Consider the following 48,610-nt stretch of genomic DNA (forward strand, 5'->3'; position numbering starts at 1 on the left):
CGGAGCCAGAATTGGTTAAACCAGGAAAACTTGTTACTGACAAAACATTTCCATATTCGGCGAAAGATTCTGCAGACGCTGTTGAGCAAAGGATTAAATAAGAATTGCCAGCGATGGTATCGGCAGGTAAAGTTGTTTTTTTCTCTCCAACTTTCAAACTCCAGTTTTCTATCGAAACAGGATAATCCTGAGTATTGTACAATTCGATGAACTCATATTCGGGCAGGCCATTAGTTGGACTTGGGTCGGCCATTATTTCGTTAATTACTACATCGAACATGTTTGCGGGTGCTAAATATTCGAACGCAACAGAATCTTTCTTATTTATTGCACCTCTTATATCTGTAATATTAAAAATATCAAGCACATAATCACCCGTCTCTAAATTGGAACTCATCAATAATAAAACCTGCGATTGATTTTCTCCTTCGGAAATAGAATAATCAGTAAATTCAATGTCATTAATCGTAAGTTTAAAATTATCTGGCGACAATATCATTTCATTATCGATATCTTCAGAAAAATAGATCACAATTGAATCCCTTCCAACTATATCGTATGATTTTATAAAAGGAACGGTATTTCCCGATTCTATTTTTAAATCGTCGAACCAAAGATCTCCTGCTCTTGATGCTGTTTCAAAATTAAATTGTAATCCATAAAACCAATTTTGAATATCGGTATTAATACTGGAATTTGTAGTTCCTGCCTGTAACCAATTCTCTGATTCTCCCAAACGATTATAAGTCAACACCCAAGTTCCGTCTGCCTGATATTCAACCTGAACTGCCACATTTTCGAACTCATTCCAATTAAAATCAGAACTTATTAATTGCTCTGGTGTTTTATCTTTTTCGGTTTTCCACAAAGTCAGAATATCATTCGTTCCACTTAGATTAACCCCAACCGAATATTTAATATCAGCATTATGCGGATTAGAATTATTCATGAAAAGATGAAACTGGAAAGAATTCCCCGAGGAAGGATCCCACTCCCCATTTCGAATTACAAATGTCCATTGCATATTTCCCGAATTAGACTTATAATCTGTAATTTCCCCGGTAATATAACTCGTTCCATTCTGATTGGTTAGGTTATGTTTTAAAGAGTAATTGCCACTAATTGGCTCATAGCTGGAGATTGTCCAGTCGGTAGAATTTTGCCAATTATCCAGATTAGAACTTTCAAAATCCTGATAAATATTTATGGCATCTTCTCCCATAAAGATAAGACAGGTATCACCTAAATATTCCGATTTTAATTCCATAGAAAAAACCTGATCACCAATATATTTTAGCGAATTAATTTCAGCAATTCCATTTTCAATATTTGGTTTAGGCTCAGAATATTTTAAAGAACCATCTCCACTAATAAGATCTAAATCGAAAGCAAGACTTGCATCAGTATCAATATTTTCATTGGCATCGCAGGCAGCAATTTTTACTGCGAACATATCGGAGCTATCGGAAACCAAATAGGGTGTGGAAATAAAACTGAGTTTACTAACTTCCACTTCGATATGGAAAATCTCTGAAACAATATTATCATCAAATACTTCGGATAATTTTGAGCTATTACTTCCTGTTTTCCATTCATAATCCTCTTTGGGGATTTTAATCTGAAATGTTTTATTATCGGGCAGTTGACTTTTTCTGAAATAAATACACAATTGAAAGTCTTGTTCAGAAGAGTTGGCTATTTCAAAAAGACCTTTGGATGAGTTAAACCTCAAGTAATCTTCCTCGATATCTGTTGTTGATGCAATAATTTTCCCATCTGATTTTATTACGGCACCAGCAATATGATTTCTCCAGTTAAAAGAATTAACTGTTTCTTCCTTATAAAACCTCAGGCTTGTAATAGTAGTTGGCAATTCATCATGATCTCCGGAATCGGTAATTTTAAAATTGAGAACCGGAATAGCCAATTCCTGATTGGTACTTAAAGGATTTAATGTGGTTTGATTTATCACCTCTGTGAAGGTGACAGTTGAATTATTATCTACGCCAGAAATATTATCACTTAAAATTGTTTTTAAGTCTTCAGATTCGGCCTGTAGTGTAAAATTCTCGGCCTTGTCATAAATTAGATCATTCCAAATAAATCTCCCCTCCGAGATCTCACGTAAAAGCGCAAATGAAGATGTTAAGTTTCCTGTTCCAGAAGCAATACTTAAGCTAATCTGATTTTTTGAATTTGTATCAATATTTCCAAACTGATCTAATAATTCAATTTCAACAAAAAATTCTTCCTGATAATTAACAGACTTAGGAATTTCGCTGAATTTCATTTCAGTTCCAATTACATCGCAAATAAATTTCGGGCCTGTTATATTATCTATAAACTCTGGTTTTAGTCCACTTCCCTGAGAATCTATCGCCCAATTTTCTCCAGATTTATCAATTTGCATTTGTAAAATCTCTCCATCTGTAATCTTTCCCTCTTTCAAATAGCAATAAATGGAATATACTGCAGAATCGTCACTAGCTATTTCTCTACCACTTTCCGAATCGGCGAATTCTATTTCTAAAAAATCATCTTCGAAACTAAATACTGCTTCTAAATCTACATTGTTGCGCACAATATAAAATTCACCAATGGATTTGTCCCAATCAAGCTGATTATTCTCTGATTCCTGAATTCTGATTTTTTTTAGATAAGTAGAAACTCCATCCTCACCACCATCAAAAACAGAAAAACGAAAAACTTCTTTTCTGTCTTCTTCAGCAATCCTCAAAGAAGACAAAAGAGTGTCGGTAGGATTCCAGTTCGCCGATATAACCTCCGAGTTAAACGTATTATAAATGATTATATCATCGGAAATAATATTTGGTAAGGGTTCACTTTCTGCCAATAATTGAATAGTATCCACCTTCTGATAGTATAAAGAGTCGAAAATAGCTTTCCCTTCGGATAAAAATTGGGTAAAATCCGAATCTGAAAATAGTTGCGAATCCCCTGAATATAAACTCAAATTTACCTCCCCTGTATAATCTTTATCTATATTTTGAAAAGTATCAACAGCAAAAAGGCTTGCTGCAAAATATTGATTTCGTTCAATATTATCTGAAATATCGGCAAAAATCAATTCCGATGCTTCAACATCAACTTTATGCACTGCAGACTTAAGTTCTGGGTTGGTTTCCCTAAAATCGGAACCATCATTAAAAACCTCAAATCCTTTTGCATCTTCAGCAATTTTAAAGCCTATGGTTTTACCATCTTCCAGATAATTGGCTGAATTTAAATAACAACGCAAATCAAAACTCACTTTCTCGCCATCGGGGATTTCAATTTGACCTTTTGTAAAATCAAGAAATATTGAGTCAGTAGTTATTGAAACATTTTGAGGTGTAATCTGACTGCCAGAAGCAAATAACAATAAGCCACCCAATGAGTTTTGCCAATCTAAAGAATTATCCGGATTTGAATTAAAAAAGGTAATTCGGGAAATAGTAGTGGAATTTCCATCTGTTGCGGCATCTGTTTCATCAATATCAAATAAAAAACAACTTATGGCTTCTTCCGGAGTATCTGTTTTAGAATCAATAGTCTGAGAAACAACAGGATTATCTGCCAAATTAATTTCAGTTAAACGATCTGCTTCTATTACAACAGGTTCTCCACTTACAATAATATCATCAAAATAAACTTTATTACTCGATAAAGAATTATTTAATCGCACTACAATAACAAGACTCGAAGCATTTAAACCAGATACCTGGGCTTCACTGTTATCCCAATTACCAATATTTTCGGCATTACTATCAAAAGCAATTTCGCTACCTCCATCAAGTTTGTAGAAACACTTAATATATTTTTCATCGTTAGTAGAAGTTCCGGTTTCTGCTGTTATAATACTTATTGCACAATTGGTAAAATTTGAAATATCAATGCTCCTACTTTCCCATACAGCCTCACCATCGCAATCTACTGCCTCAAGTCTTCCTCCACTAGTTTCCACAACTTTTACGTAATCAGCATCATCCTCCAAGTCGCAATTTGTAACATCTAAAGTCCAGTCAACAACATCGATCATATCGGAACCATTACCCCAATAGCCTTTATTTAAATCACTAGAAAAATCTTTTGTCCAAATATCATCTGCAAATACTGTATTAGTAAACAGTAAAATCAAGATTAATAACAATTTCGAGGAAAGAGTTTTTTTCATGAGAAATTACCTTTAAATTTGTTTTGCTTTTTTGGTTAAAAGCTAATTTAACTATAAACCGATTTATAATCAAGTATTTAAAGCATTATTATGTTATGAGAATTGCAGTTGTAGGAGCTACGGGCCTTGTGGGCCAGAAAATACTGGAAGTTTTAGAGGAGAGAAATTTTCCGGTTAGTGAATTATTCCCTGTTGCCAGCGAAAAGTCTGTTGGTAAGGAAGTTGCCTTTAATGGCAAGAAGTATAAAGTTATTGGAATGGAAGATGCAATTAATTTAAAACCACAAATTGCAATTTTTTCTGCTGGTGGCGATACTTCATTAAAATTTGCTCCTGAGTTTGCTAAAGTGGGCACTACTGTTGTCGATAATTCTTCAGCCTGGAGAATGGATGAGAGCAAAAAATTAGTTGTCCCAGAGATTAATGCTTGCGAGTTAAGCAAAAATGATAAGATTATTGCAAATCCGAATTGCTCGACAATTCAGATGATCGTTGCTTTGGCACCATTACATAAAAAATATAAAATGGAACGCCTTGTAATATCTACTTACCAGTCGATTACTGGTACTGGCGTAAAGGCTGTTAAGCAATTCGAGAACGAAAGACAGGGAATAGATGGGGAAAAAGCATATCCTTATGAAATAGACAAAAATTGTCTTCCTCATTGCGATGTATTTACCGACAATGGCTACACTAAAGAAGAAATGAAACTGGTAAACGAAACCAGAAAAATTTTAAAAGACGATAGCATCAGAATTACAGCAACAGCTGTTCGTGTTCCTGTTGTAGGGGGGCATAGTGAAGCGGTAAATGTCGAGTTTGCTAATGACTTTGAGCTTGCCGAAGTAAAAGATATTTTAACTAAGGCAGATGGAATTATTGTTCAGGATGATATTGAGAATAATGAATATCCAATGCCAAAATACTCTCATGAAAAAGATGAAGTTTTTGTGGGTCGTATTCGTAGAGATTTCTCTAATCCAAACACATTAAATATGTGGGTTGTAGCAGATAATCTACGAAAAGGAGCAGCTACCAATGCTGTTCAAATAGCAGAATATTTAGCCAAACATCAGTTGGTATAAATAATAAAAAAGCCGATACAAAGTATCGGCTTTTTTATGCGAAGTAATTAACAAAAGAAAATTACATGATCATTCGTAGCTTTAATCTACTGATCGCAAGATGCTACTATTCGGCAACTTAAAGATCTCAATCCATGAGGTTTGAATAATCCTGATAAAGAAAATCATTATAAGGAAATCTTGCTGAATGAATTTCTCGAATTTCACCATAAACTTTGGCTCTAAACTCTTCGATATTTGCTTTTTCGATTGCCGAAATAAACAAACAAGGAGTTTCTCCTTTAGCAATCCACATTTGTTTTAATTCCTCTAAACTATAATTTTCTCTTGTTTTAGGTAACAAATCATCCTCATCTTTTTTAACATAGGTGAATGCATCTATCTTATTAAAAACAAGGAATGTGGGTTTTTCTCTATTGTCTATTTCCGACATGGTTTCATTAACCACTTTAATATGATCTTCGAAATTAGGGTGAGAAATATCTACCACATGAAGAATAACATCAGCTTCACGAACTTCATCTAATGTTGATTTAAACGATTCTACCAAATGATGAGGAAGCTTTCGAATAAATCCAACTGTATCTGCCAAAAGAAAAGGAACATTTTGAATTACGACCTTGCGAACGGTAGTATCCAAAGTTGCAAATAGCTTATTCTCAGCAAAAACATCCGATTTGCTCAGCATATTCATAATCGTAGATTTCCCAACATTTGTATAGCCTACGAGTGCTACGCGAACCAATTTTCCTCTATTTTTTCGCTGAGTCGCCTTTTGTTTGTCAATTTTCTTTAAATCAACCTTTAATTTGGCGATTTTATCCAAAATTATTCTTCGGTCGGTCTCAATTTGGGTCTCTCCAGGTCCTCTCATTCCAATACCACCACGTTGACGCTCAAGGTGAGTCCACATTCGCGTTAAACGAGGTAACATATATTGATATTGAGCTAACTCAACTTGAGTTTTTGCATGTGCTGTTTGAGCCCTACTGGCGAATATATCAAGAATCAGATTGGTTCTATCCAGCACTTTTCTTTCAAGCACACGTTCCACATTTCTTAATTGCGTTGGTGATAGTTCATCATCAAATATCACCAGTCCAACCTCATCATTAGCTTCTAAATATTTTTTTATCTCATCCAGCTTACCTGCACCCACAAAGGTTTTAGGATTCGGATAATCTAATTTCTGAGTAAATTGCTTTACCGTTGTTGCCCCTGCTGTTAAGGCTAAGAAATCTAACTCTGCAAGATATTCATTTACTTCCTGCACAGTCATATTTTTCGATTGATCTATTACACCAATCAAAACAGCTTTTTCGGTTTCTTTTTTCGTAGTAAGGTAGTCTCCCATTTATTTATTTTAGGAAATTAAAAACTATCAACTTTCATTTTTTATTTAAATTATTGAAAGTTAATTACAAAAGTAAGCATTATTCCACAAAGCTTTTGCTACAGAGTACAAAAAAAGAGGTCCTGAATAATTCAGAACCTCTCTATATGGTAGTAAAAAATTAATCTACTGTAACTGGAAGTTGATAGGTACTGTGTAAGATACTTTTACAGCTTTACCACGTTGCTTACCTGGCTTCCACTTAGGCATCTTGTTTATTACACGAACCGCTTCCTTATCAAGAGATGGGTCAACTCCACGTACAACGCGAACTTGCTCTACTCCACCTACTTTATTTACTACAAAAGTAACAAATACACGTCCGGTAATACCATTTTCCTGAGCGATAACCGGATATTTAATAGATTTCGCAATCCATTTTTGTAGTTCAAGTTGTCCTCCTGGAAATTCTGGCATATCTTCAACAATAACAAATACCTGAGCTTCATCTTCTTCTTCTTCTTCCTCTACAACTTGGATTTCAATTTCCTCGTCCATATCAGCATCAGAATCTTCAATTTCTAACTCATCTTCAATTTCTTCATCGTTATCCACAATTTCCAAAACATCAGCTACTTTAGGTGCTGGTGGTGGTGGTGGTGGTGGCTTAACAGGTTCTTGTCTGGTAACAGGAATCATCTCCTCTTCAGCCTCCATTTCTTGTTGATCTTCCAAACCTGTAGCTTCGCTTGAATCTACACGCCATTCAAATGCAAGAAACACAAAGGCAAGAGTCAGTGCCAGACCAATCTCAAGAAAGAGACCTCTCTTATTTTCAAGATCTGCTTTAGGTGACTTCTTAACTTCCATAATTTTCTTTTAATTTTCTTTTAAATTCAGCGTTTAAAAGTAAGTAATTCAATTTTATAATCAAAATACTATACTTCTAAGAATTATTCGAGGCATAAAGATATAAAAATAAAGGGCAAACAAATTTTTCAGAGCTGAAAAATTGATTTTCAACACTTAAGTATGATAAATTATAAAGATAATTTGCTAAAAAACGGGGTGTTTTGAACAGCTATAAACCTACTGGAAATAAATCAACTATAAACTTAGTCCATTAAATTCTTTATAGCGATTCTAAATTAGAGATTTTAAAAAAATAAGAGTGAAAAATCCACATTGTCCGAACTCATCCTACCTATACACACACTATACATTGCTACCAATCAATTGTCTATTGACAAACAACTTTTCGAACTAAAATAGATTCTTCACTCATAATTATAATACGTATAAATAAAAAAAATGTTCGCAAATTATTCATATAAAACTTGTATCTGTTTTGATATCATTTTTTTTACTCTATATTTGCAGGCAAAATAAAAATATCCATCATTCTGATTTATACAGAAATAGATATTTTTAAAATAGTAGGGGGGTTAGCTCAGTTGGCTAGAGCGTTTGACTGGCAGTCAAAAGGTCGTCGGTTCGATTCCGATACTCTCCACCCTCAAATCTAGGCGGTTATGGCACTTGTGCTGTAGCCGCTTTTTTTTATTTGTATCAACAAAAACTCTAACAATTACTACTTGGCATTTAATAAAATAATAAATTTCCATTTAGTAGTTTCTTTTTTGGCCTAATGATATAGGGCTTCTATTATATTCTTTCCCAATATTTCTTTCCCAAAAAATCTTATTTTCAGGAAGATGCATTACAGAAATATTTAAGGCACATTGTTAGCTTTAGCAATGCTAATTATAGAGATAGTTGTATTATAAACTTCACGCCTAAGATGATATTTTACAAGTCTTTAAGCTCAATAATATTGCAATAGTTTTTTATAATCTATCTGAAAAAGCACAATTTACCCTAGACTTTAACCTTCTTTAACATCTTTTAAATACTCAATCTGTAAAGAATCCATACATTTGTAGTGTCCTTTCCGAAAGGATTAGGTTTTCATAGATTAAAATGGGTTAGAGTAAAGTCCGGGGTGGTTCCCGGACTTTTTTATTTCTAGTCGATTGATTTCTGACTATTTGCATTAATAAACAAAACATTTCCAATCTCGCTATATCCTTTAAACAATTCCGATTTTTCATGTTTTAATGTTTCTCCCCTAAATCCAAGAATTGTTAATCCGGCATTAGCCGATTTTTTATTAATAATTTGCCGAGGAGGGATATCTTCCTGTTCCAGAATAATTTCGATATTAGAATTTGAAATTGGTAACCTCCCGGATATAACAAGTTTATCAAGTTGTTCTCGTGTTTCAATAGCCTGATTTTTTTTACAGATACTAAATATTTTTATATCAGCTTTTCTCCAATCGGGATGTCCTCCAATTATAAAACTCAGCAATATCATTAAATTAGCATTGTCGGTATCCGATGACTTTATCCAGACATGAATATTATTTTTATAATTAAATTTTCGCTGCGAACTTCCCAAAATACAAAAATCGAAATTTCCTGATCTTGCCAAAGAGTAATTTTCAATAATTACATCTAATTTTCCGGGATTCTCTTTATCAAACTCGAAAATAACCATATTATTCTCCATACCAGCAATTCCGGGTAACTGTATTGCCTGAGCAATTGCAGAAGTATAGGAAGGTGAAATAATGGTATCTACATATACATGATTTTCAATTTTATCAAACCCATTTATTAATCGATCTAATTCTTCCTTCGATTGCTGATATGTAGCTGTAGAATAATAACCTTCGATGCGATGAAGGTAAGTACCAAAACCATATTTATAGGAAATCCAATTTAGTAATTTAAAAGCTGTATCACGCTCAAAAGAATCTTTAGAAATACAAATGGCACTAGGTCGCCACTCGCGCACTTTTCTTTTACCTGCTTTTTGCAAAAATACCTGCATATTTCTGTTGAACTGATAAAGCGAATTTAGAAATATAGATTCTAAACCATTTCGGTGTTTATGATAACGGTTAATAAACAAATAAATGAAAGACATTAAGACAACTGCTCCAAATGCATATAAGGTGTTAATTTTAAACATCACCCAAATAGAAATAAAAAATCCGATAAGAGACAAAAACCATTTGGATTTAAATGATGGTCGATAACTAGGTGAAGAGCCAAAGTGATTCAAAAAAGAAATCAAACAAAGCGCACCATAAGTAAGCATAAAAAACATAGAGATAATTTCGGCCACCGCATTTACATCGCCCAACAACACAAATACCATAGCAATAGCACAAGTAATTAGAGAAGAGTTAAAAGGTTCGCTATCAGAATCTCTTCCTTTTGCCAACCATTGATTTAAACGTTTTGAAGGAAACGAATTATCGATAGATAAAGCCTGAAGGGTTCGTGGTGCTACCATTACCGATCCCAAAGCCGATGAAATTGTAGAAGCAGCTAATCCTAATGGAATAATGATTGCTCCTCCAAGTGCAATTTTAGACATAATTAGTTGATTCTCGACCAAATCGATACTACTAACCGAAGCTGCAAGTTTATACACAATAAAAAAGTAGATAATCATTCCTATTAAAGTTGCACTAGCAGTTCCAAGAGGAATAGATTTCGAAGGGTTTTTTAAATCTCCAGATAAGCCAACTCCTGCGGTCATTCCGGTAAAAGCAGGAAATATTATTGCAAAAACAACAAAAAAGTTATCTGTATTTCGAAAATCGGCATTCCATAAATTAAAATCACTCATACTGGAATATTCTGTTTTCCCTAGAAAAAACAGCAGTAAGGATAAAAATAAAATGGCAACCACAAAATAAAGTGCCTTAACCCCTAAATTGGCACCTTTTTTTAAAATTAATGCCGATAAAACTAACATGGCAGGCACACTAACCACCTGACGTGGCAAATTATATCCATATATTTCTTTAACCCAATTAAAAACTGGTTCGAAAGCTTCGGTAAAAGCAATAACATAAAAAGCTACACTTATGGCTTGCGACATAAACAGGGCTAACCCTATGGTAGCACCAATATTTAAACCAAACGATCGGGAAATAATAAAATACTCACCTCCACCCTCTACCCTTTTATTTGTAGCTATCTCGGATATGGCAAATGCTGTAGGAATTGTAACTGCATGCCCAAGCAGAATAACACATATTACACCCCAAAAACCTAATGTACCAACCGCATATCCAAAGCGCAAAAATAAAATTGCTCCTAATATTGTGGATATAGCTGTGAAAAATACTGGTGCCGTACCAAATTTTCGCTTTGTAGATTCTAATGACATAGTTTGCCTATTGATTAATGGTCTATTAAAAATAGGAAAAATCAGTTTATTAATTGGTTTTTAATATTGATAAAATCCTATCTCGAAGTAAATCTGACAAAAATTAAATGCTGATACATAATAGATCAATATCTTAGTACTTTTATACTTTTTTAACAATCACTATACCTAAACATTTTAATTTACACTTTTTATTTGTGTAATTTTAGTTAGTTAAAACTTAAAAATGAGTAAAAAAACACCAGCCAGCCCAAAGAAACTACTGCATGGCGTGCGCCCAAGCAGAATCATCTATCCAATACTTTTTGGTTTAGCTGTAGTTATTTACATGCTTACAAAAGAGGTAGATGAAAATACTTTTTCGATGATTGAGTTTACATGGTATTCGGCTTTTTACTTGTTTCTGGCTCTTATTATGATGGGAATTCGTGATTTGGGATATATTGCAAGACTTAGAATTTTAACTGAGAGAAAATTCTCCTGGACAAAATCGTTTCGTATTATTATGCTATGGGAATTTACCTCTGCCGTTACTCCTTCAGCCATTGGAGGAACATCAGTTGCCATTTTATACCTAAACAAGGAAGGATTAAAAGTGGGTAGAAGTTCGGCGGTAGTAATGTCAACCTCCTTTCTCGATGAGTTGTATTTTATCATCATGTTTCCACTCCTAATTCTACTTTTAGATGTTCAGCAATTATTCATGATAAACCCAGAAGAAAATTCATTATGGCTAAATCCTCTTTTGTATTTCGCGTTAGGCGGATATTTCCTAAAACTAGTATATTTAATCGTATTAACTTATGGCTTATTTAAAAATCCGCGAGGATTAAAATGGTTACTCCTGTGGATATTTAAATTGCCCGTACTAAGGAAATGGAAACATGGCGCAAACAAAGCAGGAAGCGACATCATAGAGAGTTCTAAAGAACTAAGAACAAAACCATTTTTATTTTGGTTTAAAGCCTTTATGGCTACATTTTGGTCGTGGACAGCCAGATATTGGGTCGTAAATGCTATGTTACTTGCTTTTCTGTTTCAAGGCTATGAACTCTCTGAACACATTATGATTTTTGCCCGACAACTGGTTATGTGGATCATGATGCTGGTAAGTCCAACCCCGGGTGGAAGTGGATTCTCAGAATGGGTATTTACTAAATATCTTGGTGATTTTTTACCAACTACAGGTTTAGCTGCTAGCATGGCACTTATTTGGCGTCTTATATCTTATTATCCTTACTTGTTTATTGGTGTTTACCTGCTTCCCCGCTGGATTAAAAAGAATTTCTAATTTTCAGCAATTAAACTTTTAAGCAACAATATTTTAGAAATATTGACACAAGAAAAAGTGAGTTTCATCAAAACTTTTATATAGTATATCATAATAACCTAAGAACTGTCAAACAAAGAATGTAACTTGCTATTGTTTAAAAATTCGTAAAATATAAAAAAAGATATAGTTATGAAGAAACATTTACTTTTGTTAAGCATGTTTTTGCTTGTTATTTATTCCTGTTCAGACGATAATGACAATGATTTACAGCAAGAACAAACAGATAAAATTAATTCTGCAATTAAAATTAACAATAATTCTGCCGATTTAAGTTCCAGAGTGAACTATACCGACAAACGAGTAATTGTTAATAATTTACCTGAAGGATCTACAAAATCAGTAAAAGCAAGTCCGGATATTGACTTGACAAAAAATTACGACTTTAAATTAAAAGCCGAGGTTGACGCTCCTAAGGTTGACGGAGAATATGTACAAGCAACACATGTTAAAATTATTGATAACATGGCATTTGTATCCTATAACACAAAAGGACCTGAGTATAATGGTGGTGTTGATGTATTTAATATTACCGACGAAAGCAATCCTGTTTTACAAGCGCAAGCTCTAATTTCTGATATTGATGTTAGTGCTGTTGACTACTATGACGGAAAATTATATTTAGCAGGAGCTGTAGATCCTGAATCAGCAGGATATGTTTACAACTCTCCAGCAATTTTATTACAGGTTGAAATGAGTAATTCTGGTCAGTTCCTAGCGGTTACAGATACTTATGATATTCCTTCTTATGTGGCAACAGATGTTGAAGTAGACGAAAACTACATTTATGTTACAAGTGGTTCTAACGGTACATTAACTGTATTAGATCATGATTTAAAACTAGTAAACGAAACAGTTGTTAACGACGCTAGATCTTTAAGTCTAAATAGTGATAATGTTTACGTTTTAGAAGGTGCAACACCTCAAATTCAATCATTTGCAAAAACAGATTTTTCAGTTCAAACTCCTATTTCAGTTAATGGACCGGTAACTATCGAGTCGAAAACTGAAATTGATGTAAACGATGAATACATATTAGCTGCTTTAAACGAAGGCGGTTTAGATATCAGACAGTTAGATGGTGAATTAAAAGAACATATCGAAAGACCTGTAACACCTGAAGATGGCCTTGATGAAGACTACGTAACCAACTCAGTTGCTTTAAACGAAGAACTTTTACTTATTGGTAATGGTGGTGCTGGTTTATATGTGGGAGCTATGATAGAGGAAGATAATGATAATGTAACTCTCTTGGGTAGCATGGATTTTAAATCATCGGTTAACTTTGTTGAATCAAGAGACAATTACATTTTTGTAGCTGCCGGAACTGGTGGATTAAAAATCTTAACCATAGAAATTAACGAAGGTGTACCTGAAGATATTATTCCTACTAAACCTTGCGAAACATTAGTTGATAATATTATTGGAATGTTTCCTGCCGGAAAAAATAATATTGAAGCACATCCAGACTTATTTGCAGATGGAAACAATCTGATTTTACGATTAATTAAAGAATCGCCTGTTTATTTAACCTTTATTGATGAAGGTGCTGGCTGGAGAAATTCATTAGCTTATTATACCTACAATGCTTCAACACCACCAACAAGCCTTGACGATGTTGAATTACACATGCTTTTCCCTAATGTTTCGAAAGAAGGAGAAGGTGGAGGACTTACTTCGGGAGACCGTGTTCAACTTGGCGACGAAGCATTCCCAGAAAATACAGTTATAGGATTCTGTCTAACAGCACAAGGATGGAAAAATGGTGCTACTACCGATGGTGTTTACAGCCACTACACTAACGTAGAGTGGAATGAAAATAACAACCAACAACATGTATTATTTATAGAAGATCAGTGTAAGGACATAGTTCTTTGTTTTGAAGATGTACAATTACCAGGTGGCGATAAAGACATTAACGACATAATATTTACTGTTACCGATAATTCTGAAAACAACCTAGTTGCAACAGCATTTGACACAGAAAATATCATTGTAAAATAAGATAAACTACTTTTTTAAAAAGTGTTATTTCAAATTGAAATAACACTTTTTTTTATCCAAAAATGTGAATTAAAATACCCGACAACACAAAAATCACAAATAATATTTCCATCATCCAGGAATATCGGCTAAGCACAAAATAATGACTTATAATGTATGTTACTGGCAATAAGGCAAGGAAATACAATTCAATACCTGCACCTTTAAAAAGGAAAAAACTCGCAATTGCAAAAAGGAAAAACAAAAATAAAATAGAAAAATATTTTCGTGAACTAATCTTTTTCTCCTCTACTACTTTTGTCATAAAAGTCGAAGATAATATAACTAAAATCATTAAAATTCCCCAAAATACTTTTTGAAATAAACTATAATCGGCCACTTGTATCTTATTTAAAAGAGCCATTAATGTTTGCCATAAAACCGACAAATCATCATTAAAAAAATACCAACTTGCCATGATAAAAACAGGTACTAAAAAACCCACTAAACCGGCAAGACACTCACGAAACCTAAAATATCCAAGGAAAGCAAGAGATATCCAAAACCATATCAAATAAACTCCGGCAAACAAATAAGCCAAACTGGCTAATCCTATAAATAATCCTGCATCAAATGCTTTGGCAAGTGTTCCCGCACCATGATATATTGCAAAAACTCTTTCGAGTGCAAAAAATAACAATATGGATGCCAATAAAGATGGATGCATACCATACAAAGAAACTGTTCCGGTAACAATTAGTGCAAATACAAAAGCTGGCAAATCGGTTCGCTGCCTTATGAATACATATCGTTCGTTTAAACGAACGATAAGTAAGGATAAACTTGCCAGAATAAGGTAGCCAATAATATTTAAGGCAATTAAATTACCACTAGTAATACTTTGCAGAATAGAATAGAGTGGCATTTGAGCAGTATCGCCCGTTAAAGAAACTGGATGTATAAAAGATTTAAGCCACAACAATAGAATTAAAACTGGTACGAATACCAACAACAAATAATGTCTGCCTTTTAGTGTTTTTAAGAGCATGCAAAGAAATGTAAAACATTCACTGCCCCTGCGAGCAGCGAATTATAATATTTATAAGTCGAATCCAATATCTCTACGGAAATATTTTCCTTCGTAATCAATTAAGTCGGCATTTTTAAATGATAATGCCAAAGCTGCTTCCATGGTTTCACCATACGAACTTACCGAAATAACACGCCCGCCGTTTGTTAGCACATCCGAACCGGAATTGCATGTTCCCGCATGAAAAACAAGACTTCCATCAACTTTATTAAGATTGGTAATTGCCTTTCCTTTTTCATAATCCTCAGGATATCCACCCGAAACCAACATCACTGTTGTTACAGTTCTAGTATCCATTTCAAAGTCGGCTTTATCAAGCTCCTGCTTCGAAACTGCTTCCATTAAATCTAGCAAATCAGATTTTACTCTTGGCAAAATAACCTCTGTTTCAGGATCTCCCATTCGCACATTATATTCAATTACATAAGGATCTCCTTCAACATTCATTAATCCAATAAAAACAAATCCTTTATATGGGATATTATCTTTCTGTAATCCGTTAATAGTAGGCACAATTACACGCTCTTCCACTTTCTGCATAAAATCACCTTTAGCAAATGGAACCGGCGAAATGGCACCCATTCCTCCCGTATTTAAGCCAGTATCTCCTTCTCCGATACGTTTGTAATCTTTAGCCTCGGCCAATGTTTTATAACTTTTACCATCGGTTAAAACAAATACCGACAATTCTATTCCTGATAAAAATTCTTCTATTACAACCCTGCTTCCAGCTTCACCAAACATACCGCCCAACATCTCTTTTAAAGACGTTTTAGCCTCATCTAAATCATTAATGATAAGAACACCTTTACCAGCAGCCAAACCATCGGCTTTCAGCACGTAAGGAGCTTTTAAAGTTTCTAAAAACTGATAACCTTCTTCAAGATTATCCTTAGTGATACTTTTATATTGTGCAGTAGGAATATCATGTCGAAACATAAATTCCTTTGCAAAATCTTTACTCCCCTCTAATTGTGCACCTAATTTCTCAGGTCCGATTACAGGAATATTTTTAATTTGCTCATCGGCAAGGAAAAAATCATGAATTCCATTAACCAATGGATCTTCAGGACCCACAACTACCATATCCACCTGATTAGCCAAAGCAAATTCCTTAATTTTAGGAAAATCGTTAGGATCTAAATCTATATTCTCGGCTATTTCTGCAGTTCCGGCATTACCGGGAGCTACAAATAGTTTTTCTAATTTCTTACTTTGATTAAATTTCCATGCAAATGCATGTTCTCGGCCTCCAGACCCCAAAAGAAGTACGTTCATCTGTCAGATTAATTGAATTAACTGGCACTGCTAAGCTTAACAAGTCAAACAGTTACAGGTTATGTTTATAAAATGGTATTAATAGTTTGATCGAAAGCAAATTTACGTATTCAATTGCAGTTATCATGCTGTAATGTGAAGGAATTTTCTCTTTTTCTATTCACAAATTTCAAATTCGTATCCTTTTTCGTGTAAATCATCAATTAAACGGGGAATCGTATAACGCATATTTTTATCTGCCTTAACATGATTATGAAACAATAGAATAGATCCCGGACGAATCTTTTTCATAACATCACGATAACATCTCTCTGGCGTGATATCCTGACGATAATCACCACTCAACACATCCCACATTACAATTTTATATTCTGCTAATAAATGTTTGGCCTGAGCTCTTTTAATTAATCCATAAGGCGGGCGAAACAACTTCGAATCAATAAAATCTGATGCCAGAATAACATTCTCGACATAATTTAAGGTATTTTGACTCCACCCCCGCAAATGATTAAAAGTATGATTACCCACAGCATGTCCTTCCTTAATAATTTGCCGATAGAGTTGTGGATATTTTTTTACATTATCGCCAACACAAAAAAAAGTAGCTTTCACATTTTTTTCTTTTAACAGTTCTAAAGTCCACGGTGTAGACTCAGGAATTGGTCCGTCATCGAAAGTTAGATAAACTTTTTTAAGTCCCGAATTGTACCTCCACACAAAATTTGGAAACAATATCTTTAATATCCCAGGAGGCCTTAAGCATCTTAATTTCATGATTCACCTTTATAATTCTTCAATAATCGTTTAAACTCTATCTCAATCTTTTTATTTAATTCTTGCTTGTCATATTCAGCAGTTATGCGATACAACACCTGCATTAAATACAGGTTACGATTTTGCCATTTTGGAAACTCCGAAATCGATTTTGCTTGTAAGGATGAATAGTAATCCAACTCCTTAATTAATCTTGCTGATATTTTCTCGATTAAGTCATTGGCCTTAACATTTGCGCCGGCACGATAATACGTTTGCGCCATTAAAACACCAATATAATCCATACTTACAATATCATTTGGGATCAATTTTCTACTTTTATCGAGCACAAAGATAGCAGAATCACTTTTTCCCTGATCAAGTAAAGAATTCGCCAATCGTAAGAAATTATTACGTATACTTAATGTTAGTCGAGAACTATTTTCATCCATATAAATATCAGGATTATTAATAGTCGACCACTTAAATTTATGCATCATATTAGCATACATTACATCGGTATTAACTCTTCCTATCTGCATATCTTTATTCTCTGTTTTAACCGGAACCAATCGATAAGCAAAACCTTCCAGCTGAAAATAGTTTTCGAGACCATAATATCCATTTTCAGGAACCGTAACGGCAAAATAAACAGGTCTTTCCCAGTTGTTATGCTGTAAAATATCATAAACTATAAGACCGCTTTTATCAATATAATTACCTTTTAGCTCCCAATGTAAATAATCCTCGATAAGAGCAGAATCATTCTTACAAACAGTATTACTATTTAAAATTTGCTGTTTTTCAATTTGGAAACGGAATTTACTGGCTGGGAAATATTCAATTTTCTCCTCATATCCATATATTTCTTTGGTACTTTTTTCATCACTCATTAAATATTCCATAGCAACATTTAAATCTAAGCCATTGTTCTTATTCACATAAGCCGTTAAGCGAGGATCATCATACAAATAAGCTACATCGCGAGTTCCATACAAATACTTTTCTTTTTTTAAGGATATGGGTAAAGAATCGGAATTGTAATTTTTTTGTTTCATCTGGTCGATATACCAATCGGTAGATAGGTAACTCAAATTACAAACTCGCACATCGGTTCCTATGCCTTCAACTTCCTGCAAATACCAAAGTGGGAAAGTATCATTATCGCCCATGGTAAAAAGAATAGCATTTGGCTGGCAGGAATTCAAATAATTACAGGCTAAATCTCGTGCAAAATAACGATTCGATCTATCATGATCGTCCCAATTTTGTTGAGCCATTAATCCTGGTACTGCCAGTAAACAAACTATAAAAACTAAAGGAATTGCAATCTTCTCCTGTTTAATAAATTTCTGTACTAATTTTAAAAACGCAACAAAACCTAAGCCAATCCAAATGGCAAAAGCGTAAAACGATCCTGCATAAGCATAATCGCGCTCTCGTGGCTGCAAAGGTGTTTGATTTAAGTACAAAACAATGGCTAATCCCGTAAACAAAAACAGGAGTAAAACAACCCAAAAATCATATTGTCCTCTCTTCGTTTTTCGATAATGATAAAGTAATCCCACAAGTCCTAAAAGCAATGGGAAAAAGTAATACTTATTATTTGCTTTATTACTTTTCATCTGCTCTGGACGTAGATTTTGATCTCCCAAACGCATATTATCGATGAAAGAAACTCCTGAAATCCAATTACCCTGAATTACACCACCATAAGATTGATGATCGGACTGACGACCAACAAAATTCCACATAAAATAACGCAAATACATGTAATTAAGCTGATAAGAAAAGAAGAAATCAAGATTCTGAACAAAACCAGGTTTTTCCTTCTGGTTGGGATTTAATCCAGTCCATTTTGCGTACTCTTCAGGATTTCTACCACTCATTCCTCGTGAATGCATTCGGGGAAATAAGGTTTTATGCGAACTACTGTAATTGGCTTTTGTTTTTTTATACGAAACTACATATTTTCCATCCTTTTTAATATAGATATTTTTATCCTCAATAAAGTTTTTTTCATTATTAAGCGGGGCATTAAAATATTGACCATAAATCAAGGGCGTATCACCATACTGCTCTCTATTTATATAGGATAACAACGAATACAAATTTTCCGGATTATTCTGATCGAGACTTGGATTTGCCGCAGAACGAATCATAATTAAAGCATAAGAAGAATATCCAATTAAGATCACAGCGAAAACTGTTAAAACAATATTTACTAACTGCCTATTATTTTTCAGGGTATAAAAAATTCCACATGAAAGGCTGGCAATAAGAAGTATTAAAAAAATGAACAGACCACTATTAAATGGTAATCCAATAACATTTACAAAAAACAAATCGAATAAAAATGCCAATTTTACAACTCCTGGAATGATAAGATACATTGCTGCTCCCAAAAATAAAACCGACAATACCAAAGCTTTTAAAACACCTAAAGTCGAAGGTTTATATTTCTTAAAGTAATACAGCATTACAATTGCCGGAATAGCAAGTAAGTTGAGCAAATGGACTCCGATAGACAAACCCATTAGGTAAGCTATTAAAATCAGCCAACGATTGGCAAACGCTTTATCTGCTTCATTTTCCCATTTCAGAATACACCAAAATACTACTGAAGTAAATAATGATGATGTGGCATAAACTTCACCTTCGACTGCTGAAAACCAAAAAGTATCGGAAACAGCATAAGTCATAGCTCCAATGAAACCACTACCCATAATTATCCAAATTTGGGCAGTAGAACAGGTCATCTTTTTTACAATTAGCTTTTTGGCAAGATGTGTAATTGTCCAGAACAAGAATAAAATGGTAAATGCACTGGCTAATGCCGATAAGCTATTTATCATTAATGCAACATTCTCGCTGCCATTGGCAAAAAGAGAGAACATTCTTGCAAGCAACATAAAAAAAGGAGCTCCTGGCGGATGACCTATTTCCAACTTATAAGATGCAGTGATAAATTCTCCACAATCCCAGAAACTAACTGTTGGTTCGAGGGTTAATAAATAAACAACAGCAGCTATGGAAAAAGAAATCCAACCTATAATAAGGTTAAGTTTTTGATACTTGCTCATATCTTACAAACAATGCTTTATACTTACTAATTGAATTTTCGAAGGTAAGATTTTTAGCACGAAGTATCATTTTATACAATATAAAAAATCTTAAAGCACTCTAATTGCTTTAATATTTATCGGTTATTTAACAAGGATCAAATTATAATTTTCTTCTTAACATTTACTAAACATGCTTGTAGTAGAGTAATTAACCTGCAACAAAATCGAAACCTTTATAGTTAAAAGCACACAAAATGTATTGAATTTATATTTCATAAAAAATGGCCATCTGCAATTAGATGGCCATTGGAAAAATATTTTCTTAAAAGTTCTATTCTCGATACGATTTAAACAAGAATTCAAACTTTTGCTGAGTTTCTTCTTTCAATTTGGTTTGTTCTCCCATATCAGCTAATCCGAGTAACATTTGAACAACTCTTATTTCACGCTCCTGCTCCATACGGAAACTATTTCCTAAGGCAGGCTGTAGAGAGAAATAATAATTTAGTTTATCGTGCGATTGCTGAGCCATATCAGTAAGTAACTTATTGGCTTTTTCAGTTGCTCCTGCTCTATAATATTCCTGAATAAAACCAATTAAGCTATTATCGTAAGGAATCTTAGGAGCTGGCAATTCTTCCATACATCGATCAAGCACTTTTACTGCTTTTTCATTTTTCCCCTCATCGTTTAGTTTACTTGCTAATCGGCTATAATTAGAACGAAACGACATGATATTTAAAGTGAGAATATGAAACTGATCTACATATACATCCTTTTCTTTAATTCTACCAAACTCAAACTTATTCATAAAGTTATCATAGAGTACATCGCTGTTTATTCTACCAATTTCCATTCCTTCGGTTTTTGTTTTTATTGGCACCAAACGATATGCTGCACCTTCAAGCTGAAAATAATCTTCCATTCCTAAAAAGCTGCTTATGCCCATTCCGACAGAAAAATATATTGGTCGCTCCCATTTGTTACTGGCAATAATATCATAAACCATAATATCATTTTTATACAAATAGTTTCGCTTAAGCTTCCACTCCAATCTATCCACAATTAAATGAGCATCCTCGGGACGTACCGTTCCGTTTGCAACAACTTTTGCCGAATCAACTGGCACATAAACACTTTTTCCAGGGAAAAAATCCAACTTTCTACCGGTTTGCATTTCAACTCTTGATATCACAGAATCGCTAGCAACAAAATCTATCATCTGACCCAAATCCTGAGCTTTTTTAAAGCGCTCAATAATAGGTACCTGATCGCGAACTCCGGGCTCAATTTTTTCAGGTCCCATTGTCATTGGTATAGGATCCGAATCGTAAGCTTTCATTCGCATTTGGTTTATGTACCAATCGCCAGCTAAAAGACTCAAATTGACAATCCGAATATCGCGGCGAATTCCTTCTACTTCCTGAGCGTACCAAAGAGGGAAAGTATCATTATCACCATAGGTAAATAAAATGGCATCGGGAGCACAAGAATTTAGATAATCCTTAGCATAAGCTAATGTAGCATACCTTCCCGAACGATCGTGATCATCCCAGTTTTGCTGAGCCATTAAACCAGGAACTGCGATCAAACAAATACCTGTAACCAATCCTGCAGTAACAAGATCTGGCATGTATTTTTTTAATGACTGATACAAGCCCATAACTCCAAATCCAATCCAAATTGCAAAAGCATAGAACGATCCTGCATACGCATAATCACGCTCACGAGGCTGATATGGATACTGATTTAAATACACTACAATAGCCAATCCCGTTAGTAGAAACAGTAACATTACTACTGTAAAATCCTGCTTGCCTTGCTTTCCCGATCTAAACTGATAGATTAAACCAATAAGCCCTAAAATAAATGGCAAGAGAAAATATGTATTTCTCGATTTCTTATTTTTTAATTCTGGATATAACTTATCCTGATTTCCAACTTTCATTTCGTCGATAAAATCGATTCCCGAAATCCAGTTTCCATTTAAAATTCCGCCATGACCTTGAATATCATTTTGTCGACCAGCAAAATTCCACATAAAATATCGCCAATACATGTGCCCAATTTGATAATTGAAAAAGAATTTCAAATTAGAGCCAAAACTAGGTTTGTAAACCACTTCGCCATTTCCCAGGGTAACAGGGTTATCTTTTTTAACTCCTCCCCATGATTCGTATTGCCTTACATGATTATCTCTTGAACTATACATTCGGGGAAAAATGGTTTCGAATCTTGAATCGAATTTATATTGCTGTTTTCTGGAAGCAATCACATATTTCCCGTTTTTTTGAATATAATTAGGCTTAGTCTCAACCAAATCGATAGCTGGAGCATTATAATATTCACCATACAATAAAGGACGATCGCCATATTGTTCACGATTTAAATAAGATAAAAGAGCAAATACATTATCCGGATTATTCTCATCCATTGGTGGATTTGCCGATGATCGAATTACAATCATTGCAAAAGACGAATATCCAATTACAATCACTACAAAAGCTGTAAGTATGGTATTTAAAATCACCATGTTCTTTTTAATGGAATAATTAATTGCCCAAACAACAGCAGATATTACAAGTATTGCATAAACCATTACTCCTGTATTGTAAGGCAAACCAAAGCCATTGACAAACAGTAATTCGAACCATGAAGCTACTTTTACAACACCAGGGATAATTCCATACATAATTGTTGCCAATATGGACACCGAAAGTACTGCTGCTCCAATAATTCCATTACGAGTAGGCTCATATTTCTTAAAGTAATACACAAAAACAATAGCCGGAATTGCCAATAAATTTAACAGGTGAACTCCAATTGATAGCCCCATTAAATAAGCAATTAAAATAAGCCAGCGATTCGAATTTTTTTCATGAGCTACATCTTCCCATTTTAGTATTGCCCAAAAAACTACCGCAGTAAATAAGGATGATGAAGCATAAACCTCTCCCTCAACTGCCGAAAACCAAAAAGTATCTGAAAAAGTATAGGCCAAAGCACCAACCAAACCGGTGCCCATTACTGCGAATAAATTCGCTTTGGTAAGTTCTGTTTCATTACCGACAATTTTTTTAGCCAAATGTGTAATGGTCCAGAATAAAAATAGTATTGTAAAGGCAGAAGCCAGAGCCGACATTACATTCACCATTAAAGCAGCCTGCGCCGGACTGGGTGCAAACAAAGCAAAAAATCGTGCCATAATCATAAATAAAGGTGCTCCCGGAGGATGACCAACTTCCAATCCGTATGCTGTAGTAATAAATTCACCACAATCCCATAAACTGGCTGTAGGTTCAATCGTTAACAAGTATGTAATGGCCGCAATAATAAAAGCTACCCAACCTAACACATTATTAACCAATCTGTAATTCGACTTCATCTTGTGTGTATTTTTGTTTTTCTATTGATATATTAAAAAATAATCTGAACGAAAATAGTTAAAATTCAGTGTATACTGCGAATTACTTAGGAAAAATTTCTTCTTTTTGTTTGCACACAAAAAAAAATTACTACATTTGCAGAGCCTTTGAGAAAAGGCATCTTGATTGACCTATGGTGTAATGGTAACACACCTGTTTTTGGTACAGGCATTTAAGGTTCGAGTCCTTATAGGTCAACACAAAAAGCTTCGAAATTCGTTTCGGAGCTTTTCTTTTTTTAGTAAATATTGATCTTAAATATTTTATTTAATTCTCATTAACTATACTCCTGCTTTCCTTATTCACTTTCCAACTAAAAAGCTTACCGCTAATCAGTTGTCAATTTCGAAAATCGAAAACTACCGGCTATTCCCTGATTATCGATACTTTCACCTTCTATTGTTGTTTCGTTAATCAGCATCCCATCCCAGGAATCTAATTCATATCTAATTTCATAATCAGAGTGAATAATATCATATTCAATAGCTTTTATTTTTATTCTATTCTGAATTATTTCCCCTTCAATTATCTCCTGAATCATAAAAGTATCGGAAGATTCTACATTTTCGGAAAAAATTATTTTCCCGCTCAATTTTCTGCCTTTTTGAGTCAATAAAAGTTCGCCCTGAGCAGTTCCATACCCATAATCCTCTTCATAAATCCACTTTCCTGTTAAAGATTCTATTTTTTTTTCTTCCATCTTCCATTTCCTTTCAAATTGACAATCAGAATCATTACAAATTCTCTAATACAACTAAACAATACACTTTACTAAATTTTTACAATTTTTAGTTTTGGGGAATAAATATTTCTACTATATTTGCAACGTCTTAGTCAAAAAACGACTACAACAATTGTCCCATGGTGTAATGGTAACACACCTGTTTTTGGTACAGGCATTCAAGGTTCGAGTCCTTGTGGGACAACAAAAGCTTCTGATTTTATCGGGAGCTTTTTTTATTTACTAACAAATCCAACATATCCTACAATAGGCTGATTTTGGATATTAACATCTGTTACCCGAGCCCAATCCGGACCATTTCTACACCAATCACAAAACAGATCAACAGCCAGTTCTTCCCCTTCAGCCTCTACATAAACCGTACCATCTACCTGATTCTTTACAAAACCATTTACACCAAAACGCTGCGCTGCCTTACGAGTATGATATCGAAAGCCAACTCCTTGCACTTTGCCGTATACTGTTATGCTTACTGATTTCTCAGCCATTTTGTTTTGATTTTTCACAATATAGGAAATAAACAATGACGAATAAAAAATTATAAATTAGTAATTGTAAGAAATCGTGAGTTCAAAACTTGATATTTTGAGCATGATCTATTCTAAGCTGCCAGCTATAGCAGGCAACAAATATTATGCAATAATCTTGTGTTGGATCTTTGTTTTTGGAATTTGATTTTTGGGATTTTGTACTTGAGACTTGGAGCTTGAATCCATCAACACCCCTCTGCCTGTCGGCATCTCCCCTAAAAAGGGAGAAAGCTACTTGTTATTTTGTACTTGAAGCTTGATACTTGGAACTTGTAATTTTTTCACATCAAACTTTATACTTTTTACTTTGAACTTGATTATTTTTGCCTCATGATCAACTACCACGAACCATTATTTCGCCCACCTAGCGAGGCACATTCCTTAATTATCCAAGCAACCTTAGGGTGTGCATGGAACAAATGCGCTTTTTGCGAAATGTACAGCAGCAAACAATTTAGAGCTCGTAATGAGGAAGATATTTTTACCGATATCGAATCTATGTCGCCATATTCGAACCATTACCGAAAAGTATTTTTAGCCGATGGCAATGCTATGGTACTCTCATTCGAAAGGCTTTCGCGGATATTGGATAAACTAAATGAAACATTTCCCCGCTTAACACGAATTTCGGCCTATGCAATTGCAAAAGACATTGAAGCCAAAACAGATGAAGAATTGCAAGCTTTAGCAGCGAAAGGACTCAAATTACTCTACGTGGGAATTGAATCGGGCGATGATGAATTACTAGGTAGAATTAACAAAGGAGAAAACTTTAATAGTACCAGCAAGGCGCTTCAACGAGCACGAAAAGCAGGAATCAAACTATCGGTAATGATTTTAAATGGCTTGGGCGGTAAAAACTACTCCCACCAACATGCCATCAATTCTGCAAAAGTAATCAACGAAATACAACCCGAATTTCTATCAACCCTCGTTCTAAGCTATCCTTATGGCGAAGAACATTTCATAAAAAAATTCGATGGAGAGTTCATTCCACTCAACACCATTGAACTGATTGCTGAATTGAAAGTATTTATCGAAAAACTGGAATTATCCCAAACTGTTTTTCGAAGCGATCATGCCTCCAACTATTTGGTTCTGCGTGGCAATTTCCCCCGCGATAAAGAAGAAATGCTTTCTCGTATTAATAGAGTTTTAGATGATCCTGCAAATGCGAAATTACGACCGGAATGGATGAGGGGTTATAGAATAAAAACTTACTTTATAACCATAAAATTTTTCTTATTCTTAATACGATTCCAATTTTTCATGTTCATGGATTGAATCATTTTTGTATTTAAATCCACAACAACAAAATCTTCGTCTGCAGTAAACAGCAGTTCTTTAATTTTTCTGAATAGTTTCATTTCCCTTGACGTTTTAATTAGAATTACTAAACTAAATTTACAAGGAATATAGATAACTTTCAAGCAGAATACATCAAACTTAATAATTACGTAATATGAGTTTACAATTACGTAACTTTTCCTTATTCTTGTGTATATAAATTAAAAATCAGTTGGTAAAAACAAGAGAATTAAAGTATAAATTCTTTTTGTCAATTAGAATTTTCTTCATTCTCGAAGGGCCGCCAATAGCAATTTGATAAATGTATTTTCCACGAAAAAAGAAACGCTTATAATAAGTATATTCATGACGACCAACCAATTGAGTGTAAACAATTTCTTTTCCAAGCATTTTTTGATAGGCCACAGCTTGTTCAGATACTAAAATCGCATCTCCCGACACTAGACTGCCAGCTTTCATTTCTTCGTAATATTCTGTTGGGTCAGAATAGCTAAAATCGAGCTCTAGCTTTGTAAAATCTGAAGCTACAATTCCATACACACTAGTGGCATCCTTGTAACTGTATACTTGAATTAAAATATTACTAAGCTGTTTGTTCTGCACAATTGGTTCTCCGGGCAATTCAAAACTAATTTTTGATTTCTCAGAATTTATAGTTTCCCAACTTATTTGTGCTAAAAGCGAAGCATTGGATAATAAAATTATCACTGCTACATATATTAATTTTCTCATGAACTATTATTTTCAACTATAAATCAACTAATTCCGGGAAGTTCAATTCCTTTAATTTTTCGGTATAAATCCAGTGCAAACACATCAGTCATTCCCGATACAAAATCCATAACCGACATAAGTTTTTCGTAATCCGAATCGCCTTTAATTTCGTACTGTTCAGGAATTAAAAACAGTAAGTTTTTAGAATAAAAATCATCCGGATTCATAACCGCAGAAACAAATTCCTCTAATAGTGTTCCTAAAATTTTGTATCCTGCCAATTCTATTTCAATAACCGAACGATGTTTATAAATTCTATCAATGGCAACTTTTGAACATTTTTTATAAGCCTGCAAACAAGTTTCACTCATTTTCTTTATAAGTGTTCCTTTAAATTTCCCTTTTAATATATCATCATAATTATTCAAAAAAACAGCTACACATTCGCCAACCATTTTTCCAATAACACCCGCCCTTATATAAGCAATCTGCTCATTAACATCGGTTACCTCTATGCATGTTTCGTTAATTTTATCTAAGGAAACTTTATCCTTTTTCGGATGATAAAAACCTAACAATAAGTCCTTTGTTTCCTCAGTACTCAATATATTTAACTTATGAGCATCTTCAATATCCATAATCTGATAACAGATATCGTCGGCTGCCTCTACTAAATATACCAAAGGAAAACGAGCAAAAATTCCAGGTTCTACTTCGGGAATTCCAAGTTCGTTTGCAATTTTAAAATAATCATGTTTTTCGGTCTGGAAAAAACCATATTTTTGCTTTCTAACTTCGGGTATTTTATTCGACTCCCATGGATACTTTACAATAGATGCAATAGTAGAATAAGTAAGAGCAAATCCCCCACTTCGTCTTCCTTTAAACGCATGAGTTAACAATCGCAGAGCATTTGCATTTCCTTCAAAATGAGTTAAATCGAACCATTCCTCTTTTGTAAACTTATTTTTAAGCTCACCTCCTTTTCCTTTTTCAAAATAATACGACAAAGCCTTTTCTCCAGAATGTCCGAAAGGCGGATTACCCAAATCGTGAGCCAAACAAGCTGCGGCAACAATACTGCCAATTTCTTTAATACCCTTATCGGGATCAACCAAATTTCTCTCTATCAGTTTTTCGGCCAAAGAATTACCTAAGGATCGTCCTACGCTCGAAACTTCAAGACTATGAGTTAATCTGTTATGAACAAAAATACTTCCTGGTAAAGGAAAAACCTGTGTTTTATTTTGTAATCGCCTAAAAGGTGAAGAAAATATTAAACGATCGTAATCACGCTGAAACTGGGTTCTAACATCTTCGTTATTAGGAGAGTGTTTATCTTCTTGTCCAAACCTCTTGGTTGAAAGTAAATTTATCCAATTCATATTTTAAAATTCGAAAACCACTCCTCATTTTAATACAAGAGGAAAGGAATTTATTTTGAGCCTTAAAAATACATTAAAAATATGTGGATGTACTTTTACCTTAATAAATATTAACATATTTAAACTATATTTTCTACAATTAGAATATAAAAACTATTCTTTTTTATTAACTTAATTTTATTTTTGGGTAAAATAAAATCAAACTGTACATTATCGTACACCTATTGTAATATCAGCGTACACAATAAACAAGTTAAATAAACAAAATAATTATATATATTGCTGATATACTGCGCATTTAAAGCTATGGCACAACAATTGATTTTACAAAAATAATTTGGTGCAAAGATTTTCTTTCTTAATTTTATGAGATTCTAATCGACCTTATCAGTTTATTTTAGTGGTTTATCGAATAATAAGCACGTTGATCTAAATAAATTTGAGCTTTAGATGCATAAAATTAATATTGTATACAGATATTTTTAATACGACTATATTATGATCCGATTACAAAACATTCATAAATCGTACATTACGGGAACCAATAAGCTACATGTGCTTAAAGGAATTGACTTACATATAAAAGAAGGAGAACTGCTATCCATTATGGGATCTTCAGGTTCTGGTAAATCAACACTTTTAAATATTTTAGGTCTTCTCGATAATCACGACGAAGGAGTTTATAAGCTAAATAACGAAGAAATAAAAGCCATGAGCGAAACAAAAGCGGCTAAACTTCGAAACGATTTATTGGGTTTTGTATTTCAGTCGTTTAATCTTATCACCTTTAAAAATGCAATGGAAAATGTAGCACTTCCGCTATATTATAAAAAAATGCCCCGCAAGAAAAGAAATAATCTGGCACTTGAATATCTTGATAAAATGGGATTAAAAGAATGGGCTCACCACATGCCAAACGAACTTTCGGGCGGACAAAAGCAAAGAGTCGCCATTGCTCGCGCTATTATTACCAAACCAAAAATAATATTGGCCGATGAGCCTACAGGTGCTCTCGACTCAGCTACTTCAGTTGAAGTTATGGACCTTTTAAAAGAAATTAACCGATCGGGAATTACCGTTATTATCGTAACCCACGAAAATGACATTGCTCACATGACCGACAGAATTATCAACCTGAAAGATGGTAGAATTGAATCGATTATTACCAATAATGAACCAAGCGATTCTCTATCATCAATAAATATCCCTGAAAAGGAAGCCTAAAAAAGAACCCTAATATCAAGCTATGTTTGACAGAGATAAATGGCAAGAAATATTTAGCACAATAAGAAAAAATAAAACCAGAACTGTGCTAACCGGTTTTTCGGTTGCAACAGGAATTTTCATGTTAATTTTTCTTTTGGGCGCAGGAAGAGGATTGCGAAATGGCATGATCTCTACTTTTTCTCAGGATGCAACCAATAGTATGCAAATTTATGGTGGCCGTACAACCAAAGCATACAAAGGAACACCCGAAGGAAAACGTATTCAAATGGTTAATGCTGATTTCTTAACCCTTAAAAAGTCAATTGAAAAACTAGATGTGATTTCGGCAATGTCTTATATTCCAGGTGCCGAAACAATATCGTACAAAAATAACTTTGGAAACTTTAATGTTTCACCCGTTCATGATACCTATAAGGAAATTAAAAATTTTGAAATTCTGAAAGGACGATTCCTAAACCAAAACGACCTAAAAGAATATCGAAAAGTTGTTGCTATTCAGGATGAAGTTAAAAAAGTTCTTTTTCCTAACGAAACTGCAATTAACAAGCTTATTAATATCAACGATATTAAATTTAAGGTAATAGGAGTATTTCACCAGAAGAGTTTCGACGATAATTCACGAGATATTTACATTCCAATAACAGTAGCACAAAAAATATTTAATAACAACGATTACCTGCAGCGAATTTCTTTTACCCTAAACGATCTTTCGGTTGAAGAAAGTAAAGATATTGAAAGGCAGATTACCTATAAAATGGCCGAACAACATCAATTTAGCCGCGAAGATAAAAATGCACTTTGGATTCAGAATAATATAGAAAACTCAAAAACCTTTGCCTCTCTTTTTAGTGCCATAGAAATGTTTGTATGGGTAATAGGAACATTTACAATTGTACTTGGAGTTATTGGCGTTTTTAATATTATGATGATTGTTGTGCGCGAAAGAACCAAAGAAATTGGGATTAGAAAAGCAATTGGAGCTTCGCCCCGTTCGGTAGTTAGCTTAATACTAATGGAAGCAATATTTATTACTGCAGTTTCGGGATATTTTGGACTTATTGCAGGTGTTGGTTTACTCGAATTAATCAACTACTTCGATCTTATTTATAAAATATATCCGCCAGCAGCAATCTATTTCTTAAATCCTCAGGTAGATTTAGGAATAGCCGTAGGTGCAACCATTGTTCTGGTTATAACAGGAGCATTAGCTGGATTTTTCCCTGCTCGAAAAGCTGCCTCTATTCGACCAATAGAAGCATTAAGAGACGAATAATTAAATGACTAATTAAACGACATTACAATGTTCGATTTAGATAAATGGCAAGAAATTACTGCCGCCCTAAAACAAAATAAGCTAAGAACCATACTTACCGGATTAGGTGTAATGTTTGGTATCCTTATTTTGGTAACCTTACTGGGCATAGGACGAGGATTTCAAAACAACATACAATCCTCGCTGGGAAACTTTGCTACCAACTCAACAGTTTTTTGGGTAGAAAGAACGACCAAACCATATAAAGGTTTACCACGAAATAGATTTTACCGTTTTACCAACGACGATTTAGTTGCCTTAAAAAGATCAATTCCCGAATTGGAGCACATTGCTCCCGACATTAATGGTTGGAGCGGAAGTGCAACAAACAACACCTTTAGAAAAGATAAAAAAGGTAATTTTAGAGTAAAGGGAACTTCTCCGGCAATGAATATGGTTAATCCTGTTGATGTTACAGAAGGTAGATTTATTAATGAAAACGACCTTAAAGAATTTCGAAAAGTAATTACAATAGGACCTCGTGTTCAGGAACTAATGTTCGACGAAGACGAAGATCCAATTGGACAATATCTTAAAGTAAACGGAATTTATTTTAAAATTGTGGGCACAGTTAAACCATTAAGTCGTAACATGGGAAACCGAGACGATGTTATTCAAATGCCTTTTACAACCGTACAACAGCTGTATAATTATGGCGATAAGTTCTACTCTTTTATTGCAACTGCACGGGTAGGCGAATCGGTCGACGAACTACAAAATAAAATATTTAAAATACTTGCTCGCCGACACTCCATTCACCCCGATGATACCCAAGCGATAGGAAACTTTAATATTGCCAAACTTTTTAATAAAATATTTGGTTTGTTCAATAGTATAGGATTTTTGTTTTGGGTAATTGGTTTTGGTGTACTAATAACCGGTGTAATTGGAGTAAGTAATATTATGCACGTTGTAGTTAAAGAGCGAACAAGAGAATTAGGTATAAAAAGAGCCATTGGCGCCAAACCTCTTTCTGTGGTTGGACAAATTATTAACGAATCGGTTTTCCTAACCACCTTTGCCGGATTTTGGGGTTTGGTAATTGGAGTTGTAATTGTAGAACTAATTGGAAAAGCTACCGAAGGAAATCCAGATGCTCAAATTTTAAATCCTTATGTTGATATTAATGTTGCATTTATAGCACTTGGTGTTTTAGTCTTTTTTGGTGTTCTGGCCGGATTACTTCCTGCGCAAAGAGCCATAAAAATTAAGCCCGTTGATGCTTTAAGATACGAATAGATAAAAAATAATTCATAATCCGAAAATAATACTAGTCATGAAAAAAGTCTTTAGAATTGTATTGCTTGTATTTTTCATCCTCCTTTTTGTAGGAACCATATTTCTCTTATACAAAAAATCGCAGGATCAACCAGAGGTTTATAATATTAAATCTCCAGAAATAACAGATATCCTTAAAAAAACTGTAGCCACAGGATCGGTTGTACCAAGAAAAGAAATTGAAATTAAACCGCAGGGAGTTTCGGGGATTATTGAAAAACTATATGTCGAAGCCGGCGAGATGCTAAAAAAAGGCGATCCTATCGCTAAAATTAAGATTATTCCTGATATGATTAATTTAAATAGCGCCGAGTCGAGAGTAAACGTAGCCAAAATTAACTTCGAAGATGCCGAAATAAACTACAACAGAGACAAATCACTTTTCGAAAAGAAAGTTATCTCCGAAGCCGATTTTCAAAAAACACAATTGTCTTTCCGAAATTATCGCGAAGAACTTCAGTCGGCAAAAGATAATTTACAGTTAATTAAGGAAGGTGTTACTAAAAGTTCGGCAAATGCAACAAATACAATTATTCGTTCCACTATTGAGGGGATGATACTGGATATTCCTATAAAGGAAGGTAACTCGGTAATTCAGAGTAATACTTTTAACGATGGATCAACTGTAGCCATTGTTGCTGATATGGGCGAAATGATTTTCCAGGGAAAAGTTGACGAAACCGAAGTAGGCAAAATTACTCAAGGCATGAATCTGGAACTTACCATTGGTGCTATTGAAGATGTAAAATTCGACGCTCATCTTGAATATATCTCTCCAAAAGGAGTAGAAGAAAATGGTGCTATTCAGTTCGAAATTAAAGCATCGGTTAAACTTAACGACAAATACTTTATCCGTTCGGGATATAGTGCCAATGCCGAAATTGTACTCGACAAAAGAGAACAAGTGCTTGCTGTAAACGAAAGCTTACTTGAGTTTGAGAACGATTCAACTTTTGTTGAGGTTGAAACATCATCTCAAAAATTCGAGAAAAGATATATTAAAACCGGATTATCGGATGGTATTAACATAGAAGTATTAGATGGAATTACCAAGGATGATAAGCTTAAGGGAGAGAAAAAGAAAAAATCTGATCAAATAAAAGAAAATAAGAAAAAGAAGGAACAAAAATAAACTTCTTTGCATTCATATATTTAATGCTCATTTTTATAAGACCAAATATTTCTTTTAAAATTGAATCCCATTTAACGGATCAATAAATAGAAAAACATGAAAAAAACTTTATTCACGCTAGTTGTTATTATTCTTTCACTTGCTGCGGTAAATGCGCAGGAAAAATGGAGTTTAGAAAAGTGTATCAACCATGCAAAAGAACACAATATTGACCTTCAAATTCGCAAACTCGATGCTGAAGTTCAGGCCAACAATGCGGCACAATCGAAACTAGACCTTTTACCAAGTGTAAATGGTAATTCGAGTTATAATTTTAGTTATGGTAGAACTCTTAGGGCCGACAATACTTATGGTGATATTAATACTCAAAGTGGTTCTTTAGGTATTTCTGCAAGTTTGTCACTATTTAATGGCTTTCAGAAACAAAATTCTATCAAACAAAATAAATTAGATCTCGAAGCAAGTCTTCAAGATGTTGAAAAGGCCAAAGAAGATATGGCTTTAAGCATTACCTCTAGTTATTTGAATATTCTTTTTAACAAAGAGTTATTACAAATTGCTAAAGAAAAATTAAAGGTAACCCAACTACAAATTAAAAGAAGTGAAATTTTAGTTGAAGCAGGAACTCTTCCCAAAGGTACTTTAATGGAACAAAATGCTCAAGCTGCCCGCGAAGAACTAGAGGTTGTAAATGCCACCAATAATCTTGATTTAAACCTATTGGATCTGGCACAATTACTCGACCTCGAAAATCCGGAAAGTTTCGATATTGAAATTCCTGAATTGCCCGTTTTAAATGCTACTCGCTCAATGATTGATCCTGAGTCTGTTTTTATTAATGCATTAGAATTTCGTCCGGAAATGAAAGCTGCAAAATACAGACTAGAGAGTTCGGAGAAAGGATTAATTATTGCAAAAGGCCAAAGAGCTCCTTCTTTATCTATGTCGGGTTATTGGGGATCGAGCTACTCTAAAGACTTTGCAGAATATGGTTTTAATGCTAGTGGCGCTCCCATAGTTGTCCGCGAAGAAATGAAGTTAAGCGATCAGTTATCTAATCGTGAAAACAAAGCATTCGGATTTAATTTATCGATACCTATATTTAATGGTGGAACTGTAAATAGAAACATTGCAAACGCAAAAATTAACATTAACCGCTATAAATTAAATATGGAGAATTCTAAAAATATTCTTCGTAAAGAAATTCAGCAAGCACACGCAAATGCAAAAGCAGCTATGAATAAATATTTTTCGAGCGAAACTGCTGTTTCTTCAACCGAAGAAGCTTTTAGATACACCGAAGAAAAATTTAATTTAGGATTAGTGAATTCAGTAGACTATAACCAGGAAAAAAACAACCTTTTCCAGGCAAAATCGAATCTACTGCAAGCAAAATATGAATACATTTTTAGAACCAAGATTCTTGACTTTTACAATGGCATCGAAATAAAATTATAATCAAGTTTATTTATACCAACTCTAGAAGCTCTCGGCCAATATCGGTCGGGAGTTTTTTCAATCACCAATACGTGTTGGCAAAGGAATAAATGTCTTACTAACAGAGGAAAGTATTTCGAATATCACAATCAATAAAACCGATCTAACAAACTAAATTGCAATTTATTGGTCCGTTTACATTCACTTTTCCCATATAATCATTTATTTTGCAATGATTTTATCCAACTTATCGAAAGGATATCACAGCAGAACTATTTGATAACGAAATAGTATAATTTAAAAAATATGGCATTACTACTAAATATAGAAACATCAACAGCCGTTTGTTCGGTTGCATTAGGAAAAGACGGCAAGCTTTTGGCTCTTAAAGAGAACAAAGAAGGCATGAAACATGCCAGTCATCTTACTGTTTTTATTCAGGATATACTAAAGGAGAATGAACTAAGCATGACCGATTTAGATGGCATTGCCGTAAGTATGGGACCAGGTTCGTATACCGGTTTAAGAATTGGTGTATCAACAGCCAAAGGACTTTGTTTTGGAGCTAACATACCTCTAATTGCAATTAGTACACTCGAATCGATGACCAAAGCAGTACAAGAAACAAAAGATATTTCTTTACTGATAAAAAATCCTGAAACAGCCTATTTCTGTCCTATGATCGATGCCAGAAGAATGGAAGTTTATACCGCTTTTTACAATTCTAAAACCGAACAAATAAAAGATATTTCGGCCGATATTATCGACGAAAACTCTTTTGAAGAAACACTTGGCGAGCGCGAAATTGTTTTCTTTGGCGACGGAGCAGCAAAATGTAAAGAGATTATAAAAAGTGAATCTGGCATCTTTATTGATAATGTATCGACAACAGCAGTTGGAATGATAGAACTCGCTGAACAAAAATTCCAGAACATGAAATTCGAAGATGTAGCTTATTTCGAACCTTTTTATTTAAAAGATTTTGTGGCTACTACTTCTAAAAAGAATATCTTTAAGTAAGAACTTAACCTTTGTGTATGATTAGATTTACTCTCATTATTATTTCGGTACTTTTTTTAAGTATAAACTCGCTTGCCGGCACATCAAAATCGGCCGACAAAGGAGAAAACCTTAAATATGTAATCCACTATGGTTTTTTGCGAGGAGGAAAAGCAAGCCTTAAATTAAAAACCGAAATCATAAACCATAAAGAAGTTTATCATGCAACTCTTACCGGTAAAACAGTAGGTGTTTTTAATTCTTTATACCGAGTAAAAGATACTTATCAAAGCTATTTCGATAAGGAAACATTACTACCCGTAAAAGCAATAAGAGATATTCGGGAGGGCAGTTACAAAAGGTACAATGAAGTAAGCTTCGACCGAGATAAAAATGAAATTACCAGTACCCGATCAGGTGTAAAAAAAGTTCCCGAAGGAATACAAGATATCCTATCGGCATTTTACTATGCACGTGCATACCATTTTAATAAAGACTTGGTGGAAGGAGAAATAATTAAAATAAATACCTATTTCTCTGATGAAGAATTTTTATTACAATTCCGTTTTATGGGATACGAAACAATAGATAGTAAAATTGGTAAAATAAAATGCTACAAATTTGTACCAATAGTACAAACAGGAAGAGCTTTTAAAGATGAAGACGATATGAAAATATGGGTTTCGGCCGATGCCAATAAAATACCCGTTCGTGTTCAATTCGATTTATTTATAGGTTCTCTTCGATGCGATTTAACCAATTTCTCTAATTTTTCTATCAATTCTTTAATAAACAAATAGGTCTTTAAAAACGCTTATCGTTGTATTACTCAAACAAAAGCACATTATATTTCAGATTATAAATTGTTTCAATTACTTTTGCAAAGCCTTAGAGGTAAATATTTCTTTAATAAATTTATTATAACGATTATAAAATTTAATTCATTATATCATGGCAAGTACAGCAGATTTTAAAAATGGCTTGTGTATCCATTTCAAAGATGCCTTATATACCATTATTCAATTTCAACACGTAAAACCAGGAAAAGGTCCTGCTTTTGTTAGAACTAAATTGAAAAATGTTAAAACAGGAAAAATTATCGACAATACCTTTAACTCAGGAGTTAAAGTTGATGTTGCAAGAATTGAAAGACGTCCTCATCAGTTTCTTTACAAAGATGATATGGGTTACAACCTAATGCATACCGAAACTTATGAACAAATTGCTTTAGAAGAAAGCCTGTTTAATGCTCCCGACCTACTAAAAGAAGGAGATACTGTAGAAGCTGTTTTTCATGCAGAAACAGAAACTCCTTTGTACGTTGAGCTACCTGCACACGTAATTATGGAAGTTACCTATACCGAGCCAGGTTTAAGAGGTGATACTTCTTCTACCAACTCGTTAAAACCAGCTACTATTGAAACCGGAGCAACCGTTATGGTTCCTTTGTTTATTAATACCGGCGATATAATTAAAGTTGATACAAGAGATCACAGCTATGTTGAGCGTGTAAAAGCTTAATATCTGTATATTCATCATAAAAAAAGGATTCTTAATGGAATCCTTTTTTTATTTCCACACCTCCCTGGCAATTATGAAATGGATAATTGCTAATTTAGCTAATACTTGAAATTACAAATCTTAAAAAAGTGATTAAGCAGCAAGCCGTCAACAATAAGTTTAAATTAAATCTGATTTTAAAGATTACTCAGGCAATTAATGAGAACTTTTCCATAGAAGAGCTTCTAAAACAGTACGAAAATGTTTTACTTGAAGAGCTTAAGATTGGCAAAATCGCAGTCTTCAAATTTAACACTAAATGGGAAACTATTTTAGTTTCAGGAGTGAGTGACACCTATATCAACGACATTAAAATAGAAAAAGATTTAAGCTGCTATAACGAAATAACTTATATCTCGACTGATTTTCCTAAACATTTACAAAGTTTCGATTTCTTAATTCCAGTCCATCATAAAACATCGGTACTAGCTTATATACTAATTGGCGATTTCGATGAAGAAATGGAAGGAATGAGCCCAGCAATTAAACATTTAAGCTTTATACAAACCATATCCAACATTATAATTGTTGCTATGGAGAATAAAAGAATGTATAAAGAATTGCTTGCGCAGGAAGCTTTAAAAAAGGAAATGGAACTAGCCTCTAAAATTCAAAACATACTAATTCCCAACCAAAATTCATTACCCCAAAACCAGTACATTGCAACACAGGGATATTACCAGCCACACTTTGAAATTGGTGGCGATTATTACGATTTTATTAATTTTAATAATCAGGAATTAGGTTTTTGTATTGGAGATGTTTCAGGAAAAGGAATTCCGGCAGCCTTAATTATGTCTAACTTTCAGGCTACTTTACGAGCTCTTTTCAATCCAGAAACTCCTTTGGATCAGCTCATGCACAAACTCAACAAAAAAGTTTGCGATAACTCGAGCGATGAAAAATTTCTTACTCTTTTTATCGGTGTGTATAACTACACAACTCGTAAACTTAAATATATAAATGCAAGTCATCATCCACCACTTTTATATAATTTTAAAACCCACGAAACTACTCATTTAAAAAAAGGTTGTATTGGTTTAGGAATGTTAGATGAGATCCCCAAAATTACAATTGGAGAAATTACAATAAGCAATCACTCGAAACTTTTGTGCTACACCGATGGTTTGGTAGAACTTGAGAGAGGTGAAAAAATGGAAGTTTCTGTTCAATTTATCACCAACTTATTCTCTAACCAAAAAAACTTACAGGATACGTTCTTTGATTTAAGAAGACATATAAACTTAGGTAAGAAAAATAAAGCCGTAGTTGATGATATTTCACTATTCGGCATAGAATTTAAAGCATAAAAAAAAGATCGGTTTTACCGATCCTTTTTTTTTATATATGATTCTGTCTTATCGAATCTCGAATGTAACTTCCTTAGCGGTATTCGTATTGTTAGATGAATCTTTAATAACAATACTCATCTTATACATGGCTGGCTTAGCATTATCAGGAATTGCAATTTCAAAACTAACAGATGAACTAGTTCCTGTAATAGTTGGTAATGCATTTCCATCAGCATCGCTATCTGAAGCACTGTTAAAAGCAAATTCCTCAACTGTTTTCACAGATTTTGCTCCCGAATAAGCGACTGTTAATGTATATGAACTTACAGCAACGTTATCTGTTGCAGTAAAACTAACAGGTAAATTGCTCCCTGCATCAACAATAGTAGTAGCCGTAGGACTTGAAATTGTTACTGCTGGTTTTGTTGTATCTACTTCGGGCTCATCGTCATCGCCGCCTCCGCCGCCTCCACAGCTCATCATTCCGGCAGCGAATAATACTAGCAAGGCATACTTTAAAAATTTCATAGGTTTAGATTTTTGGTTATGATTTGGTTTTTTATTTTGACTTTATCCTCTAAAATTAAGTGATAAGCAGCAAATTAACAAGCTACCACAAGAAAATAATTCTTTTTACCCTTTTGAACAAGAAGATATTTATCTGCAATTAAATGCTCTTTGGTAACTTGCAACTCGGCATTTTGTACTTTTTCTTTGTTAATACTTATTGCGTTACCTTTAAATAATCTTCGTAATTCACCTTTCGATGGAAAAACCTCTGCTTTAACAGCAAGTAATTCTACAATATCTACTCCAGCTTCGAATTCCGATTTTGCCACTTTAAACTGAGGCACTCCCTCAAAAACAGACAAAAAAGTATCTTCATCTAATTTTTTAAGAGCATCTGCAGTCGATTTTCCGAATAAGATTTGTGAAGCCTCAACAGCTGTATTGTAATCTTCTTCGGAGTGAATCATAGTTGTAACTTCTTTCGCTAAACGCTGCTGAAGTTTTCTCATGTGTGGAGCCTCTTTGTGCTCTTCAATTAAAGCTGCAATTTCATCGTGAGAAATTAATGTAAATATTTTAATGTATTTCTCAGCATCTTCGTCAGAAGTATTCAACCAAAACTGGTAAAATTTATAAGGAGAAGTACGCTTAGGATCTAACCAAATATTTCCCGATTCGGTTTTACCAAATTTTCCTCCATCAGCTTTTGTAATTAACGGACAAGTAATTGCCCAGGCTGTACCGCCTTCTTTTCTTCTGATCAGTTCGGTTCCAGTAGTAATATTTCCCCACTGATCGGATCCTCCCATTTGAAGCTTACAATTCTTAGAACGGTACAACTCTAAAAAGTCTGTTCCCTGAACCAATTGGTAAGTAAACTCGGTAAAAGACATACCAGATTTAGAATCGGTACTTAATCTTTTCTTTACCGAATCCTTACTCATCATGTAATTAACGGTAATGTGCTTACCAATATCACGAATAAAATCAAGAAATGAGAAATCTTTCATCCAATCGTAGTTGTTTACAACTTCTGCTGCGTTCTCGGCATCCGAATCAAAATCCATAAATTTTGAAAGTTGTGCACGCAAACACTGCTGGTTATGACGAAGCGTTTCTTCATCTAACAAGTTTCTTTCCTGCGATTTCCCTGATGGATCTCCAATCATTCCTGTTGCTCCTCCCACTAAAACTAATGGTTTGTGACCTGCAACCTGAAAATGTTTCAACATCATTACACCCACAAGGTGACCAATATGTAAAGAATCCGCTGTTGGATCGATTCCTACATACGCTGATGTTAATTCTTTTGCAAGTTGTTCTTCTATTCCTGGCATCATATCGTGAATCATGCCTCGCCATTGGAGTTCTTCAATAAAATTCATGTGTTCTGTATTTTTATTCCTGATACGGATCTAATTATCAATTTGTATTTAAATGGCAAAGATAAGAAATTTACCATTTTATTTTCTTCTATATTTTAGCTATTCAGCAACGAATGATGCAAGGGCCAATGAAATTCCCAAAATCAATAAGATATTATATATGAATGACAACAATAAAAACTTAACAAATGTCTTAATCCACGACTGTTGATAAAATAATTTCAAAGTTAAGAAAAGCTGTATCGGGATTAATAAATATAAGTAAAAAGCAAATTGCCGGATAGCCTCTATTTGTGTAAGAAGTATTAATTCGCTTAAAATTACGATTACAAAAATATATGAATGAAAGTTAAGAGAAATCAACAAATGTTCTAGTAAATAACGCTTTCTTCGGATATAAAATAATGCTAAAAACAAGGCAAATACTGGCAAAACAACAAGTAGTAACTGCGATAGTTTTTTTAAGGCCAGGTCAATCAGTAAATCAGGATTCAGATGCCACATTTCAATTAAGTTCTTAATCGCCTTATTTTGAGTCAACAAATCACTATTATCCGCTTTTTCGGTTGATGTAGGAATAGAATCCATTTCGACTACTGGTTTTGTATCAAAATCAACATTAAAAAAATTTCCTTTTAATCTTGCTTTCTTATCCAAACTATCAACCTCAATACTATCTTGCAATATTGCCTCTTCAAGAAAAGATAACACCTCAACCTGTTCTCCATCTCCATTCTGAAATGTTATATTTTTTTGCGATTCGGTTTCAGGCCTATGATTATGGGAAAGTAATAAAAAAGCAAAAAAAGTTAAAAACAGATACAAACGAAAAGGTGGTGTATACCTAACTCTACGTCCTTTCATAAACTCTTTGGTAATAAATCCCGGACGAACAATTAGAGGCAGCAGAGTATGAAAAAGACGATTATCAAGCGATAATGCATCTCCTAAAGATTCTGAAACAACACTAAAAAAAGGCCGATGAAAATCTTTAACTGACTGGCCACAATTAGAACAATAACTGCCATTAACCGGATGCTCACAATTGGGACATAATCCTTCGAAATGAGTACTCTTTCTTTTGGGAAGTTTTTCGAGATACTTTTTAATAATCTGCTTCATTACACTTCCAATGGAATCTGCTCCTTAACTTTTTCTTTTATTTTATCTGTAGCCCCATTAAAGTCGGAATCGAACAATTCAAACATCGTTTCTGATATCATAACCATAGGTTCGTAAAGAATGCTATTTTCCTTTTTCTCTTTAGGAATAAAATTTAATTTTTGATCGAGATAATTTACAAAATATACGACAATACTTAATATAATAGCTCCCTTAAATAAGCCAAACACAACACCCAACAATCTATTAATCACACCTAATGCAACAGCTTCTATCAAAGAGTTTAATATTTTACCAAGTATGTTTAACACGACTACAATCAGTAAAAAAGTAATTGCAAAGGCTATATAACCCATATATTGAGAATCGTAATCGAATTTTTGCTGAATAAATTCGGCTGTAAAATCGGAAAAATGGATTGCGCCATAAATTCCTAAAATTAATGCCAAAAGAGTTGCCACCTCAATTATTAAGCCTTTGGTAAAACCTTTATAAATAGCCCAAAGAAGTGGTAGTCCAATTAAAATATCCAGAATGTTCATAGAGTATGGGTTAACATTAGTATAATGTTCATCAAATATAATAAAAAACAACATAATTACTATAATTTAGATCGCTTCAAGAGCATTTTCATCCTAAAAATTAGTTATATTTAAAAACAGCAAATACAACAAATATGGCATTTATCAATTCTCTTGTAAGTTGGTTAAACACCAAAAGACTATCACAAATCGATTTCTTTAAAGATTATCCTATCGATATTCAAAGGGAAACCTTAACTCAATTGCTTGATCAAGCATCGGAAACTGAATGGGGGAAAAAATACGATTTCAGATCTATTAATTCTCTTCATCGTTTTAAAGAGCGCCTTCCCGTACAAACATACGAGGATATTGAAACATATATCGATCGATTAAGAAAAGGAGAACAAAATATATTTTGGCCTTCAGAGATAAAATGGTTTGCTAAATCATCAGGTACCACAAACTCTAAAAGCAAGTTCATTCCGGTTAGTAAAGAAGCTTTGGAAGATTGCCACTTTAGAGGAGGAAAAGATATTTTGGCCATTTATACCTCTCAATTTCCCGAAACAGGTATTTTATTTGGTAAAGGACTAACCCTTGGCGGAAGTCACCAAATTAATAATGTTCAGAATAATTCCTATTATGGCGATTTATCTGCAATACTTATTCAAAACCTGCCTTTTTGGGCTAATTTTATAAGAACACCCGACACCTCTATTGTTTTAATGGATGAATGGGAAGAGAAACTCAACAAAATGACAGAGGCAACTCTTAACGAAAATGTTACGAGCCTTTCGGGTGTACCCTCCTGGTTTCTGGTATTGCTAAAACACATTTTAAAAGTATCTAACAAAAATAATATCCTCGAAATATGGCCAAATTTAGAACTGTTTGTCCATGGTGGAGTAAGTTTTACTCCCTATCGCGAACAATTTAAAGAGCTTCTTCCATCTTCAAAAATGAACTATCTGGAAACCTATAATGCCTCTGAAGGTTTTTTTGGCATACAGGATAATCCACTTGATGATTCGATGCTATTAATGCTGGATTATGGCATTTATTACGAATTTATTCCTTTAGAAAATAGTAACGATGAACACCCCAAAGCACTAAGTTTGGAAGAAGTAGAGCTGCATAAAAACTATGCCATGTTAATAACCACCAATGGCGGACTCTGGAGATACCAAATTGGAGATACAATTCATTTCACATCCAAAAAGCCGTTTAAATTTAAAATATCGGGGCGAACCAAACTGTATATTAATGCATTTGGCGAAGAACTAATTATTGACAATGCCGAAAAAGCGATGAAAATTGCATGCCAAAAAACCAATTCGATAATTAAAGAGTATACAGCAGCTCCTGTGTTCATGGATAAAGATCATAAAGGAACTCACCAATGGTTAATCGAATTTGAACAAGCACCTGAAAATGTAGATGAATTTAATTACATACTCGACAATGCTTTAATGAGTCTTAACTCCGATTATGAGGCAAAACGATATAAAAATATAACTTTGGACAAACCAATTTTAACCCTGGCGAATAAAAATCTGTTTTACAACTGGTTAAAATCAAAAGGTAAACTTGGTGGTCAAAATAAAGTTCCACGATTATCGAATAATCGAGAAATTATAGAAGAACTTTTAACACTTAACAAAAAATGATTCCATGATTTCTTTGCTTATACTTTTAAACCTGTTTTTACCCATTCAAAATAAGATTCTAATAAACAATAAACACAGCTCTTTCGAGGTCGATAAACTCGGATTCATTTATACCGTTAGCAATTCTAAGCTTACTAAATACGATTCTAAAGGCAACGAAATATGCAATTATTCAAACCAGTTATTAGGAGAAATAAGCTCGGTAGATGTTTCCGATCCTCTTCGGATTATGCTGTTCTACAAAGATTTTAACAAGCTAATTTATCTAAATAGTAAACTATCGTTAATTGGCAATGATATTGACCTATACGATTTCTCGGATACAGAAAGCGAGTTGGTATGCAACTCACAAAAAGGTGGATTCTGGCTCTACAATTCAATTGACAATCAAATTATTAAAATCTCACAAACTGGAAGTATTGTTTCAGAAAGCATATTAATCAGTTCTTTTTTTGAAGATATCCCACTTTCCAAAATTAAAGAATATAACGGCAAACTTTTTCTCTTGTTTAAAAGTAAAGGGATATTGCATTTAGATCAAAATGGTCAGTTCTTAAGAAAAATATCTATTCCAGGAATTCAGGAAATATACCTTCAAAAAAATGAAATTTATTACAGCACAAAGTCTGGCTTATTCCATTACTCCCCTTTGTTGCAAAAAAATCCGCCATTAATTACTTTCGACGCAAATAAAAAAAATAATCTTAAAATTTCTGGAAATAAAATTTTCCTCTCTAATGAAAAATCAATATCAATAAGATCGCTAAGTTTCTGATTAAAAAGAATCTGTATTTCTCAGTTTTAATATTGAATTGATATCCTGAAATTTATTATTAATTTTAGTTGCATTTTCTATTTAAACTAAACATAAACATGCACATTGCTGTTGCAGGAAACATAGGAGCCGGAAAAACAACTCTGGCCGGATTACTGGCAAAACATTATGGCTGGGAAGCTCATTTTGAGGATGTTGATGACAATCCTTATTTGAATGATTTTTATGATGACATGAAACGATGGTCCTTTGCTCTACAAATCCATTTCTTAAATAGTCGATTCAATCAGGTATTAGCTCTACGCGAATCTGGTAAAGATATCATTCAGGACAGAACAATATACGAAGATGCGTATATTTTTGCACCAAATCTGGAATCGATGAGTTTAATGCCCAAAAGAGATTTCGATAATTACCTTTCTCTTTTTGATATTATGAGCTCTCTTATTCAACCGCCCGATTTGCTAATCTATCTGCGTGCATCAATTTCAACATTAGTTGAACATATTCAGGCTCGTGGTCGCGATTACGAAGAAACCATTCGCTTAGATTATCTAAAACGTTTAAATGAACGTTACGAAGCATGGATAAATGGTTATACAAACGGAAAACTTTTAATTATTGATGTAGATAACATTGATTTTTTAAAAAAACCTAAAGACATGAGCGAGGTAATTACCAAAATTGATGCTCAACTTAACGGACTTTTTTAATAAGAATTTATGACAGAAAACCTCAAACTAAAAATTCTTAAAGCGAGAAGCCTGCCATTTTAAACTTATTCTATCAATTCATAATTTATACAAGATTATGCACATAGCAGTAGCCGGCAATATAGGATCCGGAAAAACAACATTAACAGAACTTTTGGCAAAGCAATACGGATGGGAAGCACATTACGAAGATGTGGATGAGAATCCCTACCTGAATGATTTTTACGATGACATGCAACGTTGGTCATTCAATCTGCAAATCTATTTCCTGAAAAGTAGATTTAATCAGATTATGGAAATTAGAAAGTCTGGAAAAAATGTAGTTCAGGATCGTACAATTTATGAAGATGCTATGATTTTTGCCCCAAATTTATATGATATGGGTCTAATGTCGGAACGCGATTTTAAAAATTACTGCAATTTATTTGATCTAATGGGTTCAATGGTTCAAGCGCCCGATCTTTTAATTTATCTTAAATCGTCGGTTCCTACTCTTGTTAACCAGATACAAAAACGTGGTCGCGATTACGAAGAAACAATTCGATTAGACTACTTAAAAAACTTAAATGATAGATACGAATCTTGGATTACTGATTATACTCAGGGAAATTTGCTTATTATCGATGCCGATAATATCGATTTTCTGGATAATCCTGCCGATTTAAACGCTATTGTTGATAAAGTGGAAGCTAAAATTCATGGATTATTTTAAGTAAAAATAGTAGGAGAAAACTTTTTCTCACTATTCTAAAATCTGTAAAAGAATCCCATTGATAATTCAGGAAGAGAGATTTTATTAAAGCCAAGATAATATTGATATTCTCTCTCCTGCTCATCTATTTTTGTAACTGAATCAGGAAAATTAGGAATATAAGTAAATCTTAAATTTAAATCGAAACTCCAGGTTTGAGAGATATGATACAAAAATCCTAGATTAGGAGCTAAGCCTACTTTATTTTGTGTAACGGTATTCTTCTGACTCTCATATCCACTTGAAGATGAGGTAAATTTGGCCACTTCTCTAAAATAAAAATACCCAAAAGCCAATGATGCATAAGGCCTAAAATCTCTATCGTAAGTATCGAAATAATACGAAGCTCTTAGCATTGCCGATCCAATATTATAATCTACATCATAATTTCCTAAATGACTCCCATCCCAAAATTCACCCTGCCCCAATAAACTAAACGAAAGCTCTGCGCCAACACTTAATTTCTTATTCAGCATTTTCTGCCCTGTTAAACGCAAAGAAGGCCCGGCTTTCGCCTGATCAGCAAAATCTCCCAAAGGATATTGATAACCCACAGAAGCACCTACAAAGTAGGTTTGATCTTTATAATACTGAGAAAATCCAAAAGTAGTAATCAGTAAAAATGATAAAGCCAGCAGGTAAAATCTCATGTGTTTAAATTTATCTTTCTCTAATGAGTGAAAGGTGTGAGTTATTCATTCACTCACACCCCATTAACTCATTTATTATTATTCGATTACTTTTAATTCTTTTCCAATTTTAATAAAAGCAGCCAATGCTTTATCCAAATGCTCTTTTGTATGAGCTGCCGAAAGCTGAATACGAATACGAGCTTGTCCTTTTGGTACAACAGGATAATAAAAACCAATTACATAAATCCCCTCGTCTAACAATTTAGCAGCAAATTGCTGAGACAAAACTGCATCGTAAAGCATTAATGCATTAATGGCCGAATCGGAAGGTTTAACATCAAAACCAGCTTTTAATAATCCTTCGCGGAAATATTGTGCATTCCAAATTACCTTATCGCGCAATTCTGTGGACTCGGTTAACATATCGAATACCGCAATTGAGGCACCTACAATTACCGGCGACAATGAATTAGAAAATAAATATGGACGAGAACGCTGACGTAACATATCAATAATTTCGGCTTTACCTGTTGTAAATCCACCAAGAGCTCCACCTAAAGCTTTTCCGAGAGTAGAAGTAATAATATCAACACGATCCATGCATTTGTGATACTCATGAGTTCCGCGGCCTGTTTCTCCAATAAAACCAGAAGCATGACTATCATCAACCATCACCATAGCATTGTACTTATCTGCCAAGTCGCAAATTTCGTTTAAACGTGCAATATCACCATCCATAGAGAAAACCCCATCGGTAACAATAATACGGAAACGCTGCGCCTGAGAAACTTTTAATTGCTCCTCTAAATCGGCCATATCGGCATGCTTATAACGGTAGCGAGCAGCTTTACACAAGCGTACTCCATCAATAATAGAGGCATGATTCAGCTCATCAGAAATAATTGCATCCTCTTTTGTAAATAATGGCTCAAAAACTCCACCATTGGCATCAAAAGCGGCAGCATAAAGAATGGTATCTTCCATTCCGAAAAATGTTGCAATTTTCTGCTCTAATTCTTTATGAATATCAGTAGTTCCGCAAATAAACCGAACCGACGACATTCCATAACCATGAGAATCTAAGGCCTTTTTAGCTCCTTCCATTACACGTGGATGAGATGATAAACCTAAATAGTTATTCGCGCAAAAATTCAATACGCTTTCACCTGTATTCACATTAATTTCGGCTCCCTGAGGACTTGTAATAATTCTTTCATTTTTGTACAAACCAGCATCCTTAATGCCTTGAATTTCTTCTGCAAGATAATCTTTGAATTTTCCGTACATGTGTATTGTTGTTTTAGATGTATTTTTTTGAAATGAATTTTCAATTCCAAAATTACAATAAAATTTGTCTTGATACGAAGTGAAAATTTGTTTTTTATCTACCTTTTTATACTTTGCAAAGTAATGTTTCCTGAGAATCATTAAATTTCTCTATAAACTTACTTTCTATTATCGAAACCATTAGTAATAGTGGTAAACAGACAGATAGATGTAATTTTACAGGATACACAAAAGTAGCTGATAAAATAAAATTGGTCTTTTTTTAATTTTTTTTGAAATTGCTGTTGCATTATTGAGTAAATCCTGTTAGTTTTGCATCGCAATTTTCACCAATAATGTAGCTCTAACGTGATCTACAGGTGAATTAAAAAAAAGCAGCCTAATGCTTTTAAAATATTTTTAGGAATTTATTCCTTCTTAGCTCAGTTGGTTAGAGCATCTGACTGTTAATCAGAGGGTCCTAGGTTCAAGTCCTAGAGAGGGAGCAAAAAAAAAGCAGCCTAATGCTTTTAAAATATTTTTAGGAATTTATTCCTTCTTAGCTCAGTTGGTTAGAGCATCTGA

General features: G+C 33.9%; 36 protein-coding genes and 4 tRNA genes. 21 read left to right on the forward strand and 19 right to left on the reverse strand.

Translation table 11 applies throughout. The features are described 5' to 3' along the window. On the reverse strand, window positions 1–4,174 hold a 4,174-nt coding region (locus ACT3CE_RS03750; RefSeq protein WP_444708420.1), incomplete at its 3' end, for a lamin tail domain-containing protein. 95 nt (window positions 4,175–4,269) lie between these two features. Between ACT3CE_RS03750 and ACT3CE_RS03755 the strand changes: the two genes are divergently transcribed. Next, window positions 4,270–5,259 carry an aspartate-semialdehyde dehydrogenase gene (locus tag ACT3CE_RS03755; protein ID WP_444708421.1) on the forward strand — a complete coding sequence of 330 codons (990 nt, stop codon included), beginning with the start codon at window positions 4,270–4,272 and terminating at the stop codon, window positions 5,257–5,259. A gap of 127 nt (window positions 5,260–5,386) precedes the next feature. Here the strand turns inward: ACT3CE_RS03755 and hflX are convergent, their stop codons facing one another. Both hflX and ACT3CE_RS03765 read right to left on the reverse strand, forming a co-directional pair. Continuing rightward, window positions 5,387–6,613, reverse strand: a complete 1,227-nt coding sequence (gene hflX / locus ACT3CE_RS03760; RefSeq protein ID WP_444708422.1) for a GTPase HflX — start codon at window positions 6,611–6,613, stop codon at window positions 5,387–5,389. A 165-nt stretch (window positions 6,614–6,778) separates the two neighbouring features. Further along, window positions 6,779–7,462 carry an energy transducer TonB gene (locus ACT3CE_RS03765; protein ID WP_444708423.1) on the reverse strand — a complete coding sequence of 228 codons (684 nt, stop codon included), beginning with the start codon at window positions 7,460–7,462 and terminating at the stop codon, window positions 6,779–6,781. A 569-nt stretch (window positions 7,463–8,031) separates the two neighbouring features. Between ACT3CE_RS03765 and ACT3CE_RS03770 the strand changes: the two genes are divergently transcribed. Further along, window positions 8,032–8,105: transfer RNA gene (locus ACT3CE_RS03770), tRNA-Ala, on the forward strand. A 512-nt stretch (window positions 8,106–8,617) separates the two neighbouring features. Here the strand turns inward: ACT3CE_RS03770 and ACT3CE_RS03775 are convergent. Next, entirely contained in the window at window positions 8,618–10,840 is a 2,223-nt protein-coding gene (locus ACT3CE_RS03775; protein ID WP_444708424.1) for an amino acid permease, read from the reverse strand. A gap of 226 nt (window positions 10,841–11,066) precedes the next feature. Between ACT3CE_RS03775 and ACT3CE_RS03780 the strand changes: the two genes are divergently transcribed. Then, a complete protein-coding gene (locus ACT3CE_RS03780) occupies window positions 11,067–12,131 on the forward strand; it encodes a lysylphosphatidylglycerol synthase transmembrane domain-containing protein (RefSeq protein WP_444708425.1) in 1,065 nt (354 codons plus the stop codon). Window positions 12,132–12,302: 171 nt separating this feature from the next. Further along, entirely contained in the window at window positions 12,303–14,174 is a 1,872-nt protein-coding gene (locus ACT3CE_RS03785; RefSeq protein ID WP_444708426.1) for a DUF4114 domain-containing protein, read from the forward strand. 52 nt (window positions 14,175–14,226) lie between these two features. Here the strand turns inward: ACT3CE_RS03785 and ACT3CE_RS03790 are convergent, their stop codons facing one another. From ACT3CE_RS03790 to ACT3CE_RS03810, 5 genes are all read right to left on the reverse strand, one after another. After that, entirely contained in the window at window positions 14,227–15,201 is a 975-nt protein-coding gene (locus ACT3CE_RS03790) for a hypothetical protein (RefSeq protein ID WP_444708427.1), read from the reverse strand. A 51-nt stretch (window positions 15,202–15,252) separates the two neighbouring features. Beyond that, complete coding sequence (gene purD / locus ACT3CE_RS03795; RefSeq protein WP_444708428.1) at window positions 15,253–16,521, reverse strand: phosphoribosylamine--glycine ligase; 1,269 nt, start codon at window positions 16,519–16,521, stop codon at window positions 15,253–15,255. A gap of 156 nt (window positions 16,522–16,677) precedes the next feature. Beyond that, window positions 16,678–17,295 carry a polysaccharide deacetylase family protein gene (locus ACT3CE_RS03800; protein ID WP_444708429.1) on the reverse strand — a complete coding sequence of 206 codons (618 nt, stop codon included), beginning with the start codon at window positions 17,293–17,295 and terminating at the stop codon, window positions 16,678–16,680. Beyond that, on the reverse strand, window positions 17,292–20,357 hold the full coding sequence (locus ACT3CE_RS03805; RefSeq protein ID WP_444708430.1) for a protein O-mannosyl-transferase family: 3,066 nt from the start codon (window positions 20,355–20,357) through the stop codon (window positions 17,292–17,294). Before ACT3CE_RS03805 ends, ACT3CE_RS03800 begins: the two co-directional genes overlap by 4 nt. Before the next feature lie 313 nt (window positions 20,358–20,670). Then, entirely contained in the window at window positions 20,671–23,724 is a 3,054-nt protein-coding gene (locus ACT3CE_RS03810) for a protein O-mannosyl-transferase family (RefSeq protein ID WP_444708431.1), read from the reverse strand. Between the two features lie 167 nt (window positions 23,725–23,891). Here ACT3CE_RS03810 and ACT3CE_RS03815 point away from each other — a divergent pair. Then, a tRNA-Gln gene (locus ACT3CE_RS03815) sits at window positions 23,892–23,962 on the forward strand. 130 nt (window positions 23,963–24,092) lie between these two features. On the opposite strand, the gene ACT3CE_RS03820 is transcribed toward ACT3CE_RS03815, so the two are convergent. Further along, a complete protein-coding gene (locus ACT3CE_RS03820) occupies window positions 24,093–24,464 on the reverse strand; it encodes a hypothetical protein (protein ID WP_444708432.1) in 372 nt (123 codons plus the stop codon). Between the two features lie 155 nt (window positions 24,465–24,619). On the opposite strand from ACT3CE_RS03820, the gene ACT3CE_RS03825 reads away from it, so the two are divergent. Beyond that, window positions 24,620–24,690: transfer RNA gene (locus ACT3CE_RS03825), tRNA-Gln, on the forward strand. Between the two features lie 31 nt (window positions 24,691–24,721). On the opposite strand, the gene ACT3CE_RS03830 is transcribed toward ACT3CE_RS03825, so the two are convergent. Further along, the gene (locus ACT3CE_RS03830) at window positions 24,722–24,994 is read right to left on the reverse strand and encodes an acylphosphatase (protein WP_444708433.1); all 273 of its coding nucleotides are present in this window, start codon (window positions 24,992–24,994) and stop codon (window positions 24,722–24,724) included. A 372-nt stretch (window positions 24,995–25,366) separates the two neighbouring features. On the opposite strand from ACT3CE_RS03830, the gene ACT3CE_RS03835 reads away from it, so the two are divergent. Then, complete coding sequence (locus ACT3CE_RS03835) at window positions 25,367–26,320, forward strand: radical SAM protein (RefSeq protein ID WP_444708434.1); 954 nt, start codon at window positions 25,367–25,369, stop codon at window positions 26,318–26,320. A gap of 231 nt (window positions 26,321–26,551) precedes the next feature. On the opposite strand, the gene ACT3CE_RS03840 is transcribed toward ACT3CE_RS03835, so the two are convergent. Next, on the reverse strand, window positions 26,552–27,076 hold the full coding sequence (locus tag ACT3CE_RS03840; protein ID WP_444708435.1) for a hypothetical protein: 525 nt from the start codon (window positions 27,074–27,076) through the stop codon (window positions 26,552–26,554). A 23-nt stretch (window positions 27,077–27,099) separates the two neighbouring features. Beyond that, complete coding sequence (locus ACT3CE_RS03845) at window positions 27,100–28,443, reverse strand: deoxyguanosinetriphosphate triphosphohydrolase (RefSeq protein ID WP_444708436.1); 1,344 nt, start codon at window positions 28,441–28,443, stop codon at window positions 27,100–27,102. 498 nt (window positions 28,444–28,941) lie between these two features. Here ACT3CE_RS03845 and ACT3CE_RS03850 point away from each other — a divergent pair, with 498 nt between their 5' ends. From ACT3CE_RS03850 to ACT3CE_RS03890, 9 genes are all read left to right on the forward strand, one after another. Continuing rightward, entirely contained in the window at window positions 28,942–29,667 is a 726-nt protein-coding gene (locus tag ACT3CE_RS03850) for an ABC transporter ATP-binding protein (protein WP_444708437.1), read from the forward strand. 22 nt (window positions 29,668–29,689) lie between these two features. Continuing rightward, on the forward strand, window positions 29,690–30,943 hold the full coding sequence (locus ACT3CE_RS03855; protein ID WP_444708438.1) for an ABC transporter permease: 1,254 nt from the start codon (window positions 29,690–29,692) through the stop codon (window positions 30,941–30,943). 27 nt (window positions 30,944–30,970) lie between these two features. After that, complete coding sequence (locus ACT3CE_RS03860) at window positions 30,971–32,221, forward strand: ABC transporter permease (protein ID WP_444708439.1); 1,251 nt, start codon at window positions 30,971–30,973, stop codon at window positions 32,219–32,221. A gap of 37 nt (window positions 32,222–32,258) precedes the next feature. After that, window positions 32,259–33,392 (forward strand): efflux RND transporter periplasmic adaptor subunit, encoded by a 1,134-nt coding sequence (locus ACT3CE_RS03865; RefSeq protein WP_444708440.1) that lies wholly within the window; start codon window positions 32,259–32,261, stop codon window positions 33,390–33,392. A gap of 96 nt (window positions 33,393–33,488) precedes the next feature. Then, entirely contained in the window at window positions 33,489–34,850 is a 1,362-nt protein-coding gene (locus ACT3CE_RS03870; RefSeq protein ID WP_444708441.1) for a TolC family protein, read from the forward strand. A gap of 285 nt (window positions 34,851–35,135) precedes the next feature. Further along, the gene (tsaB, locus tag ACT3CE_RS03875) at window positions 35,136–35,849 is read left to right on the forward strand and encodes a tRNA (adenosine(37)-N6)-threonylcarbamoyltransferase complex dimerization subunit type 1 TsaB (protein ID WP_444708442.1); all 714 of its coding nucleotides are present in this window, start codon (window positions 35,136–35,138) and stop codon (window positions 35,847–35,849) included. A 17-nt stretch (window positions 35,850–35,866) separates the two neighbouring features. Continuing rightward, a complete protein-coding gene (locus ACT3CE_RS03880; protein WP_444708443.1) occupies window positions 35,867–36,628 on the forward strand; it encodes a DUF3108 domain-containing protein in 762 nt (253 codons plus the stop codon). A 151-nt stretch (window positions 36,629–36,779) separates the two neighbouring features. Beyond that, window positions 36,780–37,349: an elongation factor P gene (efp, locus tag ACT3CE_RS03885; RefSeq protein ID WP_444708444.1), complete on the forward strand. Its 570-nt coding sequence runs from the start codon at window positions 36,780–36,782 to the stop codon at window positions 37,347–37,349. 128 nt (window positions 37,350–37,477) lie between these two features. Then, window positions 37,478–38,698: a GAF domain-containing SpoIIE family protein phosphatase gene (locus ACT3CE_RS03890; RefSeq protein WP_444708445.1), complete on the forward strand. Its 1,221-nt coding sequence runs from the start codon at window positions 37,478–37,480 to the stop codon at window positions 38,696–38,698. Between the two features lie 48 nt (window positions 38,699–38,746). Here the strand turns inward: ACT3CE_RS03890 and ACT3CE_RS03895 are convergent, their stop codons facing one another. The 4 genes from ACT3CE_RS03895 to ACT3CE_RS03910 all read right to left on the reverse strand — a co-directional run bounded on the left by ACT3CE_RS03895 (window position 38,747) and on the right by ACT3CE_RS03910 (window position 42,293). Continuing rightward, window positions 38,747–39,208, reverse strand: a complete 462-nt coding sequence (locus ACT3CE_RS03895) for a DUF4625 domain-containing protein (RefSeq protein ID WP_444708446.1) — start codon at window positions 39,206–39,208, stop codon at window positions 38,747–38,749. 74 nt (window positions 39,209–39,282) lie between these two features. Further along, the gene (gene tyrS / locus ACT3CE_RS03900) at window positions 39,283–40,575 is read right to left on the reverse strand and encodes a tyrosine--tRNA ligase (RefSeq protein ID WP_444708447.1); all 1,293 of its coding nucleotides are present in this window, start codon (window positions 40,573–40,575) and stop codon (window positions 39,283–39,285) included. Window positions 40,576–40,674: 99 nt separating this feature from the next. Continuing rightward, window positions 40,675–41,697, reverse strand: a complete 1,023-nt coding sequence (locus ACT3CE_RS03905) for a DUF3667 domain-containing protein (RefSeq protein WP_444708448.1) — start codon at window positions 41,695–41,697, stop codon at window positions 40,675–40,677. Beyond that, window positions 41,697–42,293, reverse strand: a complete 597-nt coding sequence (locus ACT3CE_RS03910; protein ID WP_444708449.1) for a CvpA family protein — start codon at window positions 42,291–42,293, stop codon at window positions 41,697–41,699. The genes ACT3CE_RS03905 and ACT3CE_RS03910 overlap by 1 nt, the downstream gene beginning before the upstream one ends. An 80-nt stretch (window positions 42,294–42,373) precedes the next feature. On the opposite strand from ACT3CE_RS03910, the gene ACT3CE_RS03915 reads away from it, so the two are divergent. From ACT3CE_RS03915 to ACT3CE_RS03930, 4 genes are all read left to right on the forward strand, one after another. Next, window positions 42,374–43,888 carry a GH3 auxin-responsive promoter family protein gene (locus ACT3CE_RS03915; protein ID WP_444708450.1) on the forward strand — a complete coding sequence of 505 codons (1,515 nt, stop codon included), beginning with the start codon at window positions 42,374–42,376 and terminating at the stop codon, window positions 43,886–43,888. Between the two features lie 4 nt (window positions 43,889–43,892). Continuing rightward, the gene (locus ACT3CE_RS03920) at window positions 43,893–44,663 is read left to right on the forward strand and encodes a hypothetical protein (protein WP_444708451.1); all 771 of its coding nucleotides are present in this window, start codon (window positions 43,893–43,895) and stop codon (window positions 44,661–44,663) included. Window positions 44,664–44,761: 98 nt separating this feature from the next. Then, window positions 44,762–45,376: a deoxynucleoside kinase gene (locus ACT3CE_RS03925; RefSeq protein ID WP_320117996.1), complete on the forward strand. Its 615-nt coding sequence runs from the start codon at window positions 44,762–44,764 to the stop codon at window positions 45,374–45,376. A 97-nt stretch (window positions 45,377–45,473) separates the two neighbouring features. Further along, window positions 45,474–46,088 carry a deoxynucleoside kinase gene (locus tag ACT3CE_RS03930; protein WP_444708452.1) on the forward strand — a complete coding sequence of 205 codons (615 nt, stop codon included), beginning with the start codon at window positions 45,474–45,476 and terminating at the stop codon, window positions 46,086–46,088. 35 nt (window positions 46,089–46,123) lie between these two features. On the opposite strand, the gene ACT3CE_RS03935 is transcribed toward ACT3CE_RS03930, so the two are convergent. After that, window positions 46,124–46,777 (reverse strand): outer membrane beta-barrel protein, encoded by a 654-nt coding sequence (locus tag ACT3CE_RS03935; protein ID WP_444708453.1) that lies wholly within the window; start codon window positions 46,775–46,777, stop codon window positions 46,124–46,126. A 78-nt stretch (window positions 46,778–46,855) separates the two neighbouring features. Continuing rightward, window positions 46,856–48,046: a glycine C-acetyltransferase gene (gene kbl / locus ACT3CE_RS03940; protein WP_444708454.1), complete on the reverse strand. Its 1,191-nt coding sequence runs from the start codon at window positions 48,044–48,046 to the stop codon at window positions 46,856–46,858. A 411-nt stretch (window positions 48,047–48,457) separates the two neighbouring features. Here kbl and ACT3CE_RS03945 point away from each other — a divergent pair. Continuing rightward, window positions 48,458–48,531, forward strand: a tRNA-Asn gene (locus tag ACT3CE_RS03945). Window positions 48,532–48,610 lie beyond the last annotated feature (79 nt).

The organism is Marinifilum sp. RC60d5 (genome assembly GCF_052400665.1).
Taxonomy (GTDB): Bacteria; Bacteroidota; Bacteroidia; order Bacteroidales; family Marinifilaceae; genus JBQTGK01.

What these genes read in the sequence shown, in the direction of transcription:
- ACT3CE_RS03755 (WP_444708421.1), top strand. Translation starts at nt 4,270, where the DNA reads ATGAGAATTGCAGTTGTAGGAGCTACGGGCCTTGTGGGCCAGAAAATA.
- hflX (WP_444708422.1), bottom strand. Translation starts at nt 6,613, where the DNA reads ATGGGAGACTACCTTACTACGAAAAAAGAAACCGAAAAAGCTGTTTTG.
- ACT3CE_RS03765 (WP_444708423.1), bottom strand. Translation starts at nt 7,462, where the DNA reads ATGGAAGTTAAGAAGTCACCTAAAGCAGATCTTGAAAATAAGAGAGGT.
- ACT3CE_RS03775 (WP_444708424.1), bottom strand. Translation starts at nt 10,840, where the DNA reads ATGTCATTAGAATCTACAAAGCGAAAATTTGGTACGGCACCAGTATTT.
- ACT3CE_RS03780 (WP_444708425.1), top strand. Translation starts at nt 11,067, where the DNA reads ATGAGTAAAAAAACACCAGCCAGCCCAAAGAAACTACTGCATGGCGTG.
- ACT3CE_RS03785 (WP_444708426.1), top strand. Translation starts at nt 12,303, where the DNA reads ATGAAGAAACATTTACTTTTGTTAAGCATGTTTTTGCTTGTTATTTAT.
- ACT3CE_RS03790 (WP_444708427.1), bottom strand. Translation starts at nt 15,201, where the DNA reads ATGCTCTTAAAAACACTAAAAGGCAGACATTATTTGTTGTTGGTATTC.
- purD (WP_444708428.1), bottom strand. Translation starts at nt 16,521, where the DNA reads ATGAACGTACTTCTTTTGGGGTCTGGAGGCCGAGAACATGCATTTGCA.
- ACT3CE_RS03800 (WP_444708429.1), bottom strand. Translation starts at nt 17,295, where the DNA reads ATGAAATTAAGATGCTTAAGGCCTCCTGGGATATTAAAGATATTGTTT.
- ACT3CE_RS03805 (WP_444708430.1), bottom strand. Translation starts at nt 20,357, where the DNA reads ATGAGCAAGTATCAAAAACTTAACCTTATTATAGGTTGGATTTCTTTT.
- ACT3CE_RS03810 (WP_444708431.1), bottom strand. Translation starts at nt 23,724, where the DNA reads ATGAAGTCGAATTACAGATTGGTTAATAATGTGTTAGGTTGGGTAGCT.
- ACT3CE_RS03820 (WP_444708432.1), bottom strand. Translation starts at nt 24,464, where the DNA reads ATGGAAGAAAAAAAAATAGAATCTTTAACAGGAAAGTGGATTTATGAA.
- ACT3CE_RS03830 (WP_444708433.1), bottom strand. Translation starts at nt 24,994, where the DNA reads ATGGCTGAGAAATCAGTAAGCATAACAGTATACGGCAAAGTGCAAGGA.
- ACT3CE_RS03835 (WP_444708434.1), top strand. Translation starts at nt 25,367, where the DNA reads ATGATCAACTACCACGAACCATTATTTCGCCCACCTAGCGAGGCACAT.
- ACT3CE_RS03840 (WP_444708435.1), bottom strand. Translation starts at nt 27,076, where the DNA reads ATGAGAAAATTAATATATGTAGCAGTGATAATTTTATTATCCAATGCT.
- ACT3CE_RS03845 (WP_444708436.1), bottom strand. Translation starts at nt 28,443, where the DNA reads ATGAATTGGATAAATTTACTTTCAACCAAGAGGTTTGGACAAGAAGAT.
- ACT3CE_RS03850 (WP_444708437.1), top strand. Translation starts at nt 28,942, where the DNA reads ATGATCCGATTACAAAACATTCATAAATCGTACATTACGGGAACCAAT.
- ACT3CE_RS03855 (WP_444708438.1), top strand. Translation starts at nt 29,690, where the DNA reads ATGTTTGACAGAGATAAATGGCAAGAAATATTTAGCACAATAAGAAAA.
- ACT3CE_RS03860 (WP_444708439.1), top strand. Translation starts at nt 30,971, where the DNA reads ATGTTCGATTTAGATAAATGGCAAGAAATTACTGCCGCCCTAAAACAA.
- ACT3CE_RS03865 (WP_444708440.1), top strand. Translation starts at nt 32,259, where the DNA reads ATGAAAAAAGTCTTTAGAATTGTATTGCTTGTATTTTTCATCCTCCTT.
- ACT3CE_RS03870 (WP_444708441.1), top strand. Translation starts at nt 33,489, where the DNA reads ATGAAAAAAACTTTATTCACGCTAGTTGTTATTATTCTTTCACTTGCT.
- tsaB (WP_444708442.1), top strand. Translation starts at nt 35,136, where the DNA reads ATGGCATTACTACTAAATATAGAAACATCAACAGCCGTTTGTTCGGTT.
- ACT3CE_RS03880 (WP_444708443.1), top strand. Translation starts at nt 35,867, where the DNA reads ATGATTAGATTTACTCTCATTATTATTTCGGTACTTTTTTTAAGTATA.
- efp (WP_444708444.1), top strand. Translation starts at nt 36,780, where the DNA reads ATGGCAAGTACAGCAGATTTTAAAAATGGCTTGTGTATCCATTTCAAA.
- ACT3CE_RS03895 (WP_444708446.1), bottom strand. Translation starts at nt 39,208, where the DNA reads ATGAAATTTTTAAAGTATGCCTTGCTAGTATTATTCGCTGCCGGAATG.
- tyrS (WP_444708447.1), bottom strand. Translation starts at nt 40,575, where the DNA reads ATGAATTTTATTGAAGAACTCCAATGGCGAGGCATGATTCACGATATG.
- ACT3CE_RS03905 (WP_444708448.1), bottom strand. Translation starts at nt 41,697, where the DNA reads ATGAAGCAGATTATTAAAAAGTATCTCGAAAAACTTCCCAAAAGAAAG.
- ACT3CE_RS03910 (WP_444708449.1), bottom strand. Translation starts at nt 42,293, where the DNA reads ATGTTGTTTTTTATTATATTTGATGAACATTATACTAATGTTAACCCA.
- ACT3CE_RS03915 (WP_444708450.1), top strand. Translation starts at nt 42,374, where the DNA reads ATGGCATTTATCAATTCTCTTGTAAGTTGGTTAAACACCAAAAGACTA.
- ACT3CE_RS03920 (WP_444708451.1), top strand. Translation starts at nt 43,893, where the DNA reads ATGATTTCTTTGCTTATACTTTTAAACCTGTTTTTACCCATTCAAAAT.
- ACT3CE_RS03925 (WP_320117996.1), top strand. Translation starts at nt 44,762, where the DNA reads ATGCACATTGCTGTTGCAGGAAACATAGGAGCCGGAAAAACAACTCTG.
- ACT3CE_RS03930 (WP_444708452.1), top strand. Translation starts at nt 45,474, where the DNA reads ATGCACATAGCAGTAGCCGGCAATATAGGATCCGGAAAAACAACATTA.
- ACT3CE_RS03935 (WP_444708453.1), bottom strand. Translation starts at nt 46,777, where the DNA reads ATGAGATTTTACCTGCTGGCTTTATCATTTTTACTGATTACTACTTTT.
- kbl (WP_444708454.1), bottom strand. Translation starts at nt 48,046, where the DNA reads ATGTACGGAAAATTCAAAGATTATCTTGCAGAAGAAATTCAAGGCATT.